The 57287-nt window shown below is 64.9% G+C and carries 48 protein-coding genes (2 of these 48 running past the window's edge); 23 read left to right on the forward strand and 25 right to left on the reverse strand.

All coding sequences use genetic code 11. From position 1 onward, the window contains the following. Positions 1–270, reverse strand: the 5' end (the start) of a protein-coding gene (locus AC1MLZ_RS07395; RefSeq protein ID WP_480961062.1) for an isovaleryl-CoA dehydrogenase. It extends 900 nt beyond the left edge of the window; only the first 270 of its 1170 coding nucleotides appear in the window; it begins with the start codon at positions 268–270; the stop codon falls past the left edge of the window. 93 nt (positions 271–363) lie between these two features. Between AC1MLZ_RS07395 and AC1MLZ_RS07400 the strand changes: the two genes are divergently transcribed. After that, complete coding sequence (locus tag AC1MLZ_RS07400; protein ID WP_480961063.1) at positions 364–1242, forward strand: LysR family transcriptional regulator; 879 nt, start codon at positions 364–366, stop codon at positions 1240–1242. Positions 1243–1333: 91 nt separating this feature from the next. Here the strand turns inward: AC1MLZ_RS07400 and AC1MLZ_RS07405 are convergent, their stop codons facing one another. Both AC1MLZ_RS07405 and mqo read right to left on the reverse strand, forming a co-directional pair. Further along, positions 1334–2650, reverse strand: coding sequence for an NAD(P)/FAD-dependent oxidoreductase (locus tag AC1MLZ_RS07405; RefSeq protein ID WP_480961064.1), 1317 nt, complete (start codon positions 2648–2650; stop codon positions 1334–1336). Between the two features lie 49 nt (positions 2651–2699). After that, complete coding sequence (gene mqo, locus AC1MLZ_RS07410; protein ID WP_480961065.1) at positions 2700–4424, reverse strand: malate dehydrogenase (quinone); 1725 nt, start codon at positions 4422–4424, stop codon at positions 2700–2702. A gap of 298 nt (positions 4425–4722) precedes the next feature. Between mqo and AC1MLZ_RS07415 the strand changes: the two genes are divergently transcribed. Together AC1MLZ_RS07415 and AC1MLZ_RS07420 are read left to right on the forward strand one after the other, a co-directional pair. Further along, a complete protein-coding gene (locus AC1MLZ_RS07415; protein ID WP_480961066.1) occupies positions 4723–6444 on the forward strand; it encodes a sensor histidine kinase in 1722 nt (573 codons plus the stop codon). Beyond that, positions 6441–7745: a sigma-54-dependent transcriptional regulator gene (locus AC1MLZ_RS07420; RefSeq protein ID WP_480961067.1), complete on the forward strand. Its 1305-nt coding sequence runs from the start codon at positions 6441–6443 to the stop codon at positions 7743–7745. The genes AC1MLZ_RS07415 and AC1MLZ_RS07420 overlap by 4 nt, the downstream gene beginning before the upstream one ends. Here AC1MLZ_RS07420 and AC1MLZ_RS07425 read toward each other — a convergent pair. The 8 genes from AC1MLZ_RS07425 to AC1MLZ_RS07460 all read right to left on the reverse strand — a co-directional run bounded on the left by AC1MLZ_RS07425 (position 7738) and on the right by AC1MLZ_RS07460 (position 19742). Then, positions 7738–10629, reverse strand: a complete 2892-nt coding sequence (locus tag AC1MLZ_RS07425) for a TonB-dependent receptor (RefSeq protein ID WP_480961068.1) — start codon at positions 10627–10629, stop codon at positions 7738–7740. The two genes, AC1MLZ_RS07420 and AC1MLZ_RS07425, sit on opposite strands and share 8 nt — an antisense overlap. Positions 10630–10747: 118 nt before the next feature. Beyond that, positions 10748–12097 carry a glycoside hydrolase family 27 protein gene (locus tag AC1MLZ_RS07430; protein ID WP_480961069.1) on the reverse strand — a complete coding sequence of 450 codons (1350 nt, stop codon included), beginning with the start codon at positions 12095–12097 and terminating at the stop codon, positions 10748–10750. Positions 12098–12099: 2 nt separating this feature from the next. Continuing rightward, positions 12100–13542 carry a family 43 glycosylhydrolase gene (locus AC1MLZ_RS07435; RefSeq protein WP_480961070.1) on the reverse strand — a complete coding sequence of 481 codons (1443 nt, stop codon included), beginning with the start codon at positions 13540–13542 and terminating at the stop codon, positions 12100–12102. 2 nt (positions 13543–13544) lie between these two features. Then, a complete protein-coding gene (locus AC1MLZ_RS07440) occupies positions 13545–14582 on the reverse strand; it encodes an arabinan endo-1,5-alpha-L-arabinosidase (protein WP_480961071.1) in 1038 nt (345 codons plus the stop codon). 52 nt (positions 14583–14634) lie between these two features. Next, positions 14635–16203 (reverse strand): alpha-N-arabinofuranosidase, encoded by a 1569-nt coding sequence (locus AC1MLZ_RS07445; RefSeq protein ID WP_480961072.1) that lies wholly within the window; start codon positions 16201–16203, stop codon positions 14635–14637. A gap of 7 nt (positions 16204–16210) precedes the next feature. Continuing rightward, complete coding sequence (locus AC1MLZ_RS07450; RefSeq protein ID WP_480961073.1) at positions 16211–17137, reverse strand: Gfo/Idh/MocA family protein; 927 nt, start codon at positions 17135–17137, stop codon at positions 16211–16213. 2 nt (positions 17138–17139) lie between these two features. Next, positions 17140–18132, reverse strand: a complete 993-nt coding sequence (gene araD1 / locus AC1MLZ_RS07455) for an AraD1 family protein (protein WP_480961074.1) — start codon at positions 18130–18132, stop codon at positions 17140–17142. 56 nt (positions 18133–18188) lie between these two features. Continuing rightward, entirely contained in the window at positions 18189–19742 is a 1554-nt protein-coding gene (locus tag AC1MLZ_RS07460; protein ID WP_480961075.1) for an aldehyde dehydrogenase (NADP(+)), read from the reverse strand. Between the two features lie 108 nt (positions 19743–19850). Between AC1MLZ_RS07460 and AC1MLZ_RS07465 the strand changes: the two genes are divergently transcribed. Then, a complete protein-coding gene (locus AC1MLZ_RS07465; protein WP_480961076.1) occupies positions 19851–20612 on the forward strand; it encodes a FadR/GntR family transcriptional regulator in 762 nt (253 codons plus the stop codon). Between the two features lie 32 nt (positions 20613–20644). On the opposite strand, the gene AC1MLZ_RS07470 is transcribed toward AC1MLZ_RS07465, so the two are convergent. Then, entirely contained in the window at positions 20645–21955 is a 1311-nt protein-coding gene (locus AC1MLZ_RS07470) for a sugar MFS transporter (protein ID WP_480961491.1), read from the reverse strand. A gap of 155 nt (positions 21956–22110) precedes the next feature. Between AC1MLZ_RS07470 and AC1MLZ_RS07475 the strand changes: the two genes are divergently transcribed. Together AC1MLZ_RS07475 and AC1MLZ_RS07480 are read left to right on the forward strand one after the other, a co-directional pair. Continuing rightward, the gene (locus AC1MLZ_RS07475) at positions 22111–23256 is read left to right on the forward strand and encodes an aldose epimerase family protein (RefSeq protein WP_480961077.1); all 1146 of its coding nucleotides are present in this window, start codon (positions 22111–22113) and stop codon (positions 23254–23256) included. Between the two features lie 59 nt (positions 23257–23315). Continuing rightward, entirely contained in the window at positions 23316–25106 is a 1791-nt protein-coding gene (locus AC1MLZ_RS07480; protein WP_480961078.1) for an IlvD/Edd family dehydratase, read from the forward strand. A gap of 182 nt (positions 25107–25288) precedes the next feature. Here AC1MLZ_RS07480 and AC1MLZ_RS07485 read toward each other — a convergent pair whose 3' ends face one another. After that, positions 25289–25588: a DCC1-like thiol-disulfide oxidoreductase family protein gene (locus tag AC1MLZ_RS07485; RefSeq protein ID WP_480961079.1), complete on the reverse strand. Its 300-nt coding sequence runs from the start codon at positions 25586–25588 to the stop codon at positions 25289–25291. A gap of 59 nt (positions 25589–25647) precedes the next feature. Further along, a complete protein-coding gene (locus AC1MLZ_RS07490; protein WP_480961080.1) occupies positions 25648–26196 on the reverse strand; it encodes a TspO/MBR family protein in 549 nt (182 codons plus the stop codon). A gap of 210 nt (positions 26197–26406) precedes the next feature. Here AC1MLZ_RS07490 and AC1MLZ_RS07495 point away from each other — a divergent pair, with 210 nt between their 5' ends. Then, positions 26407–26772: a DUF4440 domain-containing protein gene (locus AC1MLZ_RS07495; RefSeq protein ID WP_480961081.1), complete on the forward strand. Its 366-nt coding sequence runs from the start codon at positions 26407–26409 to the stop codon at positions 26770–26772. 130 nt (positions 26773–26902) lie between these two features. Here the strand turns inward: AC1MLZ_RS07495 and AC1MLZ_RS07500 are convergent, their stop codons facing one another. Beyond that, entirely contained in the window at positions 26903–27106 is a 204-nt protein-coding gene (locus AC1MLZ_RS07500) for a DUF5818 domain-containing protein (protein ID WP_480961082.1), read from the reverse strand. 344 nt (positions 27107–27450) lie between these two features. Here AC1MLZ_RS07500 and AC1MLZ_RS07505 point away from each other — a divergent pair, with 344 nt between their 5' ends. From AC1MLZ_RS07505 to AC1MLZ_RS07520, 4 genes are all read left to right on the forward strand, one after another. Beyond that, complete coding sequence (locus AC1MLZ_RS07505) at positions 27451–28731, forward strand: DEAD/DEAH box helicase (protein WP_480961083.1); 1281 nt, start codon at positions 27451–27453, stop codon at positions 28729–28731. A 134-nt stretch (positions 28732–28865) separates the two neighbouring features. Then, positions 28866–30599, forward strand: coding sequence for a TadE/TadG family type IV pilus assembly protein (locus tag AC1MLZ_RS07510; RefSeq protein ID WP_480961084.1), 1734 nt, complete (start codon positions 28866–28868; stop codon positions 30597–30599). Further along, complete coding sequence (locus AC1MLZ_RS07515; protein ID WP_480961085.1) at positions 30596–31192, forward strand: TadE/TadG family type IV pilus assembly protein; 597 nt, start codon at positions 30596–30598, stop codon at positions 31190–31192. Before AC1MLZ_RS07510 ends, AC1MLZ_RS07515 begins: the two co-directional genes overlap by 4 nt. Next, the gene (locus tag AC1MLZ_RS07520) at positions 31189–31953 is read left to right on the forward strand and encodes a TadE/TadG family type IV pilus assembly protein (protein WP_480961086.1); all 765 of its coding nucleotides are present in this window, start codon (positions 31189–31191) and stop codon (positions 31951–31953) included. Before AC1MLZ_RS07515 ends, AC1MLZ_RS07520 begins: the two co-directional genes overlap by 4 nt. A gap of 113 nt (positions 31954–32066) precedes the next feature. On the opposite strand, the gene AC1MLZ_RS07525 is transcribed toward AC1MLZ_RS07520, so the two are convergent. Further along, positions 32067–33131, reverse strand: a complete 1065-nt coding sequence (locus AC1MLZ_RS07525; RefSeq protein WP_480961087.1) for a PepSY-associated TM helix domain-containing protein — start codon at positions 33129–33131, stop codon at positions 32067–32069. Between the two features lies 1 nt (position 33132). Continuing rightward, entirely contained in the window at positions 33133–35337 is a 2205-nt protein-coding gene (locus AC1MLZ_RS07530) for a TonB-dependent receptor (protein WP_480961088.1), read from the reverse strand. Between the two features lie 171 nt (positions 35338–35508). Between AC1MLZ_RS07530 and AC1MLZ_RS07535 the strand changes: the two genes are divergently transcribed. The 6 genes from AC1MLZ_RS07535 to AC1MLZ_RS07560 all read left to right on the forward strand — a co-directional run bounded on the left by AC1MLZ_RS07535 (position 35509) and on the right by AC1MLZ_RS07560 (position 41997). Then, a complete protein-coding gene (locus tag AC1MLZ_RS07535; RefSeq protein WP_480961089.1) occupies positions 35509–36606 on the forward strand; it encodes an oxidoreductase in 1098 nt (365 codons plus the stop codon). After that, positions 36603–37106, forward strand: a complete 504-nt coding sequence (locus tag AC1MLZ_RS07540; protein WP_480961090.1) for a heme-degrading domain-containing protein — start codon at positions 36603–36605, stop codon at positions 37104–37106. The genes AC1MLZ_RS07535 and AC1MLZ_RS07540 overlap by 4 nt, the downstream gene beginning before the upstream one ends. 237 nt (positions 37107–37343) lie before the next feature. Next, complete coding sequence (locus AC1MLZ_RS07545; protein WP_480961091.1) at positions 37344–37490, forward strand: hypothetical protein; 147 nt, start codon at positions 37344–37346, stop codon at positions 37488–37490. A gap of 92 nt (positions 37491–37582) precedes the next feature. Further along, positions 37583–39151, forward strand: a complete 1569-nt coding sequence (locus AC1MLZ_RS07550) for a phospholipase D-like domain-containing protein (RefSeq protein ID WP_480961092.1) — start codon at positions 37583–37585, stop codon at positions 39149–39151. A gap of 168 nt (positions 39152–39319) precedes the next feature. After that, the gene (locus AC1MLZ_RS07555) at positions 39320–41476 is read left to right on the forward strand and encodes a histidine kinase dimerization/phosphoacceptor domain -containing protein (RefSeq protein ID WP_480961093.1); all 2157 of its coding nucleotides are present in this window, start codon (positions 39320–39322) and stop codon (positions 41474–41476) included. Between the two features lie 140 nt (positions 41477–41616). Continuing rightward, on the forward strand, positions 41617–41997 hold the full coding sequence (locus tag AC1MLZ_RS07560) for a hypothetical protein (protein WP_480961094.1): 381 nt from the start codon (positions 41617–41619) through the stop codon (positions 41995–41997). A 63-nt stretch (positions 41998–42060) separates the two neighbouring features. Here AC1MLZ_RS07560 and AC1MLZ_RS07565 read toward each other — a convergent pair whose 3' ends face one another. From AC1MLZ_RS07565 to AC1MLZ_RS07575, 3 genes are all read right to left on the reverse strand, one after another. Beyond that, the gene (locus tag AC1MLZ_RS07565) at positions 42061–42576 is read right to left on the reverse strand and encodes a YciE/YciF ferroxidase family protein (RefSeq protein ID WP_480961095.1); all 516 of its coding nucleotides are present in this window, start codon (positions 42574–42576) and stop codon (positions 42061–42063) included. A 111-nt stretch (positions 42577–42687) separates the two neighbouring features. Then, complete coding sequence (wrbA, locus tag AC1MLZ_RS07570) at positions 42688–43290, reverse strand: NAD(P)H:quinone oxidoreductase (protein WP_480961096.1); 603 nt, start codon at positions 43288–43290, stop codon at positions 42688–42690. Positions 43291–43455: 165 nt separating this feature from the next. After that, the gene (locus AC1MLZ_RS07575; RefSeq protein ID WP_480961097.1) at positions 43456–44175 is read right to left on the reverse strand and encodes a pirin family protein; all 720 of its coding nucleotides are present in this window, start codon (positions 44173–44175) and stop codon (positions 43456–43458) included. A gap of 301 nt (positions 44176–44476) precedes the next feature. Here AC1MLZ_RS07575 and AC1MLZ_RS07580 point away from each other — a divergent pair, with 301 nt between their 5' ends. Both AC1MLZ_RS07580 and ctrA read left to right on the forward strand, forming a co-directional pair. Beyond that, positions 44477–45370, forward strand: coding sequence for a LysR family transcriptional regulator (locus AC1MLZ_RS07580; protein ID WP_480961492.1), 894 nt, complete (start codon positions 44477–44479; stop codon positions 45368–45370). A 178-nt stretch (positions 45371–45548) separates the two neighbouring features. Then, entirely contained in the window at positions 45549–46250 is a 702-nt protein-coding gene (gene ctrA / locus AC1MLZ_RS07585) for a response regulator transcription factor CtrA (protein WP_093398904.1), read from the forward strand. Positions 46251–46307: 57 nt separating this feature from the next. On the opposite strand, the gene AC1MLZ_RS07590 is transcribed toward ctrA, so the two are convergent. Beyond that, complete coding sequence (locus AC1MLZ_RS07590) at positions 46308–47744, reverse strand: phospholipase D-like domain-containing protein (RefSeq protein WP_480961098.1); 1437 nt, start codon at positions 47742–47744, stop codon at positions 46308–46310. A gap of 100 nt (positions 47745–47844) precedes the next feature. On the opposite strand from AC1MLZ_RS07590, the gene dinB reads away from it, so the two are divergent. After that, a complete protein-coding gene (gene dinB, locus AC1MLZ_RS07595) occupies positions 47845–48927 on the forward strand; it encodes a DNA polymerase IV (protein ID WP_480961099.1) in 1083 nt (360 codons plus the stop codon). A gap of 81 nt (positions 48928–49008) precedes the next feature. On the opposite strand, the gene AC1MLZ_RS07600 is transcribed toward dinB, so the two are convergent. The 3 genes from AC1MLZ_RS07600 to AC1MLZ_RS07610 all read right to left on the reverse strand — a co-directional run bounded on the left by AC1MLZ_RS07600 (position 49009) and on the right by AC1MLZ_RS07610 (position 53804). Further along, on the reverse strand, positions 49009–50895 hold the full coding sequence (locus AC1MLZ_RS07600; protein ID WP_480961100.1) for a CHASE4 domain-containing protein: 1887 nt from the start codon (positions 50893–50895) through the stop codon (positions 49009–49011). Continuing rightward, positions 50895–52799 carry a putative bifunctional diguanylate cyclase/phosphodiesterase gene (locus AC1MLZ_RS07605; protein WP_480961101.1) on the reverse strand — a complete coding sequence of 635 codons (1905 nt, stop codon included), beginning with the start codon at positions 52797–52799 and terminating at the stop codon, positions 50895–50897. Before AC1MLZ_RS07605 ends, AC1MLZ_RS07600 begins: the two co-directional genes overlap by 1 nt. 90 nt (positions 52800–52889) lie before the next feature. Then, the gene (locus tag AC1MLZ_RS07610) at positions 52890–53804 is read right to left on the reverse strand and encodes an ROK family protein (RefSeq protein ID WP_480961102.1); all 915 of its coding nucleotides are present in this window, start codon (positions 53802–53804) and stop codon (positions 52890–52892) included. 176 nt (positions 53805–53980) lie between these two features. Between AC1MLZ_RS07610 and AC1MLZ_RS07615 the strand changes: the two genes are divergently transcribed. Beyond that, a complete protein-coding gene (locus AC1MLZ_RS07615; protein ID WP_480961103.1) occupies positions 53981–54589 on the forward strand; it encodes a Dps family protein in 609 nt (202 codons plus the stop codon). A gap of 98 nt (positions 54590–54687) precedes the next feature. On the opposite strand, the gene AC1MLZ_RS07620 is transcribed toward AC1MLZ_RS07615, so the two are convergent. Continuing rightward, on the reverse strand, positions 54688–55326 hold the full coding sequence (locus AC1MLZ_RS07620) for a hypothetical protein (RefSeq protein WP_480961104.1): 639 nt from the start codon (positions 55324–55326) through the stop codon (positions 54688–54690). A gap of 122 nt (positions 55327–55448) precedes the next feature. On the opposite strand from AC1MLZ_RS07620, the gene ispH reads away from it, so the two are divergent. Then, positions 55449–56405, forward strand: a complete 957-nt coding sequence (gene ispH / locus AC1MLZ_RS07625; protein ID WP_480961105.1) for a 4-hydroxy-3-methylbut-2-enyl diphosphate reductase — start codon at positions 55449–55451, stop codon at positions 56403–56405. A 1-nt stretch (position 56406) separates the two neighbouring features. Beyond that, a protein-coding gene (gene thrB, locus AC1MLZ_RS07630; protein WP_480961106.1) for a homoserine kinase crosses the window boundary here: on the forward strand, positions 56407–57287 show its 5' portion. Its footprint extends 70 nt past the window's final position; the window shows 881 of its 951 coding nt (coding positions 1–881); it begins with the start codon at positions 56407–56409; the stop codon falls past the right edge of the window.

The raw sequence follows: 57287 nt of genomic DNA on the forward strand, positions 1-57287 counted from the left end.
GTAGCTGAGCCCGATCGACGCGGACGAGCGGCTGATCTCCTCGCACGCGATCAGATGCTCGAGATAGCCGAGACCAAGGCCGCCATCCGCCTCCTCGACAGTGATGCCGTGCAGCCCGAGCGCGCCCATCTCCGGCCACAACTCGCGCGGGAAACTGTCCTCCGCATCGATGCGGGCGGCGATCGGCTCGATCCGGTCGAGCGCGAACCGTCGCGTGGTATCGCGGATCGTGTCGGCCATTTCACCGAGCGCGAAATTCAGGTCTGCCATCATCATCTCCTGTCGGTCTTTTGCCGATATTGTACGAGGTCGCGCGATCGCTGGAAAATTGAAAGATCGCGATCAACGCTATAGATAACGTCTATGATCGATCGCTATCATTTGCGATATTTCCTGTCCGTCATCGACACCGGCAATTTCTCCCGGGCGGCCGCCGCCTGCAACGTGTCGCAGCCTACCTTGTCGGTCGGGATCGCCAAGCTAGAAACCGCGCTGGGCCACCCGCTGTTCAATCGCAGCAACCGGCGCGTCGCGCTGACCGATGCCGGTGCGCGGCTCGTGTCCCATGCCCGCACGATCGAGGCGACCTTCGCCGCTGCCGAGCGCGAGGTGATAGGCACGCCGACCCAGCAGACGCTGCGGCTCGGCGTGCTGGCGACGACGCCGCGTCGCTGGATCGAGGATTTCCTGCGCGAGCACCGATCGCGCGGCGCGGGCAGCCAGATCGAGATCGTCGAGGGCAAGGAGCGCGACCTGCGCGAGCGGCTCGCGCGCGGCCGGATCGACGTCGCGCTGATGCTGCTGCGCGATGGTGACGACTATGCCAGCCAACGCCTCTTCACCGAAGGCTACAGCCTTGCGCTAGGCGTGTCGCACCCGCTTGCCGGTCGCGACGTGATACGCGCGGAGGAGCTCGGCAACGATCCGATGATCGTCCGCCGCCACTGCGAACTCCTGCCCGAGACCAGCCGCTTTTTCACCACGCGCGGCGTCCGCCCTGTCTTCGCCTCGCGCACCACCAGCGACGACAAGGCGCTCAGCTATGTCCGCGCCGGCCTGGGCGTTACCGTGATGCCCGACTGCTTCGGCGAGCCGGGCGTCGTCCACGCGCACCTCGACGGCTTCGACTTCACGCGCGACATAGGCCTCGTCTTCGCACCCCACGCCGACCCGCAGGACCTCCTGAAATCGCCGACGATTGCCGCGCTGATCGCGGCCGTTCATCCCGACGAGTCACCCTGACGCCACCACCTGATGTCGCACGGCCATCGCCTGCGCCACGCATGTCCAACGTGGCGCCTGGGAACTGTTCGGCGGAACTGAAACGTCGCGATCAGTGAAGCTTGAGGCTGGGCCTGACGATCTTGTTGACGTGACCGACCATGATCAGCGCGGTGCCCTTGAGCCATCCGTGGATCGCGATCAGGTGCATCCGGTACAGCGACAGATACACGAACCGCGCAACCCGACCCTCGACCGCAAGCTTGCCGCCGACGAGATTGCCCATCAGCGTGCCGACGGTCGAGAAACGGCTGAGCGATACCAGCGACCCGTGATCCTTGTAGACGAACGGACGCGGCGGCTTTCCGCTCATCAGCCGATTGAGATTGTCGTACACCGCCGCAGCCATCTGGTGCGCGGCCTGCGCGCGGGGCGGTACCGGTCGATCGCGTCCCGGCAACAGGCATGACGCGCAGTCCCCCATCGCAAAGACGCGGTCGTCGACGACGGTCTGCAGCGTCGACGTCACGACGATCTGGCCACTGCGCGACAGTTCGAGACCGTCGAGACCGCCGCGGACAGCTGCCGCCTTCACGCCCGCCGCCCAGACTTGAAGATCGGCGTCGATACGGTCACCCGAGCCGGTAGTCATGCCGTTGCGGTCGGATGCGGTGACAGGCGTGTTGGTGAGGACGCGCACGCCCAGGGCTTCGAGTTCGCGTTGCGCGGCCTCCGCCAGCCGTTCGGGCAAGGCGGGAAGGATGCGCGGGCCGGCCTCGATCAGCGTCACGTCGAGACGGCTGCCGTCGAAAACCTCGAGCCCGTAATAGCCGAGGGCGGCGGCGGCGTTGAAGAGTTCAGCGGAGAGTTCGACGCCGGTGGCGCCGCCGCCGACGATCGCCACGCGGACGCGGGCGTCGCTTGCAGGGTTCGTGGTCATGGTGCGCGATACGCGGAGGCACTGGTCGAGCAGGCGATCGCGGAACCGGTCGGCCTGCGCGCGGCTGTCGAGGAAGGTGCAGTTCTCGGCGACGCCGGGCGTGCCGAAATCGTTGGTCACCGAACCATAGGCGAGCACCAGATAATCGTAGCGGATGCTGTGCGCGGCGATCACCTCGCGTCCGTCATCGCCGACCACCGGCGCGAGGTGGACCTGGCGCGCGGTACGGTCGATCGAGTCGAGCACGCCGTAGAAGAAGCGATAGCCCCAACGGTGGCAGTGGCTGCGATAGCCCACCTCGTCCATGTTGGCGTCGAGCGACCCGGTCGCGACCTCATGCAGCAGCGGCTTCCAGATGTGCGTGCGGTTGCGGTCGACGACGATGATGTCGTGCCGCTTGCGCCCGTAGCGCGCACCCAGCCGGGTCGCGAGTTCGAGACCCGCCGCACCGCCACCGACGATGACGATCTGGATCTTGCTGCCAGTCATGATGCGCTACCTTCGTAAGACCGGCCGGATCGCCCCGTCGACGCGTCGTTCAAAGCGCCAGATCGGGATCGCGAGCGACCTTGACCCGCGTCGCCGCCGGCTTTGGCGTCGTGGCGACGTGGACCGCAGGCGACGGCGCGGCAAGCTGAAGCGTGGCCGCCGTCGATCCCCAATGCTGCGCCAGCAGTTCGGGATGATCGTTCAACGCGATGCCATAGCTCGGTACGATCTCGCGAATCTTGGCCTGCCATGCCGGCGTAGCCAGGTGGTTCGGGAAGATCGTCTTCAGCAGGTTCAGCATGATCGAGGGCGCGGTCGAGGCGCCCGGCGATGCGCCGAGCAACGCGGCGATCGACTTGTCCTTCGATGCGACGAGTTCGGTCCCGAGCTTCAGCACGCCGCCCTTTTGGGGATCGCGCTTGATGATCTGGACGCGCTGCCCCGCCTGCCACAGCCGCCAGTCGCCCTCCTTGGCACCCGGAAAATATTCGCGCAGCGCCGTCATCCGGTCTGCGTCGGTCATGATGAGCTGACCCGCCAGATACTCGACCAGTTCGAAATCGTCCCAGCCCACTGCGACCATCGGCCGGAAATTGTCGATCGTCACCGATGCGGGCAGATCGAAATACGACCCTTCCTTCAGGAACTTCGTCGAGAAGGTCGCGAACGGGCCGAACAGCAACGCCTGCTTGCCGTCGAGATAGCGCGTGTCGAGATGCGGCACGGACATCGGCGGCGATCCGACCGCCGCCTTGCCGTAGACCTTGGCAAGGTGACGCGTCGCGACATCAGGCTTGTCGGTGACGAGGAACGACCCACCGACCGGGAAGCCGGCATAATCGTCCGCTTCGGGAATGCCCGACTTCTGCAGGATAGGCAGTGCGCCGCCGCCCGCGCCCGCAAACACGAAGCGTGCGGTCACGATCTGCTTCTCGTCGCTCTTCATGTCGCGGTAGGTCACGCGCCACGTGCCGTCCGGATTGCGCTCCAGATCGCGCACTTCCTTGCCCGTGCTCAGCGCGAAGCCGGGCTGCTTCTGGAGCGACGCGATATACTGCCGCGTGACCTCGCCCCAGTTGCAATCCGTGCCGAGCGAGGCACGCGTGGCCGCCAGCTTCATTGCAGGATCGCGGCCCTGCATCATCAGCGGAATCCACTCGGCGATCTGCTTCCGATCGGTCGAGAATTCCATGCCGGAGAACAGCGGGCTCGCACTCAGTGCCGCGTGCCGCTTGCGCAGGAAGGCGATGTTCGCATCCCCCCACACCAGGTTCATGTGCGGCGTCGAATTGATGAACGACCGCGGATTGTTCAGCATGCCGGCCTTCACTTGATGGCTCAGGAACTGGCGCGTGACCTGGAACTGTTCGTTGATGTCGATCGCCTTCTCGATCTCGACCAGCCCGTCCTTCTTGTTCGTCGGCGTGTAATTCAGCTCGCAGAGCGCGGAATGGCCCGTACCGGCGTTGTTCCAGCCGTTGGAGCTTTCCTCGGCGACCTTGTCCAGCCGCTCGGCCATCTCGATGGTCCAGCTCGGCTCGAGTTGCCGCAACAGCACGGCGAGCGTGGCGCTCATGATGCCACCGCCGATCACGAGGACATCCACCTTCCGCTCTGCCGCTGCACCGTCCGCCTGCGCCAGGGGAAGGATCGCAGCGGAACCTGCCACGATCGCCGATCCCATCAGGCCGCGCCGGGTCACGCCGCGCGCGGTCTCGGACGGCGTTTCGGAGGTCTCTGGGCCGACTTGGCCGACGCTCGATCCATCTAACATGACGTTCCTTTCTCTTGCCCGGCGTAATGCATGCGAGGATCGTCAACGGCGTTGTCGTGCCGGTCCATGTGCGACGCCTTCAGCGCGACCTTCGCGCAAATGAGTAGCTACAGCCCATGTGGCCCCTGTTGGATCGCGGACCATCGAAAAAGTTCGAAGCCCAATAGGCTATTGGAATAGCTGCACATTATTGCCATACCCGCGACAACTTAAGTCAATATCGTGCACAAATTGGGATCGCGTGTCGCCGATAAGTGCCAAAAGTTGCATCTTTGCACGATGAGACTATCTCCGGCCAATGATGCGGGGATGGCCATCGATCGGCTGGCAGTGGCTGATCGCCACGATGATCGCGTCCGTTGCGGTCGCGGTTATTGCGGGGACAGTAGCGGAACGTCGCGCGATCCAGGTGCTGCGCGCGCAGGCCCATGTCGATGCGCGGCTGCGTGCCGTGCTGCTCGACAGCGAAATCGCGCGGTTCAAGTTGCTGCCGCTGTCCCTGGCAGACGACCGTGATGTGATCGCGGCAAGCAGCGGAACGGCCGCTGCCCGACAGGCGCTCAACCTCAAGCTCGAGGCACTGGCGGGTGTTACTGGCGCGCCTGCCATCTACGTCGTCGGACCGGCCGGTATGGCGATCGCGGCGAGCAACTGGCGATCGCCGCGAAGCTTCGTCGGCGCGGACTATCGTTCCCGCCCCTATTTTCGGGAGGCACTGGCGCGCGGACAGGGTAGCCAATATGCGCTCGGCACAGTCAGTCGCCGCCCCGGCCTTTATCTGGCACAGCGCACCGGGGCGCTGGGCGCGATCGTCATCAAGCTGGAATTCGACCGGATCGAACGGGCATGGGCGCGCGCCGGCGGCATTTCGCTGGTGCGCGATGCGCGGGGAATGGTCGTCGTCACCAGCCGACCGGACTGGCGCTTTAACACCATTCACGCTCGGCCCTCGTCGGACGGGTCCCGCTTTTGCCCCGATAATCAGGCAGCGCGGTGGATCTTGGCGCTGTTGCCGCTCATGCGGTGCCCGGCGGAGGACCTGTTCGTGAGCGCGGAATCGACGTTCGTCGCGCAGGATGTGGTGACGAGCCAGCCTGGATGGCGATTGACCGTGCTTCGACCGATCGACGAGGCCGTATCATCTGCCCGACGCGATGCCGCGCTGATCGCCGCACTGGCGACGATCGCGATCGCGGCAATCGCCTGGGTCTTCCATCAGCGCGTCACGGCCGCACGCCGACGCACCGACGATCTGGAGGTCCTGGTTGCCCAGCGCACCGTCGAGCTTCGTCGCGAAATGGAGCAGCGAGAAGACACCGAAGCGCGCGCAGCTGAACTTCGGGAGGGGTTGCTCCAGGCCAACCGTCTGGCTGCACTCGGTCAGATCACGGCAAGCGTCGCCCACGAAACCGCGCAGCCCGTCGCTGCGATCCGCACCTATGCGTTGTCGAGCGCGACGCTGCTCGATCGCGGCGCGCTGGAGGACGTGCGGGCCAATCTGACGACGATCGGTCGGTTGGCGGAACGCATCGGCACCGTCACGGCTCAGTTGCGCGGGTTCTCCAGCCGCCAGTCCGGCACCATCGGGCCGGTGTTGGTCACGGACATCATCGACGGGACGCTGCTGATCCTCAAGGAGCAGTTGCGCGGGATCACGCTCGATCTTCCGCCGATCCCGCTGGGCTTGGCGGTGATCGGACGCGAGGTGCAGCTGGAACAGGTGCTCGTCATCCTGCTGCAGAACGCCGCGGAGGCACTGGCCGACTGCCCGATACGACGGATTGGGGTCGCCCTCGTCGAGCAGTCCGCGGTCGTGCGATTGACCGTAACGGATTCGGGACCCGGTATCGCGCCGGACATCGCGGCGCGGCTGTTCACCCCGTTCGTGACCAGTCGTGCGGAGGGATTGGGACTGGGGCTGGTCATCGCGCATGACATCATGAGCGAGCTGGGAGGGTCGCTCCGGCTGCGTCCGTCGGACTCAGGCGCGTGTTTCGAGATCGGGATCCGCCGCGCATGACCAAAGCCGAACCAATGCCTATCGTCGCGCTGGTCGATGACGATGAGGACCTGCGCGATGCGACGGCGCAGTTCCTGTCGCTCAACGGGTTCGATGTGCGCGCGTTCGCCGACGCGACGACCGCGCTTGCCGCGATCGACGTCGACTTTCCGGGCGTCGTCGTCACGGATGTGAGGATGCCCGGCATGTCGGGGATCGAGCTGTTCGGGATCCTGCACGACCGTGATCCCGAACTCGCCGTCGTCCTGGTCACGGGACACGGCGACGTCGCGATGGCGGTCGGCGCGATCCGCGGCGGGGCGTGGGATTTCCTGACCAAGCCCTTCGATCCGGAAGCGCTCGTCGCGGCAATAGCGCGTGCAGTGAAAGCACGGGGCCTGGCATTGGAGAACCGTCGCCTTCGGGCCGCGAGCGATGCGGAGGCCGGCGGCGCGCTGATCGGCGATACGGCGGCGATCAGTCGGCTACGGGGGATGATCCCGATGCTGGCGGATGCCGCGCTGGACCTGGTGATCGAGGGGCAGTTCGGTACGGGACGCGAGCATTTCGCGCGCCTTGTCCACCGCGCCGGACGCCGGTCTCGACATCGTTTCCTCAAGATTGACTGCGCGACCGTCACCCTGCCCTCGCTCGAACGGGAGCTGTTCGCGCGCAACGGGGTCATCGCGCGCGCCAATCGTGGCACCGTGTTTCTCCATAACCTGCACCGCGCGGAAACCAGCCTTCAGGATCAACTGATCCGCTTTGCCGAGGCGCGCGCGGTCGGGCTGGAAGGTCATGATCCGGACCCCGTCGACGTCAGGATCATCGCATCGATCGACGAAGCGCACCGCGCACAGGTCAACCCCGCACTGTTTCACCTGCTCGCCGACGTACCGTTGCGGATGCCGCCGCTCTCGGAGCGCAAGGCCGATATCCCCCTGCTCGCGGCACACTTCATGGGACGCGCGGCGAAGCAGCATGATTGCGCCGTCCCGCGTCTGGCGGAACATGCACACCGGCTGGCGGATCGGGCGTGGCCGGGAAACGTGCTGGAGCTGGAGAAGACGGCGGAACGGATCTGCCTCGGACTGGAGGACGAGGCGGTGCCGGTCGACACTGGCGGGGAGTCGTTGTCGGCGCGGCTCGACGCGTTCGAGCGGGCGGCGATCCTGGAGGCGATCGCCTCCACCGATGGCGAAATCGCGGCGGTGATCGACCGTCTCCAGCTTCCGCGGAAGACGTTCTACTACCGCGTCAAACGCCTCGGAATCGATTTGCGCGCCTTACGTCGACAGATGCGGGACCGCCTGGTCACTTGAACGTGTAGCGCGCACCGATGGCGAAGGTGCGGTCGATCAGCAGCGTACTGGAGTTGAACTGCTCGGGGTTACCGACATCGCCGAACTTGTAATAGTTCTGCTGCTTTGCCTTGGTCAGGTTCACCGCGTCGAAGGTCAAGCCGATATCCTTGTTCACGTTCAAGGTAAGCTGGAAGTCCAGGCTCTTTTCCGGGGCGCGCCAAAAGCCGATCGGATTGGCGAACGACCGGGCTTCGTTGCTCTGCAGGAAGCCCTTGCGCCAGACGTACGACAGACGCGCGCCAATCGGCCCGTTGTCGTAGGCCAGCGTCGCATTGTACGACAGTTTCGATACGCCGAAGAACGCCGACTTCGTCGATCCCGTGATCTCGCCGGCAGCGTTGGTAACCGGGATGGTCTGTTCGGAATCCAGGATCGTAGCGCTGCCCGTGACACCGAGCCCGTTCAGAGGACCGGGCAGGTAGGTCGGGAAATAGGTCAGGCCCAGTTCGACACCCTTCAGCACGCCGTCCGAAGCGTTCACCGGACGGGTGATGTTGAACGATTCGGTATAGGTCTCGTTGCGCGGCAGATAGTTGTTCGGGATCGATTCACGCACCGTAAGCGGCACGACCAACCCGTCGATCTCACGACGGAACGCCGTCACATAGATCGCACTGTTGCGTTCGAAGTACCATTCGACCGCCAGATCGATATTCTTCGAATGCGTCGGGGTTAGGTTTGCCGTTCCCGAAGTGCCCGAACCGAAGCCGATGCGCGACAAGTCGCCCGTGAGCACTCGATTGGGGTTCAGATCACCGAAACTGGGACGCCGGAGCGTTTCGCCATAGTTGAAGCGGATGCGCAGATTATCCGTGATCGCATAGCGCGCCGTGAACGAGGGCAGCCACTTCTCCGAACCGTTGGACACGCTCGTCCGGGCAAAGTTGGCACCGCGATCGAAATAGTCATAATCGGTGTCGATCGCCACATACCGCACGCCTGCCTGAAGCTGCAGTGGACGTCCGAAGATGCTGACTTCGCCATCGGCAAGCGCATAGGCAGCCAGGTTCTTTTCCGTGATGCCGAACACCTGGCCGAAGCTCAGCTGATCGGAGAGCAACAGGCCGGGCGCCACGGAACGATACAGGGTACGGACGGCATCCCGGTCCATGGTGCGCGGATCGGCCTGCACCCAGCTCGTGGGAATGTCTGCCCGACCGCCGAAGAAGCCGCTGTTGGTGAAGGGCGTGCCCTCACCGAAGGCTGCCAGCGTGGTGCCCAGCCCTCCCGCGCCCTGATCGCGCACATAATTGTCAGCCTTGCGGTCGTCGAAGCGGAAGCCCGACTTGATGCGGCGCAGGAAGCCGTCGGCCCATGAATATTCGCCATCGAGCATCATCGTCAGCGCGCTGCCGGTATTCTTGGTACCGCTGTCGAACAGGTTGCCGATCGTCCATGCCGTCGCGTCGGTCAGCACGGCCTGATTGCCGAAGCTGTAAGACGGCAGCCCACCGCCCGCGTTGAAGTCCACGTCGATGTCGAGCGGCCCGCGATCCGTGCGGATGGCGAAGAACGAGGTCTCGTTCTTGCTGTCCTGATACGTAATGTCGGCCGAGATCTTGCCGCGGTCGCCCACGTCCCACTTGGCGTTCAGCGCATAGACATAGCTGTCGGTCTTGCTGGTGGAAGTGTCGCCGCTGTTGAACCCCGCGACCGATCCGGCCTGACGCGACTTGATGATGTTCGTCCCGTCGAACAGCTCGAAGCTCGACCCCGGATTGGCCGGCAGGTCGCCCCACCAGTCGACGAAGCTGAAGTTCAGGCTGTTGAACGTCTTGCCCTTGAAGCCGGTGTAGAAGACTTCCGCGGTGTAGGCCGAACGATCGTTGGGCGCCCATTGCAGCGCGGCGTTGACCGCGCGACGGTCGCGCTTGCCGTAAAGATCGGACGCGATGACCGCGTCCCTCGACAGATAATACGGCGTATCGACGCCGTTGATGTTGAGCGTGGAACCCGGCGCGGTAGGCAGGCCAGCATCCAGGCCCGGCGTCCAGTTCTGGTTCCTGTCACCCGGGAAGATCCGCTGCAGCGGGGTAAGGCCCGAACCCGCCGTCGGGTTTTCCGTTGCGAACGGCACGATTGCGCCGGCCTGCAAATTCTGGTTGCGGTATTCGGCGCGCGTGTAGCTGCCGTTCACGAGCAGACCGATATCGCCGATGCCGGTTTCCCAACGGTCGCTGACCAGCAGCGCGGCGTTTGGGTTCACCTTGTCAGCGAGTTCCGAATAGAGCCCGCGTGCGAGGCCCGATATCGTGAAGCCGTCGAAATCGAGCGGGCGCCGGGTCTGCACGTCGATCTGCCCGGCCAAGCCCGTTTCCAGCTGGTCGGCCGAGCGGGTCTTGTAGACGTCCACCTGCTTGACGAGGTTCGCCGAGATATCCTGCAGGGCGAAGGACGTGCCGGCCGCGGTGAAGATGTTGCGCCCGTTCAGCGTCGTCAACGGATCGGTCAGACCTCGGATGGTGATCGTCGCCGCTTCGCCGCCGGCACGATCAGTGACCTGAATGCCGGTGACGCGCTGGAGCGCCTCGACGACGTTGTTGTCGGGCAGCTTGCCGACGTCTTCCGAGACGATCGAATCGACGATCTGGATCGAATTCTTGCGGACGTTCAGCGCGCCGACGATCGAGGCGCGGACGCCGGTGACGACGATATCCTCGTCGGTCTGGTCGGTTGCCTGGACATCCTGAGCGGCGGTGGCATCGGTTCGGGCGGGCGTGCCGGTGGCAGGGACGTCAGGCTGATCCTGCGGCGTGGTCGGCACGGCCTGCGCATAAACCGGCGCGCCAAGCATGAGTGCTACGATCGATGCGGAACACAAAATCAACGGTTTCATCGCCATGCGGCCTCTCCCTAGCGCGTCCATCCGGTCTGTAATCAACCGGTTATTACTCGGACATTTGCTATGACGGCCGTCGTGCCGATGCAAGTCCTAATTATTGGCGATCACCAACAAACGATCAGGCTGGCATCAGGCGGTAGAGCGCAGCCCCGTGCGGCGCCAAGGTCTCTTTCAGCAAATGTGATACGGCACTGAGATCGCGCCGTGCCCAAAGATCTCGCACACCGACCGGCCCTTTCAGTCCAAGCATCGCCAGGTTAACCGGCACCGTTCGCGCGATCTTGTCTGTGTTGAACAGCGCGAGATAGCGGTCCTTCGATCCCGGCACGCGCGCCGACCAGACCCGAATGCCATCGGCGACGAAATGCGGCTGGTTGTCGTAGCTCGTCTGGTTGACCGCGATCACCTCGGGATTGGTGAGAAGGTCGAGCGTCGGGCGGTCGAGATGACGCAGGTCACCGCCCATGATCAGCGGCGAGCGCGCGATCGACCAGAGGGTCATCAGCGTGCGCTGTTCGTCGGGCGTGAACTTGGTATCGCGCGCACCGAGCGCCAGGCGACCGAGCGGCAGCATGTCCGCGTCGGGCCAGCCGCCGGGTACGCGGTGCGCGTTCCAGTTCTCCAGCCGGGTGAACTGCGCTTCGAGCAACGGCCATTCGTCCCAGAAATCGTCGCTGATCCGCCACATCTGCGCGAAACGGCGGACGTGATCGGCGCGGGCGACCGGCGTTTCCCCGGGCGATAGGCTGAGGATGATCGGGCGGCCGGTCGCGACGATCGCGGCATGCGCGCCCTCGATCTCGGGGGCGTGCGCGTCATAGGGACGGCTCATGTCGTCCATCTTGACCAGATCGACGCCCCAGGATGCGTAGAGCGCGAACACGCTGTCGTAATAGGCCTGCGCGCCCGGCTTGCGCATGTCGACGCCGTACATGTCCGGGTTCCAAGCACAGATGCTGGCGGTGTCGGCGATGTCGCGGGCGCGGTATTTCGTCCCGAACACCGGCAGGTTGCGCTCCACCGCCAGCCGCGGAATGCCGCGCATCAGGTGGATGCCGAACCGCAGGCCGAGCGCGTGGACGCGGTCGGCAAGCGGGCGGAAGCCCTTGCCGCCGGCGCTGGACGGGAACCGGTTCGGCGCGGGCAGCAACCGGCCGTAACCGTCTATCGTCGGCGTAGGCTTGGCCGCGTAGGTGTAGCTGCTTGCCCCCGGCTCGTACCACTGGATATCGACGGTGAAGATATCATAGCCCGACGGCAGCAGCTTTTCCGCCATGATCGCCGCGGTCTCGATCGCCTGCGCCTCGGTGATCGTCGTCGCGAAACTGTTCCAGCTGTTCCAGCCCATTGGCGGGGTCGGCGCGAGAAGGCGCGGTGCGTCCTTCGTACGCGCCGTCCCCGCGGCACCGATCGCGCTGGCCGCCAAGGTGCCGGTGAGCAGCGTGCGGCGGTCGAGCGACAGCGCCATCCTCAGCTTACCAGGAACGTCGCGGAGACACGATCGGCGGGGCGCGTCGCCGCTCCGAGCGTGAGGCCCGCGCCGGTGTGGCGCAAGACCATGCCGGGCTTGCCGAGCGCGGCGAAAGTTATGCCCTTGGCGTTGCTCAGGCCCGGCTGCGGCAGGAAGCTCGCGCGTTCGGCGAAGGCTCGGCTCGCATCCTTGGGCGCGAGAGCGATCCGTCCGTTTGCTTGCGCGACCAGATAGCGATCGGGCGCATCGATCGGCACGAGCGAGACGCTGCCCCTGCCCGCTAGGCCCGGCATTTGCCGGAACTGGCTGGACGCGATGTCGCCACGGCCGACCGATACGCTGTCGCCGTCGTGACGGAGGAAGGCGGTCTTGTCACTGGCCAGCGAGAACCGGTCGGGCACCGGTCCGTTGCCGACTGGGATGCCGAAATCGGGCGTGCCGTCGGCGGTGTAATACAGCCGCTGCATCCGGGTGTGGCGGTTCGGGTCCAACAACGGATCGCCCTTGATCGCGGCATAGTCGCGGCCGTGATAGACGAGGACGTCACGGCCCCGTTCGTCGACCGTGAAGCTGTTGTGGCCGGGGCCATAGACGCCCGTCACCGACGACGAGACGAACACCGGCTTGGGCGATTTCGTCCAGGAATCCGCCTTCATGATGTCCGCATTGGCGTCCGCGGTCAGCAGGCCGAGGCAGTAGCGTGCGTCGGTCGCGCTCGCCGAATAGGTGATGAACAGCTTGCCGTTACGCGCCAGCAGCGCCGGTGCCTCGGCGACCTTGTAGCCCTGGATTTCCCAGTCGAGCGTCGGCACCGCGATCCGGATCGGCGGCGTGGCGAGCGTGATCGGCGTGGCGAGCGGGGCAAGATACAGGTTGCTGTTGGTCTCGAGCCCCGGCTCGCGCTGTGCCCAGCATAGATAGCGCGTGCCACGGTGGACGAACGAGGTCGAATCGAGGTTGAAGCTGTCCCACGGCGTCTTGAGCTGGCCCAGCACCGACCAGCGCGCGGTCATCGGATCGGGACCGTCGGCGACCAGCGCATAGGTGCGGATGCGGAACACGTCCTCGCCACCGCCGCTTGGGCCCGCCGCGAAATACATGATCCAGCGGCCGTCGATCAGGTGCAGTTCGGGCGCCCAGATGAAGCCTGACAGCGGACCGCTCGCCAGGTGCCGCCACAGCACCTGCTCGCGCGCGGTCGTCAGCCCGGCGAGCGTGCGCGAACGCCGCAGCACCAGCCGGTCGTACTCGGGCACCGACCCGGTCAGGTAATAATAGCCATCGGTGTGGCGAAACACCTGCGCATCCGCGCGCTGGCGGACGACGGGGTTGCTCGGCACCGGGACGGCGGCGGGGGTGCCGCCGGGCAGTCGCGCGATCGCGCCGCTGGCCGATGCGGCGGTGGCGCCGGCGAGGAACAGGCGGCGGTTCAGTTCGGTCATCGTCAATACTCCGCTACGGGCCAGCCATCGGCGCCCCAGTTTATTGGGGCGATCCGCAACGTCGGCGCGCCATTCTTCGTCCGGTCGTATGCGTGGTAGACGACGTAATCCTTGCCGTCGGTGTCGTGCATCACGCCGGGATGGCCGGGGCCGCGAAAGCGTTGCTGCTCCTGGAGATCGGCACGCAGGAAGATCGTCCCGCCACCGTTCATCATCGCGCTGCCGTCCTTGCCGAGATACGGTCCGGTGATCGCCTTCGATCGGCCGACGACGGTGTAATAGGTGCTGTTCACGCCCTTGCAGCAATAGTCGTAGCTCGCGAGCAGCCAGTAATAGCCACCATGGCCGATGATGAACGGCGCCTCGACCGGAGCGGGTCCGCCGGCGGGTGCGGGACGGCGCGCGATCGCGTGGGGCTTTGCTGCGGGGTCGAGCAGCTTGCCGGTCCTGGGGTTCAGCGCGAACAGCTTGATCCCGGTCCAGAAGCTGCCGAGCGACAGCCATTCGCGGCCCTGCGCATCGACGACGTGGTTGGGATCGATCGCGTTGAAATCGTCCTTGGCCGTGGACATCACCACCAGCCCCTCGTCGCGCCAGCCATAGCCGGGGGCCTTGGGATCGAGCGTCGGGCTGGTCGCAAGGCCGATCGCCGAGCGGTTCGAGCCGAACGTCGAGACCGAGTAATAGAGCCGGTAGCGACCGTCGGTGCCCCGCGAAATGTCCGGCGCCCACATCCCCTTGGTGCCTGGCACCGCCTTGGTCGCCCAGTCGGGCAGGCGCGACAGCGGCGGCGTGCCCGCGGTCCAGTGGACCAGATCGGGCGAGGTCCGGGCGCTCAGCATCTGGCCATCGAGCCCGGTGCCGTAGACGTAATAGGTGTCGCCTGCGCGGATCATCACCGGATCATGGACCGGCGCGATGTCGCCCGTCAGGCTGGCGTTGAGGGCACCGCGTGTCGGTGGCGCCTCCGCGGCTTGCGCCATCACGCTAGTCGGGAGCGTAAGCGCGATCAGTCCGGTCGCCCATCGTGGTGCGGCCATCGTCTCTCTCCCGGTTTGTGCGCCCGCCGGTTGCTCCGGCGGGCGTCCACGATCATTTCAGTTCGAGCATCACCACCGACATTGGCGGCAGCGTCACCGACAGCGTGCCGCCGCTCAGCCGCGCGCCGTTGAACGCCGTCGGTGCGACCGCATTGGGCGCCTCGAAGGTGTTGAGCGCGGTCATCGTCGGCGCAGTCAGCACCTGCCCGGTGACGGTCTGCGCGGTCACGCCCGGCAGCGCTGCGGAGACGCTGGTGGGCTTGTTCGGATCGAGGTTCGAGAGCGCGATCCGCACCACGCCATCCTTGCCACGCACCGCCGAGGCGCTGACCGACGGCATCGTCCACTGGTCCTTGTTGTACCAGGGCGACTTGATGTCGATCGGCAGGACGGTGCCGTCCATGTACGGCTTGTACATCGCGAACACGTGATAGGTCGGCGTCAGCACCATCTTGCTGCCGTCGGTCAGGATCATCGCCTGCAGCACGTTCACCATCTGCGCGATCGCGGTCATCTTCACGCGGTCGGCGTGCTTCGCAAAGATGTTGAGATTGATCGCGGTCACCAGAGCATCACGCAGCGTGTTCTGCTGACGCAGGAAGCCCGGGTTCGTACCCGGATCGCCCGCATACCACGTGCCCCATTCGTCGACCGCGAGCCACATCGTCTTCTTCGGATCGACCTTGTCCATGATCGCGGAATGCTTGGTGATCAGCTCGTCCATCTTGAGCGTCTCGGACAGCGTCTCGGCCCAGCCACGCTCGTCGAACACGGTCGCGGACGCACGCGGCGGCCAGCCGCCGGGGACGGTGTAGTAATGCAGCGACAGCGCATCGACCTTGCCGACCAGCTCGCGCGCCATCGTCTCGGTCCAGTGATAGTCGTCGACGTTGGCGCCGCTTGCGATCTTCATCACGCGCGTATCCTTGGGCGCCTTAATGAAAGTGGCATAACGCCGCGTCAGGTCGGCGGCATATTCCGGGCGCATGTTGCCACCACAGCCCCACAGCTCGTTGCCGACGCCGAAATACGGCACCGCCCAGGGCGCCTTGTGGCCGTTCTTGGCGCGTTCGTCGGCCAGCGTGCCGGCGGGCGAGGTCATGTATTCGACCCACTCGGCCATTTCCTGCGGCGTGCCGTTGCCGACGTTGCCGGCGATATAGGCCTCGGCGCCGAGCTGTCCGGCGAGGTCCATGAACTCGTGCGTGCCGACCGTGTTGGGCTCGGTCACGCCGCCCCAATGCGTGTTGATCTTGACCGGGCGCTTGGCCTTGGGACCGATCCCTTCGCGCCAGTGATATTCGTCGGCGAAGCAGCCGCCGGGCCAGCGCACGACCGGCACGCCGAGCCCACGCAGCGCGGTGACGACGTCGGTGCGGAAGCCGCGTACGTTGGGGATCTTCGATTTTTCGCCAACCCAGAGACCGCCATAGATGCCGGTGCCGAGGTGTTCCGCGAACTGCGTGAAGATTCGACGATCATAGGTCGGGCCCGGCGTGTCCGCGTGAACGGTCACAGTCGCAGTGGTGGTAGCGGGCGCGGGCGCGTCGGTCTGCGCGGTGCCGATGCCGGCGGTCGACAACAGCAGCGCGGCGGCGAGGCCCTTCAGGGTGCGGGTCATTTTTGCCTCAATCATCGAAAGCCTCCACGGATTTGCGAGTGCCGCGCAGGAATGCGTCGGCGACGAGGGTGAACGGGGTCGTGTCGACTTCGCTGCGGCCGCCGCGGATCAGCGATGCGAAGCGGGTATAGAGGCCCGGATATTCCTCGTCGTCATTGTCCACCGTGCCGCTCGGCAAGGTGAGCACCGCGCCGCCCTTGGCGAGGCTGAGCGTGCCGGCGTCGGTCTCGACGACGATGTCCCAGCTTTGCGGGCCGGTCTGGCGCCAGTCGAGGTCCATCGTGATCGGCGTGCCAGCGGCGCTACGGAAGGTCAGGTCGGCGGCGATCGGCGCGGCGCGGTTGGCCGGCGTCGACAGCGTCGCGGACGTGAGGAAGAACGGCTGCGGCAGGATCTCGGTCGCGATCGACAGCGCGTTGATGCCCGGATCGAACACGCCAAGCCCGCCCGGCTCCCAGATCCATGCCTGCCCGGGATGCCAGACGCGGACGTCCTCGCGCCAGATGATCGACACGCGCTCGATCTGCCGATCGGCGAGCCACGCCTTGGCCGGCCCGACACCGGCTGCGAACCGCGAATGCCAGCCGGCGAACAGCGTCGTACCGGTTTCCGCAGCCTGGGCTTCGAGCGCATCGACTTCGGCGAGCGTCGCGCCGGGCGGCTTTTCGAGGAAGACGTGCACGCGCTTGGCGAGCGCCATCGAGGCTAGCTCGTAGCGCACCTGCGGCGGGGTGCAGAGCGCGATCGCGTCGATCGCCGGACCGTCAGCGAGCAGTGCCTCCAGAGACTCGAAGTTGGCGGTTCCTTCGACGCCAGGATCGCGCGGGCTGACGCTCGCGACGAACTCGAACTCGGCGTTGCCTGTGATCGACGGGAGATGCTGGTCGCGTGCGATCTTGCCCATGCCGACGACGGCAATGCGAATGGCGGCCATGTTCAGAGCGCCTTCACGACGACGGGCTGCGGTGCAGCCTTGGTCAGCGTGTTGCGCAAGGGCAGCGTGAACGGTGCGGCCTCGATCTCGAACACGTCGCCTTCGCGCGTCGTCACGCCGTCGGCGAACGACAGGGTCGCGGTGCCGAAGAAATGGACGTGCACGTCGCCCGGACGGCGGAACAGGTCGTATTTGAAATGATGCGCTTCGAGATTGGCGATGCTGTGCGACATGTTCGCCTCGCCCGACAGGAACGGCTTTTCCCACAGCAGCGCGCCATCGCGGTGGATGCGGCTTGCGCCCTCGATATGCTCGGGCGGCGTGCCGACCAGCAGTTCTGGCCCCAGCGACGCCTGGCGCAGCTTCGAATGCGCGAGCCAGAGGTAGTTGTGGCGCTCGGTGACGTGATCGCTGAACTCGTTGGCGAGGCACAGGCCGAGGCGGAACGGCGTGCCGTCTGGACCGATCAGGTAGATCCCGGCCAGCTCGGGCTCCTCGCCGCCATCCTCGGCGAAGTCGGGCATCGCGAACGCTGCGCCGGGCGCAACCAGTCCCGAACCATCGCCCTTGTAGAACCATTCGGGCTGTTGCCCGCGCGTCCCCGCTGCCGGCTTCCCGCCTTCGACGCCTTCGAGGAACATCCGCATCGAATCGGTCTGCTTCTCGGCATCCGCAGCGGCGCGGTGCATCTTGTCGCGGCCCTCGGCGGAGCCAAGATGCGTCAGGCCGGTACCGGTCATGATCAGGTGCGCGGGATCGACATGATCGATCGGCGAGGTCAGGCGACCAGCGGCGAGCTCGGCGGCGATATCGACGCTGTCGCCCGTTCCGCAGGCTGCGACCGCGCCGGCGAGATCGGTCCCGTCAGCGATCGCGCGTTCGGCCAGCGCGCGGACGCTGTCGACGCCGGTCACGAACGCCGCCCCCTCGTTAGTGGCAGCGATCACCGATCGCGTGCCGTCGACACCAACATGCTGCAACAGGCGCAAAGTCATCAGTCTCTCTCCTAGTCGGGACGCCGCTGTTACGGTTCGTCGCCGGATATCTCAGTTTAGTTGGCGGGAACGCCGTCGATCAGCCGCGGCGCGGTCGTGTCGTCACGCAGCACCTCCGGCAGCAGTTCGGGCAACAAATTCTGGTACGACACCGCACGCAGGAAGCGATCAATCGCGAGGCTGCCGACCGAGGTCGAGCGGCCGTCCGAGGTCGCCGGGAACGGACCGCCATGCACCATCGCATGCGCGACCTCGACACCGGTCGGCCAGCCATTGGCGAGGATCCGCCCGGCCTTGCGCTCGAGCAGCGGGATCAGCCGCGACGCCATGTCGGCATCGTCCGCATCCATCTGGATCGTCGCGGTCAGCTGACCCTCGGCGGCGCGCAACACGGCATGAAGCTCGTCCTCGTTCGTGCAGCGCACCAGCAGCGACGACGCACCGAACACTTCATGACCCAGCGCCTTGTCGCTCAGGAACTGTGCGGCGGTCGTCTCGAAGAACGCCGCCTGCCCCTGCGCGACGCCTTCGCCGACCTTGCCGCGGGAAATCTCCTTCACCGCCTCATGGCTCGCGAGCGCGGCAATGCCCTGCTCGTACGCGGCATGGATACCGCCGGTGAGCATCGTCGCAGCGGGTGCGTCGGGCAGCGCGGCAGCGGCGGCGGAGACGAACGCATCGAGCCCCTCGCCTTCGACCGCGAGCACGAGACCGGGGTTGGTGCAGAACTGCCCCGCGCCCATCGTCAGCGACCCGACGAACGCCGTTCCCAGCGCCGCGCCGCGAGCCCTCAGGGCTTCGGGCAGCAGCACGACCGGGTTGATGCTCGACATCTCGGCATAGACCGGAATCGGGACTTCGCGAGTCTGCGCCAGCTTGACGAGCGCCAAGCCGCCAGCGCGCGATCCGGTGAACCCGACCGCGGCGATGCGCGGATCCTGCACCAGCGCGCTGCCGAGATCGTTGCCGGGACCGACCAGATGCGAGAACACACCCTGCGGCAATCCGCAGGCCGCAACCGCAGCGTCGATCGCGCCGGCGACCATCGCACCGGTCGCAGGATGCGCCGGGTGACCCTTGACGACGACCGGGCAACCGGCGGCCAGTGCCGACGCGGTGTCGCCACCGGCGGTCGAGAAGGCGAACGGGAAATTGCTTGCGCCGAATACCGCGACCGGGCCCAGCGGGATCATCCGCAAGCGCAGATCGGGACGTGGCAATGGCGCGCGATCGGGGAGTGCCGGATCGATTCGCAATCCCATCCAGCCGCCGCGACGAACGACGCCCGCAAACAGCTTCAACTGGCCGACCGTGCGACCGCGCTCGCCCTCCAGGCGCGCGCGCGGCAAGCCGCTTTCACGCATCGCGGTGACGATCAGCTCGTCGCCGAGCGCGACGATCTCCGCGCCGATCCGTTCCAGAAAATCGGCCCGCGCGTCGTTGGCGGTCGCGCGATACGCATCAAAGGCGGCGTCGGCGGCGGCGCAGGCGGCCTCGACTTCGGCTGGACCATGAACAGCGATGGGATTACCCACCGCAACACCGGTCGCTGCCTCGACGGATCTGAAGACCGAACCCTCGATCTCGCGTGTCATGCTTGTCTCAGACATTGTATCCACTCCCTATACTCCGACATATAAGCGGCATCAGGCTTTGGCAATCTTTGTCGTTCCTTGATCGCGCAGGGGCTGTTACGCCTCGCATAGGGAGCAAGCGTTATGACGGACATCGATCGCGTTGGGGTCGCCAGCGAAGACGAAACACCGATCGCCCGCGCACCGCGCGGCACTGGCCGGCGCCTCCACGGTGCGGTCGCGCACAAGCTCGGTACGGCGATATTGTCGGGGGAGTATGCCCCTGGCGATACCTTGTCGGGTGAGGTCGAGTTCTCGAAGACGCTCGATGTCTCGCGCAGCGCCTACCGCGAGGCGGTCCAGGTCCTGACCGCCAAGGGGCTGGTCGAGAGCCGTCCGAAGATCGGCACGCGCGTACTCCCCCGCAGCCGGTGGAACCTGCTCGATCCCGACGTGCTCGCCTGGGCGTTTGCCGGCGAGCCCGACATCAGTTTCGTCCGCGGACTGTTCGAATTGCGCGCGATCGTCGAGCCCGCAGCGGCGGCGCTTGCGGCGGAACGGCGCGAACGGACCGACCTGAAGATCATGAAGGACGCGCTGGCGGCGATGCGGCGACATACGCTGGCCACCGAAGCCGGGCGCGCAGCGGACCGTGAGTTCCACGACGCCGTGCTGACCGCGACGCGCAACGACGCGCTGATCGTGCTGAGTGCGAGCATCGGCGCTGCGGTCAACTGGACCACGCAGTTCAAACAGCGGGCCCGCGCCCTGCCCCGCAATCCTATCCCGGATCACGTGCTGGTGTATGACGCGATCGCCGCGGGCGATGCGAACGGTGCCAGCACGGCGATGCGGACGCTGGTCGATCTGGCGCTGGAAGATACGAAACTCGCGATGGCGCGCTGATCGCACGCCATCGCCGGTCTCGGTAAGCGTCTTCAGGAGGCGGTGACGGGATCGGGCAGCGCGTCGGTCACGCGCGAGCCCCAGACCGCGTAGAACAGGATGTAGAGTTCGCACACCGCGGTCAGCAGGAACGAGATCTGCAACCCGTAGGTATCGGCGAGCCAACCCTGGACGATCACCAGCGCACCGCCCGCGATCGCCATGATCAGCAACCCCGATCCTTCCTCGGTCAGTGGTCCGAGGCCGCGGATGCCGAGCGTGAAGATCGTCGGGAACATGATCGAGTGGAACAGCCCGACCGAGATCAGCGCCCACATCGCGACATGGCCGGTGGTGAAGGTCGCGATCAGCATCACGACGAACGCGCCGATGCTCGCCACCGCCAGCACGCGCTCGGCAGGGATCGTCCGCATCACGACGCTGCCGACCAGCCGGCCGACCATCATGCCACCCCACAGGATGAACAGGTAATGCGAGGCCTGTTCGTGCGTCAAATTACCGATCTGCGGCTGGCTGACGAAATTGATGAACAAATTGGCGACGCCGATCTCAGCTATCAGATAAATGAAGATCGCCGGGATGCCGAGTACGAGGTTGCGGTGCGACCAGAGCGACAGCCCCTTGCGGTCCGCCTTGGCCGAGCGCTGCGTCGATGCACCCATTGCCGGCAACGGGAAGCGCGCGATCACGATCGCGAGCACCACCAGCACGCCCGCGACGATCAGATACGGCAACACCACCGACTGTGCGTCGGCGAGCCGCTCGGCCGGCGTCAGCACCGCGGTCGATCCGGCAACCGCGGTGCCTGAGGTCGAGCGGCCGAGGATCAGATACCCACCGAACAACGGCGCGAGCGTGGCGCCGGCGGAGTTGAACGCCTGCACAAGATTGAGTCGCGACGACGCGGTTTCGGATGGACCGACGACCGCGACATACGGGTTGGCCGCGACCTGGAGCAGCGTGATGCCGCTCGCGATCACGAACAGCGCGAACAGCGTGACGCCGTAGGACGGCAGTCGCGCGGCAGGCACCATCATCAGCGCACCGACCGCCATCAGGCCGAGCCCGAACACCATCGCGCGCTGATAGCCTACCCGCTCGATCAGCTTGGCCGACGGGATCGACGCGAAGAAATAGGCAATGAACCAGACGCTCTCGATCAGCGTGGTCTGCGTGTAACTGAGGTCGAACACGCTGCGAAGATGCGGCAGCAGCGTGTTGTTGATGACCGTGATGAAGCCCCACATGAAGAACAGGCTGGCGAGCAGGGTCAATGCGGAGCGGTAACTGGGACTGCCGCCCGGCGGACCCTGTGTCGCTGCGCCCTCTACGGGTCGTTGCATCTGTATCGGCATCGCCATAATCGCTCACCCTCCGTGCCATGTCGGCGACTGGACGACAGTCTTTTCCCGCATGGCTTGCTCAGAAATATATTGTCCGACTATATAGCCTCACAAGGCGCGTCAACGGCGTCGGGCGATTAAGGACGGGAACCGGAATGCGCGCAATCGAGAAAACGGGGATCATCGTAGCGGCCGTGTTAACGGCAGTGTCAGCGCAGGCGGCGGACGCCGCGTCGGCCAAGCGTGAGGCGTTCGGTAAATTGCCCGACGGCACTACGATCGAGGCGGTCACCCTGACCGGCACCAACGGCGTCAGCGCGCGAATCATGACGCTCGGCGCGACGCTCCAGTCGTTCAACGCGCCCGACCGAAACGGCAAGACGGCGGACATCACACTCGGCTACGACGATGCCGCAAGCTATGTCACCGCGCCCAACTTCTGGGGCCAGACGATCGGCCGCTATGCCAACCGTATCGCCGGCGGTCGCTTCACGCTCGACGGCAAGGCGTATCAGTTGCTGCTCAACGACAAGACGAACACGCTGCACGGCGGCACCGTCGGGTTCGACAAGCTGGTGTGGAAGATCGTGTCGGTCGCCGATGGCGCGCAGGCGAAGGTCGTGATGACGCTGACCAGCCCGGCGGGCGATCAAGGCTATCCCGGCACGTTGGTGGCCAAGGTCACCTACGCGCTCGACGACAAGGGCGCGCTGACGATCGATTTTGACGCGACCAGCGATGCGCCGACGATCGTCAACATGACCAACCACGCGCTGTTCGATCTGGCCGGCGAAGGCTCGGCGACCGGAATCTACGGCCAGCGGCTGACGATCCCCGCGGCACGGTATACACCGGTCAACGCCACGCTGATCCCGACCGGCGAGCTGAAGCCGGTCGCGGGCACGGTGTTCGACTTCACCAAGGGTCGCGCGCTGTCCGACGGCATTCGCGACGGACGCGATCCGCAGATCGTCATCGGTCGCGGCTGGGATCACAACTTCGTGCTCGACAAGGGCGTGACGCGCGAGCCGGGCCTGGCAGCAAGGGTCGAGGATCCTGCATCGGGTCGCGTGCTCGAAGTGCTGACGACCGAGCCCGGCGTGCAATTCTATTCGGGCAATTTCCTCGACGGCTCGCTGGTCGGCAAGTCGGGCCATGTATACCGCATGGGCGACGGCCTCGCGCTCGAACCGCAGAAGTTTCCGGACACGCCCAACCAGCCTACGTTCGGCTCGGCACGCGTCGATCCCGGCAAGCCCTATCACCACCGCATGATCTACCGCGTGTCGGTCGCCCGCTGATACCGGGCCTCAGATACCGGCCGACACCGAACTTTAATCCGATCTCCAGAAAGCTCCTCATGACCGACATGCCCAAACTCAGAAGCCGCGCGTGGTTCGACAACCCCGAGAATATCGACATGACCGCGCTCTATCTGGAGCGTTATCTGAACTTCGGGCTGTCCTTGGAGGAACTGCGCTCGGGCAAGCCGATCATCGGCATCGCGCAGACCGGCAGCGACCTGAGCCCCTGCAACCGCCACCACCTCGTGCTGGCCGAACGGCTGCGCGAGGGCATCCGTGAAGCCGGCGGCATCGCGCTCGAATTCCCGGTTCATCCGATCCAGGAAACCGGCAAGCGCCCGACCGCTGGGCTCGATCGCAACCTTGCCTATCTCGCGCTGGTCGAGGTCCTCTATGGCTATCCGCTCGACGGCGTGGTGCTGACGATCGGCTGCGACAAGACGACGCCCGCCTGCCTGATGGCGGCCGCGACTGTGAACATTCCGGCGATCGCGTTGTCGGTGGGGCCAATGCTCAACGGCTGGCACAAGGGCGAGCGCACCGGCTCGGGCACGATCGTGTGGAAGGCGCGCGAACTGCTCGCGACCGGCGCGATCGACGACGAAGGCTTCATCAAGCTCGTCGCGTCGTCGGCGCCGTCGACCGGCTATTGTAACACGATGGGCACCGCGACGACGATGAACAGCCTTGCCGAGGCGCTCGGCATGCAGTTGCCGGGCTCGGCCGCGATCCCCGCGCCGTACCGTGACCGCCAGGAAGTCGCGTACAAGACCGGCAAGCGCATCGTCGACATGGTTTCGGAAGATCTGAAGCCTTCGGACATCCTGACCAAGGAGGCGTTCCACAACGCGATCGTCGTTAATTCGGCGATCGGCGGCTCGACCAACGCACCGATCCACTTGGCGGCGATCGCACGCCACATCGGCGTCGACCTGCCGATCGACGACTGGCAGACGCACGGCCACAAGGTGCCGCTGATGGTCAACCTCCAGCCCGCCGGCGAGTATCTCGGCGAGGATTATTATCACGCGGGCGGCGTGCCAGCGGTGGTCGCCGAGCTGATGAAGCAGGGCCTGATCCACGAAGACGCGATGACCGCCAATGGCAAGTCGATCGGCGACAATTGCCGGACCGCGACGATCGAGGACGAGCGCGTCATCCGCCCGTTCGCGACGCCGTTGCTGGAGGATGCCGGCTTCATCGTGCTGCGCGGCAACCTGTTCGACTCGGCGATCATGAAGACCAGCGTGATCTCGCCGGAGTTCCGTGAGCGCTATCTGTCCAACCCGAATGACCTCGAAGCGTTCGAGGGCCCCGCGGTCGTGTTCGACGGGCCGGAGGATTATCACCACCGGATCGACGATCCTTCGCTCGGCATTACCACTGATACGTTGCTGTTCATGCGCGGCGCAGGGCCGATCGGTTATCCGGGCGCGGCCGAGGTCGTCAACATGCGGCCGCCGGCGTATCTGATCCGCGAAGGCGTCCACGCCCTCCCCTGCATCGGTGACGGTCGCCAGTCGGGCACGTCGGGATCGCCCTCGATCCTCAACGCCTCGCCTGAGGCTGCGGCGATGGGTGGCCTCGCGCTGATCCGCACCGGCGACCGCGTTCGCATCGACCTCGCCAAGGGATCGGCCAACGTGTTGATCTCCGACGAGGAACTGGCCGAACGGCGCCGCGCGCTGACCGAAGCGGGCGGCTATGCCTTCCCGCGCTCGCAGACGCCCTGGCAGGAAATTCAGCGCGCGACCGTCGGCCAGATGGAAACCGGCGCGATCCTCGAAGGCGCTGAAAAGTACCAGCGCATCGCGCAGACCATGGGCCTACCGCGCGACAATCACTGAGTGAGGTTCCGATGTTCCCCGCGGCCATGGCTTGGCCGCGGGAGGCACCCCGAGCCGATCATGTGCCGATCATGTGAGGCGAGCATCCTCTCAAAAGCGTGCGGCGACGGTTAGGCTCCTAGATCGGCGCTCGAAGCAAAGAACCATCGAGCGAAATTCGGTGATCCTTGTAACGACACGTCTCATGATGATCGCGCCAGTTTTCGAGCGACCGTCTGCAAGCTTGGCCGGATACCAAGAAATACCCGGTATGCCCGCTCCAGCCCGGCAAGAACGAACCGGTTTCGCGCAGCAAGACCGAGTGGACGCAGCATCGGTATTGCCCGCCACATTGCCGCGAACGCCGCCGCGCCCGATACCGTCTGCCCGTCCTCACTGGCATGAAACCGCGCAAGCATAGCTGCACGATCAAGCGGACAGACAGTGTCGGGGCTGCTGGCATCGATGAACGAGATCGCTCCGCGACGATCGAGGCGACGCATCAGCGCAATCTCCTGCCGGCACAGGGGACAACTTCCATCATGCCAGACCGTCACGCGTTTCAAGCGCCCGACCCGATCGAGCGCTGGTTCCGTGCCCAGATACGTTCGGCAAGCACCGTCGCGAATCCGATCCAGGCAACGAACGGCACCGCCGTCGCGGCCGCTGTCCGATCGACCTTCGCGGCCGCCAGAACATAACCTGTTCCGGTGACGATCATTGCCCCTGACGCCGCCGCGCTCGAACCGAGCTTGTGTTTGCGAAAGAACAGTTCGGTCCAGCCGCCGACCATGCCGGTGTTGAGTAGCCACAAGCCAACCGCGAGGTTCCGCGGGGTACTGCTCGGGCGGCGCAGCAACCGGTAGCCGCCAACTGCCAAGCCGGTCTCCAGCACCGGCCAGACCGCTCCGAACGCAGCGTCGGGTGGCGTAAAGGCCGGCTTGTCGAGTCGTTTGTACCAGCGGCGGATACCAGGATGAGAGGGATCGGGTGCATTGCGTCGCCCGAGCACCGCGCTTGCCCCGAGTATTGTCGCGACGACCGCAAATGCCGCGACCCGACCTATTCCAGGGCGAAGGTCATCCGTTGCGTCCCTGCCAGCCTGCGTCATTCGAGCTTCCTCATTCCGGACGTTTGTCCGCTTTGCAAAGCGAAGCAACGCACCCGACGTTCCGCCAACGACAGGCAATCGAAGCGTTTCCGAAACATAGGATGCTTTCGATCCGAAAAACGCCGCGTCTCGGTCACCTTCAAGGAACGTTTCACGTCGTCTCCGCGCTCGTGAGTCAGACAACTCGATAGCTAGGCAAGGAGTAGCGGAATGGACGACAATCGCGTTTGGACCTTCGAGGAAAGCCTGTGGACGGGCGATGCCGAACAGTACCGCTCGCTGATCGACGAGGAATGCGTGATGGTGCTGCCGGAGAAGCCTTTCGTGCTGACCGGCGCACAAGCCATCGAAGCGGTAGCCAACACGCCACGGTGGTCGGACGTGACGTTCAGCGAACAGCAGATCATGCGCCCGCAAGAGGGTTTGATCGCGATCGCCTACAAGGCCGAAGCCAGTCGTGACGGGGCGATCGGCTACACCGCGTACTGCACGACCACGATGCGTCGTTTGGACCACGAGGAGTGGCGTGTCGTCCAACATCAGCAGACACCGGCCCCGGTCGCCAGCGCAGCCTAAAACCACGGAAAGGAGCGGCATGCTGCCCCTTTTTGGCCTGTTGCGCGCGGCCGCGCATAATCTGATTTCTCTTGGCCGATGACCACGTCGAGCGGGTCGGTCGGATGCGCTCAAGACGTGAAACGGTGGGTCAGGCCGGCGCTACACCATCGGCATTGACCAGGTCCGGACCGACGAGCGTGCCAACGACGCGGACGCGCTTCTCGACCAGGTCGACCGGTGTCCGATGGAGTTCGAGTTGATATCGCCCGCCCCGATCACGCCGCAGATAGAACGCGCCACCGTCGCGTACCAGCGTACCCGTCTCGTCGATCCTGGTCTCGTTCATCGTCATGCGCGCGCGTTGCTTTCAATGCGGAAATACGGTGGATCATCAGCAGCCTGTCGCGACCGTCGTGCGATGCGCAAGGGTCGCAATCAGGAAACTGCATGCCGCACGCCAGCAACCTCGTCTACTGCGACGGTCCTGAAACCCTGCACGCATTCGTCTGCCGAAGAGACCGTCAACGGGACACCGAGATCGACCTGATGAGCTTTCGGAGCAAACGCACGGCCGGTAGAACATTGGCGCACGGTTTTCGACATTGACGCAGTGCAGCATAAAACCTAACAGCTCGCGCTCTTGATACGCTAAGCCCGACCAGGCGCAGCCTAGCTCAGCGCTGGAGGCGCCGCTCGATGACCATGACTTTCACCGATCTTTCGCTCGCGCCGTTTTTGCTGCAGGCGCTGGCCGAGCAGGGCTATGCGAGCCCTACGCCGATCCAGGCCCAATCGATCCCGATACTGCTGCAGGGCCGTGACGTGCTGGGCATGGCGCAGACCGGTACGGGCAAGACCGCGGCCTTCGCCCTCCCGCTGCTGCACCGCCTTGCCGCGGATCCCCGCCCGGCGCCCAAGGGTGGCGCCCGCGTCCTGGTGCTTGCACCCACGCGCGAACTGGTGTCCCAGATCGCGGCGGGCTTCGAGAATTTCGGCCGTCATCTGCCGCTTCGCGTGACGACGATCTTTGGGGGCGTCAGCCAGTTCCATCAGGTCAAGGCGCTCGATGCTGGCGTCGACATCATCGTCGCGACACCGGGCCGCTTGCTGGATCTGATCGAGCAGAAGCTCTGCGACCTGTCCACGCTCGAAGCGTTGGTACTCGACGAGGCCGACCAGATGCTCGACATGGGCTTTGCCAAGCCGATCGAGTGCATCGTCGCCACGTTGCCTGAGGACCGGCACACGCTGTTGTTTTCGGCAACGATGCCGAAATCCATCGCCGCGTTGGCCGAAAGCCTTCTGCGCGATCCGGCGAAGGTAGAGATCGCCCCGCCGTCGACCACGGTCGACCGGATCGAGCAGTCGGTGATGTTCCTCGACGCGACCGACAAGAAGGCGGCGCTGCTGGCATTGTTGCAGACGCCAAACATGGGCCAGGCCGTCGTCTTCACGCTGCAGAAGAACATCGCCAACGACGTCTGCGCCTTCATCAGCGAGGGCGGTATTACCGCCGAGGCACTGCACGGCAACAAGTCGCAGGGTCAGCGCGAGCGCGCGCTCGACGCTTTCCGCGCCGGGACCGTGCAGGTGCTGGTAGCGACGGATATCGCCGCGCGCGGGATCGACGTCGACACGGTGACGCACGTCTTCAACCACGACCTGCCGAGCCTGCCGGAGAGCTATGTCCACCGGATCGGTCGGACCGGTCGTGCGGGACGTAGCGGCTTTGCGATCACGCTGTGCGATGCCGAACAGCGCGCGTGGCTGCACGACGTGGAACGCGAGATCGGTCGCACCCTGACGGTTCAGGACGATCATCCGTGGCATTGCGAAGTGGCGCGCCACTCGACCCAGCGCGCGCCCGTGCTCGGCGGCGGGCCGGTCAAGCAGGTCAAGCCCGTCAAGGAACGTGAACGCAAGGTCTGGACCGAAGAAGAGAAAATGGCCGCACGCATGGCGGCGAAGGCTGCCTGAGACGATACCGGATCGGGCTGCGGGGGGCACCGTAACCGATCCGCATCTGCGATCATAAGGTCGCGCGACGACGCGCCTGCGATTTTCCGGCCATGCTGACCAGATTTTAAAGCTTTGCCGCGATATTCACGGTTATGTCGGCTTTTCCTGAAACACGCTTGCCTCGTTTTGCCACGCTCGCCTCCCAATGCGGGAGGCCTGCATCGTCGCGGGGCCGCGTCCTGCTTCGCAGCGTAAAGGCGATCGGGTCCGATACCGCCGGCAATGTGCTGACGCTCTGGGCGTTTTTTCTCATCCCGCTGCTGGCGGTAGTGGGGTCTGGCGTCGACATCGGCCGGGCCTATCTCGCCCGCACCCATCTCCAAGAAGCCTGCGATGCCGCGGCGTTGGCAGGGCGGCGTGCGATGACAGCGAGTACGGTCGACGCGGCCGTGAAAGCCGAAGCGCTGAAGTTCTTCAATTTCAACTTTCCGCAGCTCGTGTTCGGCACGACGGCGTTCGTGCCCCAAGTTACGAGTGCCACGGGATCGGCGCAAACCGTCGTCATCACCGCCGCGACCACCATGCCGACGACGATCATGACGCTGTTCGGCTACGCGTCGCTACCGGTCGCGGTTTCCTGCAACGCCAGCCAGGATTTCGTGAACACCGATATCGTCCTGGTCTTGGATACCACGGGATCGATGGAGGACAAGGCCAGTTACTTCGACACGAATACGAAGATCGTCGGCCTGCGTAATGCGGTCTTGGCACTCTACGATCAACTCGCCCCCGTACAGACAAAGCTCGAAGCGTCGGGGCTTCGCCTCAGATACGGGATTGTCCCCTATGCGAGTACGGTCAACGTAGGCGCCGCCTTGATGAGCACCAACCCTAGCTACATGTATCAGGGTAAGTGGGGATATCAATCCCGACAAGTTAAGACATTTGATACTTATTACAAGGGAACCTGTGATAGTTATAAAGGTAATTACAACTCCTATAGAAATACATGTAGCTACTTCTCATACGATGAGATCGAGCGGGACACTACGGATTTTGTGAATGGCAAATCCGTCGACATATCTCCGTTGATCGGCACCGCCGACACGAGCGGATATTATCCTGTTTCGCAGACCAGCAAATTTGTGACCTGGAAAGGTTGCACCGAAGAACGTCAGACAACTCAGATGTCAGCGACTGCGACGGTGATCCCGGCAGGTGCCTATGATCTCGATATCGATTTGATTCCCAATAGTGACGAAACAAAATGGAAACCGTATTTATCTGAAATCGAATACGCTCCCTATGAGGTAGGTATTAATCCGGGCGAGCCGTACAAACCGCAATACGCATGTCCGACAGCGGCCGTACCCATGAAGGCATGGGATCGTGCAGGCATGAACAAGTATCTTAACAGTTTGGATCCGGATGGTGGAACATATCATGACTTCGGCATGATGTGGGGTGCGCGATGGGCATCAGCGAACGGCGTGTTTGGCCCAAACAACCCAGATATCTATAACGGCATGCCCGTGAAGAAATACATCATCTTCATGACCGATGGCTTGTTTGGAACGGGTTACGACAGACTATACAGCGGGTACGGCGTCGAAAGATTAGATGCTCGAATTACGCCCGGCGGCAACTCATCCAGCGCATCGGATCAACTTGCGCGACACAAGACGCGGTTCAGTCTGCTGTGCTCCAAAGCGAAAACGATGGGGTATTCGGTGTGGGTGGTGGGTTTTGCAACTAGCCTCGACCCCAGCCTGACGAATTGCGCCAGCAACTCCAGTCAAGCCTCGACCTCGTCGAATTCGAGTGACCTCATCGACAAGTTCGTCGAGATCGGAAAGAACATCGGCGCGCTGAGGTTGACCCAGTGAAGACGCCCCTACGGTCTATCGTTCGCGCGCTGCGCCGAGATCAGCGCGGCGCGACGTTGGTCGAGTTCGCGATCGTCGCCGGGCCCATGATCGTCATGATGATGGCGCTATTGGACTTCAGCTTCCGGGAATATGTCAGTATCCAGGTGCAGGCGGCCCTGGACCAGGCGGCACGTCAGGTCACGATCGGGACGACTACGACGGTCGCGACGATCAGGGCTTCGGTCACCACCCAGGTACGGACGATCTTGCCCAGCGCCACGGTCGCCGTCGTCGCGTCGAGCTACGACACGTTTTCCAACGTCGGCAAGCCCGAGCCGATCACGACCGACATCGCACCAAAGGGTATCTATAACGCCGGCGACTGCTTTTCGGATTTGAACGGCAACGGAACCTGGGACGCAGATTCCGGACAGAGTGGAACCGGCGGGTCCGACGACATCGTGTATTATACCGCCACCGTCACCTACCCGCAGCTTGTGCCGATGAAGCAGTTGCTCGGATGGTCCTCCACCGAAACCGTAACCAGCACGACGATGATGAAGAACCAGCCCTACGCATCGCAACCCGAGGCTGCGACGATATGCAAATGATCGACACGAAACGGCTGCGACTCCTGGATCGCGTCGCGCGTGACGAACGCGGCATCGCGCTGATCGAATTCGCGATCATCACCCCGGCCATGCTCCTGCTCGGCCTGGGCGGTCTCGAGCTTGCAAATTATGTCAGCGCCAATCTGCGGCTTTCGCAGATCGCGATGACGGTCGCCGACAACGCCGGCCGCGTTCGGACGACGATCGACGAAGCCGACATCAACGAATTGATGACCGGCGCGAAGAAGATGGGGGACTCGATCGGATTTGCCGCAAATGGACGGATCATCCTGTCCGACCTCGAACAGCGAACGACGACGACGGGTACCGGAGGCACCGGTGCGATCACGACGACCAACCCGAAGGGATTCAGACAGTGGATCCGCTGGCAGCGATGTGCCGGCGCGCTTGCGGTGACGTCGACGTACGGGCTTCCGCGCGATAGCAACGGAGCGGCGGTCACCGATATCAGCAGTACCGCGAACGATCACGGGGCCGTCGAAACCCGATCGACCATCGATGGCATGGGCTCTTCGACCAACATGATAGCCGCATCGACCGGTACTGCCGTGATGGTCGCGGAGGTCGTCTACGCCTATCAACCGGTCGTGCCGATCAACTATCTGGGTAAGCTGACCATCCGGCGACTGCAGGCGTTCAACGTTCGCCAGAGAACAGCCTATTCGTTGCGGAACGACGGCGCGCTTTCGGGTAGCGCCCGTTCCGATTGCAGGCTGTTTTCCACCACCGTTCCATCATAACGGCAGTGGCGCATATCCCAGCAACACCGCAGCGGGTTCGACCTGCGGCTCGGCGCCAGCATCAATATTCTGTGTGTTCGAGATTTCAGATCGCCGTCAGGCCGGCGCCGCCATTACCGTCGAGGTTTCGGTCGCGCCGGCCGTTTGAACCAGAAGCTCCAGACGCTAAACGTACCGAGCAGGCCGAGCGTCAGGCCCGACAGCGTCATCAACAGACGATAGCCAAGCCCGCCGACCTTGGCCGCGTGCAGTGGATACAGGATGTTATACGCCGCCACGACGGTCGACAGCGAGGCTGCATCGCGCGCGCCGATCAGACGGCCATCATCGGCCGCGAACCACAGCGTCGTCCGCCCGTTCGGCAGCCATTCCTGCGGCCGCTTCATCCGGATCGTGACGAGCCCACTCCCTTTGCGCGGCAGCGACAGGCTGCGCAGTTCGGCGTCCGGAAAGCGCGTGCGTGCGGCGACGATCATGCCGCGCCAGTCGAGCCGGTCGGCAAGCGCGACCTTCGGCCCCTTCGGTGCCTGCAACGCCGCGTCGATGTCCGCCGGTGCGCCGGGTCCGAGAAACAGCGCGCTGATCGGCCGGAACACCAACGTCGCGCCGGTCAGCAGCGACAGGATCAGCAACGGCGCCGCGACGATCCCGAGATCGCGGTGATGCCGGACGATCGCCGGCCGGCTGAGCCGCTTCGGCCAGGCACGGAACGCGAACGTCTTGCGCGTCCGCCACCACAGGATCGTGCCCGTAATTACGAAGAACAGCCCCGCCATGCCAGCGATACCGATGATCGTCTCGCCGGTGTCGCCCGAAAACAGATGATGGTGCAGATCGAACAGCCACAGTTCGGGCCGCGCCCATTGCGACTGCCACTGGCTGACGATCGTGCCGGCCTGATCGGTATAGGCCCCCGCCCCCTTGCCGAAATCGAGCCGATCGAGCCCGAGATTGGCGTTGGCGAACGTGATGCTCTGCGGGCGCGTTGCGGGGGCGGCCATCAGTCGCTCGGTGGTCGCTGCAAGAATGTGCGTGCTCTGGATCTGCGCATCGCCGGCATGCGGCAGCATGATCAACGCATCGCGGTGCACCAGGATCGCACCGGTCAGCCCTAGCAGCGCGAGGACCAGCCCCAGGAACCCGCCGGTCCAGCGATGCAGCGTATCGAGCAGCGCCATCCTAGAACTTGACGTCCCAGCCGAGCGTGAAGTTGCGGCCGCGCCCGGAGAAGAAATGCGCGTTGTCGGTCGGCCGCACGGTGTCGCTGTAATAATCGATATAGAAATGGTCGAAGATGTTCTGCGCGCTCAGCGTCACGGCGCCGACGGGTAAGGCATACCGTATGCTCGCGTCGGTGACATTGTACCCGCCGAAATCGTTCGCCGCGGGCAGCCCCTCGTATTTGCGCGACAGATAGAATTGTTGCTGCACCCGCGCGGACACCTTGCCGCGCACATAGCTCGCGGCGAGGTTCAGGCGGTCGGGCGAGATGTTCGCACCGTCGAGATCGATATCGACCTCGCCGTCGTCATCCGAGTCGGTGCGCCCAACGAGATGCGCGAACCCGGTCGACAGCGTCAGACCCGGCAGCGGCATCCGCGCCTCCAGGTTGACCTCGATGCCCTGAATCTCGACGCGCTGGCGTTGCGCTTCATACGCGCCGCCCGTGAACACCAGCACCTGCCCGCGCGTGCTGGTCGACCAGAAATAGGTCGCGCTGGCGTTCATCGGGCCGCGCTTTACCTCGACGCCGAGTTCGCGGTTGTTCGACACGATCGGCGCGATGTCGACATAGCTGTCGAGATCGACGCCGTCGCGGTTGATCGCGCGCGAGATGCGGCCGACATCGGGCACGGTAAACCCTTGCGCATAGCTGCCATAGGCGCGGATGCCGGGGATCGGCTCGACGATGACGCCACCGTTGAACAGCGCCTTGCTGAAGCTCGGGCTGCCGCCCGCCACCGCGTGCCGACCGTACGACGCGAGCGTGGTGTAGTCGTCGATGACGATTTTGACATTCTCGTATCGCGCGCCGCCGGCGATGCGGACGACCTTGTCGAACAGCGCGAGGTTGACCTGCCCAAATGGCGCGAGGCTGCGGAAATCGGCGGGTGGCACCCAGACGCGATTGGTGGCGATCAGGCGTTGTTCGGTGCGATCGTACAGCGCGTCGAAGCCGAGCGTCGCGGTCAGCGCCTCGAAACCCGGGACCTCGCGCTCATAACTGAACTTGCCGCCATATTTGCGCGAGCGGTTCTGCGACTGATCGAACAACTGGCCGACCGGGGCGAGCCGCACGTCCTGGAACGTCGCGATCGGCGCGACCTCGCCGCCGAACGTATCGCGCGATCGGTTGAAAAAGACCTGCGTGACGAGGTTGCCGCCCCACAGATCAGGATCGGTGAGCGACAGCGCGATGCTTTCGGTGCGGTTCTCGGCAGGGTCGCCCGGCGGGGTGCCGCGCACCGACGTCGTCGGCAGGTTCGTGCGGAAATTACCGTTGCTGGCGATGTAATTGCCGCCACCCTTGAGCTCGAAGCGATTGGCGATCAGGTCGATCCGGGCGGTGTCGGTGAGCGCATAGCCCGCACGCGCGAACACCGACCAGCTTCGCGAATCCTGCGTCTCGCCCTGTGTCAGGTCGGTGCCCACGCGATTGCCGTGACCGTCGTAGAACGCACCACGTTTGTCGTACGCGCCGCCCGCCATCACGTCGAAGCGCCCCGATTTCCACGCGAGCAGCCCGGCGACCTTGCCGCCATTGCCGTCGCCGTTGAAGCCGGTGTCGGTCGTCCCCTGCACCAGCGCGCGGCCCGACAGGCCTTCGGTGCGCGGCGGCTGCACGGTCACCTGGTTGACGATCCCGCCGGTGCCGCCGATCCCTTGTAGCGCGTTCGATCCGTAGATCAGCTCCACTCGGTCGATGAAGAACGGATCGATCGTGAAGCCGTCGCGCGATCCATCGCGCAGCGGCGTCGATTGCGGAATGCCGTTTATCGCATACAGCGGCGAGCGCCCGCGCAACGTCTCGCCCGCACCCGACAGTTTCTGCCGCGTCGGCGAGAAGGACGGAGTCAGGTTCGACACCGCATCGACCACCGAACCGCCGATCGCGACCTGCTGGTCCAGCGCCGCACGGTCGATCACGTCGATCGTCAGCGGCAGCGCGTTAGGCGGCAGGATGCTGCGCGTCGCACTGACTATGATGTCGCCAGGCTGGTCGTGGGAAGACTGGGAGTCGGAGGACCGGGAGTTGGAGGACTGGGAGTCGGCAGGCTGGTCGACCCCGTCATCGGCCGTGCTCGCAAGTACGGCCTGCGCGTAGGCTGGCGCGGCCGTGCCGACGATTGGCACGACCAGGATACTGAGAAGTCCGAACCGCATGATGTCCCCCGAATGCGGACGCCCCCTACTCGGCTTGCGGCGCTAATGCAAGTCGTTCGCATCTGGCGCAGCGAAGGATGATATGTGCCTTTCTCCAACCCGAGCGCCACTCCATCACTGGCTTCCCTGCACCCCAGCCGACGCCGTATGGAAGGGTTTGAGGAGACAAGCATGGCTTTGGCGAACGGCGACCCGAACACCCCGACGCGGGAAATCCGCGTCGGCCTGATCGGTTACGGATTTTCGGGCAAGACGTTTCATGGGCCCCTGATCGCGTCGGTATCCGGACTGACGCTGTGCGCAGTCGCATCGCGTGATGCCGGCAAGGTGAACGCGGATTTTCCCAACGCTATCGTCTACGACGACCCGGCGGACCTGTTGGCTGCCGACGACATCGATCTGATCGTCATCGCCACCCCCAACGACACGCACGCGCCGCTCGCTCGCGCCGCGATCGAAGCCGGCAAGCATGTCGTGATCGACAAGCCGTTTACGCTCGATCTTGCCGAGGCTCGCGCGCTGGTCGCATTGGCGCGGCAGCGGGGCGTGATCCTGTCGGTCTTCCACAATCGCCGCTGGGACAGCGATTTCCTCAGCGTGCGACGCGCGATCGAGGACGGGCTGATCGGCAAGGTCAGCCATTTCGAATCGCATTTTGATCGATTTCGGTCCGCAGTGCGCGATCGCTGGCGCGAGCATGCGGTTCCGGGAGGCGGGATCTGGTTTGATCTCGGGCCGCATCTGGTCGATCAGGCGGTACAGCTGTTCGGCCTGCCGGACCGGGTCCAGGCGTCACTGGCGAAACAGCGTAGCGGGGCGGTCGCAGACGACTGGGCGCATGTCGTCCTTTCCTACGGCGAACGACGGGTCGTGCTCCACGCCGGCATGCTCGTCGCTGGCGGCACGAACCGGTTCACGGTGCACGGCGACGCCGGCAGCATCGTCAAGCGTTCGATCGATCGCCAGGAAGCGCAACTGCTGGAGGGCATGTTACCCGGTGCGCCAGGCTGGGGCGACGATCCCGACCCGCTGATCTTGCATGACGGTACGGCGGCGCCTCGCGAGATCCCCGCGCTCCCCGGTGATCAGCGCCGATATTATAGCGGGATCGCGGACGCGATACACGGCACGGGACACGGCACGGGCGCTAATCCCGTGCCGCCCGTCGAGGCTCTATGGGTGATGGCGATCGTCGAGGCTGCGGTACAGTCGTCGCTGTCGCAGGTGTCGGTCGTGCTGTCGCTGACGGACGAGGAGCGCCGCGCATGACCCCGATCGAAACAATCGCGCGCCAGGAACGGGAGCTTGTCTTCGATCGGTTCGACGAAGACACCGCCATGGCCCTGGGAAACTGGATCGCCGACCGCGGGCGAGCCATGCGCGCGCCCATCGTGATCGACATCCGCCTCTTCCACCGCCCGCTGTTCTTCGCCGCATTGCCGGGTTCGGTGCCCGACAATGGCGAATGGGCTCGCCGCAAGCGCAACGTCGTCGAGCGCTATCATCGGTCCAGCTACGGCGTCGGTCTGGATATGGCGACGAAGGGATCGTCGCTGCTCGAGCGCTACGGCCTCCCGATGCTCGATTTCGCCGCACATGGCGGCGCGTTCCCGATCACGCTCGCCGCTTGTGGTGTCGTCGGCTGCATCGCCGTGTCGGGCCTGCCGCAGATCGAAGCCCACATGCTCGTCGTTCGCGCCATCTGCGCGATCACCGGAAAGGCCCCTGCGCAGTTCGAGATCGACCTGCAAGCACCAGCGCCTGCGTGACCCACTGCATATTCTACCGGACGCCGACACTGCCGCTGGTGCCGCCGCTGGAACGTCGTTCATGGTCGTGATCGCGCTGCTCATCTGCGCCGCAGCCGCAGGCTTCGGTGCGACTGCCGCAGCACGTCGCCGCGTCTGATAACACGCGCTGACGGGAGGGCGCTGCCAACTCAGATTGGCAGCCCCTTGCGACGTCCGGGTATCTAGCCGGGCGTCGCGATATCGAAGGCTAGAAATATGACGACGACGTCTCAAGACGACCGACAATCGTTGCGCACGGCAATTGTCCGCGCGTTGCACCTCGCCGATTCGCAGAACGAGTCTTTGGCCGCCACCATTCTCGCGGAGGCGCTCGATGCAGCGGACCGCGAAATAGCAGAGTGAAGGAGCGCCGATCAGGGTGTTGGGCGTTACATTGACCGCGAAAGGCGCCCCCGCGCTTGGCTGATAGGGCCAAGCCTGCGATGGCGTGCGGGATGACTATACACGATACCCTGCTCGAGCCCGGTCGCAACTGCTGGCGCATCGAAGATGCCGAACGGGCGACAGTCATTGTCGATGCCGACGATTATTTCAAAGCCGCTCGTGCCGCGATGATGAAGGCCAAGACGCAAATCCTGCTCGTCGGCTGGGATTTCGACGCGCGTATCCGGTTCGGCGGCGATGTCGACGACGGCGGCCCGGAACGCGTCGGCGCGTTCGTCAGCTGGCTGGCGAAGCGCACGCCGGGGCTGAACATCCATATTCTCCGCTGGGATACCGGCGCGATCAAGACGCTGTTCCACGGCCAGACGCTGGTGCGGATCGCCCGCTGGATCAAGGATCCACAGGTCCATCTGCGGCTTGACGGGCATCATCCCCCCGCCGGATCGCATCACCAGAAAGTGGTCGTGATCGACGACGACGTCGCGTTCTGCGGCGGGATCGACATGACCGTCGATCGCTGGGACACGCGCGACCATGCCGACGACGAGCCGCGCCGATTAGAGCCGGACGGCACGGCCTATGGCCCGTGGCACGATGCGACGACGATGTTGCAAGGACCGGTGGCACGCGCGCTGGGCGATATGTGTCGCGGCCGCTGGGAGGTATCCGGCGGCGGTGCGCTGGAACCGGTAGCCGATGGCGCAGATTGCTGGCCCGAGCACGTGACCGCGGATTTCACCGACGTCGAAGTGGGCATCGCGCTGACCATCCCCGAGATGGCTGAACAGGAGCCACGCCATGATATCGAGGCGCTGTACGTCGACCTGATCGCGCGGACGAAACGCTTCTTCTATGCCGAAAGCCAGTATTTTGCATCGCGCAAGGTGGCCGAAGCGATCGGCAAGCGGCTGCAGGAACCCGACGGTCCCGAATTCGTCATCGTCCACCCGACCACCGCGGAAGGCTGGCTTGAGCCGATAGCGATGGATTCGGCACGCGCCCGCCTGGTCGAGGCGCTGCACGAACACGACCCGCACAAGCGTCTGCGCCTCTATCACCCGTTCACCGCGGGGGGGCAGCCGATCTACGTCCATGCCAAGGTGACGGTGGTCGACGACGAGGTGCTGCGCGTCGGTTCGTCCAACTTCAACAACCGCTCGTTGCGGCTCGACACCGAATGCGACGTCGTGATCGACGCCGGCCGGGCTCGCAATGCGGGCGAGCGCGGCACGATCGCCAGCATCCGCAACGACCTGCTCGCCGAACATCTCGACAGCGACCCCGACACGATCGAGGCGATGATCGCGGAGACGGGTTCGATCATCGAGACGATAGAGCGACTGCGCGGCGATGGCCGGTCGCTACGGCCCTATGAGGTGCCCGAACTCGATTCCGTGCGCGAATGGCTGGCGGACAACAAGATCCTCGATCCGGAAGGGCCCAGCGAGATGTTCGAGGGGCTGGCGGGCCGCAAGCCCCTGCTGAAGAACCTGCGTCCCCACCTGCACCGCGCGGATGGCAGCATCTCGCCGGTCATGGCCGCGGTCGCCGTGGGCGGGACCGCCGCCGGCATCGCATTGGTTGGCACGATGCTCTGGAGCCGTCTCCACAAGACGTAACGGTCGGCGCCGGTACCCCGCCAGCGGCGTGCCCCGCATCTCTTATGTTCATTTTGGGCCGATCGTCATGCATGTATTTGACAGACGGAGCATTTCGACGTTGTATCGCGGCCGTAACAACGCGGGGTTCCGGGTCGTTAGCCTACCCTCCCGCGGATCGGATCATGGATGCCAAGCTCCGCTATCGTCGCGCCGGGGCACCGTGCGTCGTCTTCGTCGTCCGGTATCGACGCATGCGACCGCGAACCGATCCACATCCCGGGGTCGATACAACCCCATGGCCTCTTGCTGGTCGCCAGCCTTCCCACGCTGACGGTCGTTTCCGGCGCCGGCGATATCGAGACGTCGCTGGCACGCGACTGGCTCGGTAAACCGCTGGGCGACCTTCTCCGGCAGGACGTAACCGACACGCTCGGTGCTCGCCCCACCGGGTCGACGGTTGCCCTTAACGACGTCCAGGGGATCACGCAGACCTTCGTCGCGGTGGCGCATCGGTCGCTCGGCGTCCTGATCGTCGAACTCGAGCCTGCGCCACCCTCGATGCCGTCGTCGATCGACGTCCTGTCCGCGATGGAGGAGGCCGCCGCCACCTTCGAGCAGGCGTTCGGGCTCAGGGAACTCTGCGAACGTGCGGCACGCGCCTTCCGCCACCTGACCGGGTTCGACCGGGTCATGGTGTACCGCTTTCTCGACGACGATGCCGGTGTCGTGGTCGCGGAGGATCGCGATCCGGCCGCGAACAGTTTTCTCAACCAGCATTTTCCCGCCTCGGACATCCCCAGCCAGGCGCGGGCGCTGTATGTCCGAAACCGCGTCCGAATCATCCCCGACGTCGGATACGAACCGGCGCCGATGCGCCCGCAGGCCGCCGCCTCGCTAGACCTGAGCGATGTCGGGCTCCGAAGCGTGTCGCCGATCCATCTGCAATATCTGAAGAACATGGGCGTCACCGCGTCCGCCTCGATCTCGATCGTCCGCGACGGCCGGTTATGGGGGCTGATCGCGTGCCATCATCCGACGACGCGATTCCTGCCCCTGCATGTCCGGATGGCATGTCGCGCGCTCGCGGGCAGCCTGTCGCGGCAGATCAAGGCGAAGGAGGACGCCGAACTCTACCGCGAACGCATCCGGTTGCGCTCTGCGGAGGATGCCGTCGTGCTGCGGCTCGGTAGCGACATCTCGCTCGCCGGCTTCTTCGCCACCGCGGGCGACGACATGTGCCGGATGTTGGGCGCGGACAGCTTTGCCGCCGTCCGCGGGAGCGAGCTGTACGTCGCGGGCCGCTCGCCGCGCCATGCCGACGTGCTGGCGGTCGCCGCCTATGTCGGCGAACGTGCGAGGACGGTGCCCTTCTCGACCGACCGACTGTCCGAACAGCTTCCCGACGCGGTCGCTTATCAGGATCTGGCGAGCGGTGTTCTCGCGGTCACCATGTCGACCGACGAACCGACCATCCTGATCTGGTTTCGCGCCGAACAGATCGAGGTGGTGAACTGGGCGGGCAACCCGCACAAGGACGTGCCCGCCGATCCCGACGTACCGCTGAGCCCGCGTGCTTCGTTCGAGAGCTGGAGCGAGGCGGTGCGCGGTCGGTCTGCGCCCTGGACGCTGTTCGAGATCGAGGCGGCGAGCCGGCTTCGGCGGACGATGTTCGAGGCGCGCCAGAACCGCCGCCTGTTCGAGGTGAACCGCGAGCTGACCGCGACGATCGCCGACAACGAAAGCCTGCTGCTGCAAAAGGATTACCTCATCAAGGAGGTACATCACCGCGTGCAGAACAGTCTCCAGCTCGTCTCCGCGTTCCTCGGATTGCAGGGCAAGGCTGTCGGCGACGAGGTATTGACCGCGCATCTCGCGGAGGCGCAGCGCCGGCTGTCCGCGGTCGCGATGGTCCACCGTCGGCTTCATTCGGACGAGCATCTCCAGGCGATCGACCTCGCGCGCTACATCGGTGACCTGTGTTCCGAGATCAAATCGACGATGGACCGGTCCTGGGGCGACGCGATCCAGCTCGACCTCGCGCCCGTGCTCATCTCGACCGAGCGTGCGGTCAATGTCGGGCTGATCCTGACCGAGCTGGTCATCAACGCCAACAAATACGCCTATGCGGGCGGCTCCGGTCCGATCACGATCGAGCTCGAACAGCATCGCAACCGCTTCCGGCTGGTGGTTTCCGATCGCGGCGCGGGGAAGACGGGCACGGGAGCCGGGTTCGGCTCGCGGATGCTGTCGTCGATGGTCAAGCGCCTGGCCGGGACGATCGAGGAAACCGATAATGATCCCGGCCTGAGGGTCACGGTGACGGCGCCGATCGGCGACGAATAGATCCCGCCCACTCGGCGGGCCGACGTAAGGTCGTGTCGATATCCTGCGTTACTTTACCTGCAGTTAGTTGGATCAACCGGACATTTCCGCCAGCCCTTCGCGTTGACGCTCGCCGATGACTGGCATGCGGAGAAAGACAAATGGCCGTTAAATTTGCAGGAACGATGAACGCGATCAATCGCGGCCTCGATGCGACCAAGCCGACCAAGGGCGCCGACATGGTCGAGGATTGGGAAGCCGCCCTCGCCGAGATCGATACGCCGGGCGCAAAGGGCATCCTTCGCGACCTAGGGTCACTACGCAAGCAACTGGAACGTGACGAACCCGACGCCGACCGCGTCCACGCGCTGCTGCACCGCCTCGGTACCGCGACCACCAAGATCGCCGATAAGGCGGACAAGTCGCAGGACAAGCTGAAGGCGCTCGGCGAAGCGCTGACCGAAGCCGGTGAAGACGCACCGGACGAGGAAGAGGACGTTGCCGCCGCCGCGAGCCCCAAGCGCGCGCGCAAGAAGGGTTGAACGAAGAACGGGCCGGCGATCGCATGATCGCCGGCCCGTCCATTTTATTGGGGCACGAAAGGCTCAGACGGTAACCGCTTCGGCCTTTGCGTTTAGCTTCGACGTCGCCATTGCGGTCAGCTTGTCGTCGGTCGCATATTCCTCATCGAGCGTTTCCTTGAGGATCGCCGCGATCTCTTTGTGCCCAAGCTGGTTCGCCCATGCGATCAGCGTGCCGTAGCGCGCGATTTCATAATGCTCGACCGCCTGCGCCGACGCGATCAGCGCCGCGTCGAGCACTGCCTTGTCGGCGATCTCGCCCGCGACCTCGTTAGCTTCCTTGATGATGCCGTCGATCGCCGGGCAGGTCACGGCCTTGGCCTTCTCGCCGAGCAGTTCGAAGATCCGCTCCAGGCGAACGATCTGGCCTTCGGTCTCGCGCAGATGCGTTTCGAAGCCCTTCTTCAGGGCAGGCGCCGTCGCCTTCTCGGTCATCTTCGGCAGCGCCTTGGTGATCTGGTTCTCGGCGTAATACACGTCCTGCAACTGGTGCAGAAACAGGTCTTCGAACGTCGCGATGTCCTTGGAAAACAGACCCATGATCATATCCTCGCATAGCTGCTGCACGCGAAGCGAAATGCTCCGGTGGTGGGGAAACGCCCTTGCTGAGAGGTAAGTTTCGTCACGCAGCCACCACCGGATGCACGCCGGTTATACGCTCAGCTTGGCCGCCGTCTCGGCGATCCGCTTGCCCTGATAGCGCGCACCGTCGAGCTCGTCCTTGCTCGGCTGGCGACTGCCGTCACCGTCCGACAGCGTCGAGGCGCCGTACGGCGTACCGCCCTTGACCGTGTCGACGCCCATCTGCGCCTGGAAGCCGTAATCCAGTCCGACGATCGTCATGCCGTGATGCAGCAGGTTGGTGATGATCGAGAGCAGCGTCGTCTCCTGGCCGCCATGCTGGCTCGCCGTCGAGGTGAACGCACCGCCGACCTTGCCGATCAGCGCGCCGGTGAACCACTGGCCACCCGTCGTGTCCCAGAACTGTGCCATCTGCGCGGGCATCCGGCCGAACCGAGTCGGCGCACCGACGATGATCGCGTCGTAATTGGCAAGTGCATCGGGGCCTTCGATCACGGCGTGTGCGCTGTCGGTCTTGAAGTGCGCGGCCTCGATCACCGCCTGCGGTGCGGTTTCAGCGACGCGACGGATGTCGACCTCGGCCCCACCGGCGCGTGCGCCCTCGGCGACGGCATCTGCCATCTGCTCGATATGGCCGTAAGACGAGTAATAGAGCACGAGAACCTTGGTCATGGTGTTTCCTTCTTGGCTCCCCCTCCCGCAAGCGGGAGGGGCTGGGGGGTGGGCGCCCGGTCGCAGCAAGCGTCCGGGTTGAATGGCGTCTCTTCGACTATCGTTGCGGTGGGGGTGAGCGCGTGCCCACCCCCTGCCCCCTCCCGCAAGCGGGAAGGGGAAAGCTTATTCCGAGTCTACCAGAACGATCTCGGCATCTTCTTGAGCCGTGATCGTCACCGTCTGGCCGCCGAGCAGCGCCGCTCCGTCGCGGGCGCCGAAGCTCTGGTCGTCGATCGTGATCGCCCCGGTTGCCGGCACGAGATACACGTGCCGTCCCTCGCCGACCGCATAGTCGACGCTGTCACCGGCCTTCAGCGTAGCCGCCAGCACCCGCGCATTCGCCCGGATCGGCAACGCATCGCCGTCACCCTCGAACCCGCTGGCAAGCGTCACGAACTGGCCCGAGCGCTCGCCCTTCGGAAACGGCTTGGCACCCCAGCTCGGCGAGCCACCTTTGCGCGAAGGCTCGATCCAGATCTGGAAGATCGTCGTCGTCTCGGGTTCGAGATTATACTCGGCATGCCGCACGCCGGTACCGGCACTCATCACCTGGACGTCGCCGGCTTCGGTGCGGCCCTTGTTGCCGAGCGAATCCTGGTGCGTGATCGCCCCGCTGCGGACATAGGTGATGATCTCCATGTCCTGATGCGGATGCGGCGGAAAGCCCGAGTTCGCGGCGATCTGGTCGTCGTTCCAAACCCGGATCGCGCCCCAGCCCATGCGTGCGGGATCGTAATAGCTCGCGAACGAGAAATGATGCCGCGCGTTCAGCCAGCCATGGTCGGCATGGCCGAGACTGTCGAAGGAACGGCGTTCGATTTTGGAAAGGGTCGTGGTCGTCATGATTGGTCTCCACTGGTTGAACCCAAGATAGGCGCGTGGATCACACCGTAAATAGAAACGCTGGAAACCGATCGTTTCGTTGGCTAGCTTGCCGTCGAGTTTACAGGCGGTAGCGATATTCGGTTTTTTCGATCCTCCCCCGCCAGGGGGAGGTGGCGCCAAAGGCGACGGAGGGGGAGGACACGGAACGGACGTGGCTCGTACCGCCCCCTCCGTCTGGCAAGCGCCAGCCACCTCCCCCTGGCGGGGGAGGATTGCGGAAGTTGAACATCTACGCAGCCCAGTTCTGTTGGAGACCCCCATGCGCCTGCCCGATCTCGAAGCCTGGGCGATCTTCGCCAGCGTCGTCGAGCACCGCTCGTTCAGCGCCGCCGCCGACGCGATCGGGCTCAGTAAGGCGACCGTCTCGAAGGCGATCACCCGGCTCGAGGCGCATCTCGGCCAGTCGCTGTTCCACCGCACCTCGCGACGCCTGGCCCTGACCGAAGCCGGCAAACCCCTCGCCGAGCACGCCGCGCGCATCCTTGCTGAAGCCCGCGCGGCGGAAGAATCTGCCCATGACGCGGCCAGCGCGCATACCGGCCGCGTCCGCCTCGCCGCGCCGATGAGCTTCGGCATCACCAACGTCGCGCCGATCCTCGCCGAGTTCCTCGTCGCGCACCCCGGTATCGAGGTCGACTTCCACTTGTCGGACGCCCGCGTCGACATCGTCGCGGAAGGCTTCGACGTCGCGCTGCGGATCGCCGAACTCCCCGACAGCTCGCTGCGTGCCCGCCGCTTGTGCAGCATCCAGGCACACACCGTCGCCGCACCCAGCTACCTTGCGAAGCACGGCACCCCGACGCACCCCGCGCAACTCGGCGAACACAAGCTGTTCGGTTATTCGAACATCGTCGGCCCGTGGCGCTTCCACGGCCCCGGCGGCGGCGACGTGTCTGTCCGCCTGCAGGGGCAGCTTACCGCGAACAGTGGCGAGGCGATCGTTCCCGCGCTGATTGCCGGCCTCGGTATCGCGCGCCTGCCCGACTTCATCGTCAACGCCCATCTAGCCTCTGGAAAGCTCGTCACGATCCTCGACGATTGGGCGCCCGCGAAGATCGGCCTCCACCTTCTTACTCCGCCAAGCCCGCTCCGTCCGGCCCGCGTCGAGGCGCTGATAGATTTCCTCGCCGCGCGACTGCGCGACGCAGGCTGAGCGCCATGCCCGCGGATGATTTGTAAGGAAAACAAGCGGTCAGCAGCTACCCGGAAGCACCTGGACACCAACCTTAGTTCGAAATTAACCTTTTGCCTTCAGATGTTGTGTGGTTAATGAATCTAAGTCGAGCGGCTGACATGGGGTGTCGGACGGTCTCGCGATAAGGGGACGACGCATGCGGGTGCTGCTGATCGAGGACGAGCCGACCACGGCGAAGGCTATCGAGCTGATGCTGACGACCGAAGGGTTCAACGTCTACATCACCGATCTCGGGGAAGAAGGCCTCGATCTGGGCAAGCTGTATGATTACGACATCATCCTGCTCGACCTGAACCTGCCCGACATGCACGGGTACGACGTGCTCAAGCGCCTGCGGGTCGCGCGCGTGTCGACACCGGTGCTGATCCTGTCGGGCGTCAACGAGATGGACTCCAAGGTGCGGAGCTTCGGGTTCGGCGCCGACGACTACGTCACCAAGCCGTTCCACCGCGAGGAACTGGTCGCGCGCATCCACGCGGTCGTCCGCCGCTCGAAGGGCCACAGCCAGTCGGTCATCCGTACGGGCAAGCTGGCCGTCAACCTCGACGCCAAGACGGTCGAAGTCGATGGCAGCCGCGTCCACCTGACCGGCAAGGAATATGCGATGCTGGAGCTGCTCTCGCTCCGCAAGGGCACGACCTTGACCAAGGAAATGTTCCTCAACCACCTGTATGGCGGGATGGACGAGCCCGAGTTGAAGATCATCGACGTGTTCATCTGCAAGCTGCGCAAGAAGCTCAGCCTGGCATGTGACGGCGAGAATTACATCGAGACCGTATGGGGTCGCGGCTACGTGCTGCGCGAACCCGACGAAGCGCTCGAAGCCCAGGTCGCGTAACTCCCCTGTACTCGGGAGCGCATGAGGCCGCGGTACCGGGGGGTGCCGCGGCCTTTCCTATTTACGCCGCCAGCGCCGGAACAGCCCACGCTTGCTGAGCGACTCGAACATCTCCTGCGGGCCTTCGGGATCGAGCACCTCGTTGTCGGCCAGCCATTCCTCTACCGTGGTCAGATCGGGCACTTCGTAACAGCGCAACGTCTTCCCTTGCCCTTGCGAACCTTGGCGCAACCGCTCGATCGTCCGGATCAGCGATCCCGTTTCCGCGATGAGATCGGTCACCACCTGCGATTCGACGCCGAGATGCTCCGCGATCAGGCCGTCGCGAATCGCCGCGATACCGTTCGACGTCGCGATGTCGGTCGCACGGATCGCCAGGTCGCACTCGGTATCTAACCGCAGCGACCGGTTGTTCATGTTCGACGAGCCTAGGCGGAACACGTCGTCATCCGCGATCAGGATCTTGGCGTGGCAATAGATCGGCGCGCCGCCCGCGGTGTACGGATGGTACATGCGCAGCCGCTTGTGCGTGTCGCGGCGGTGCAGCGCCTCCATCAGCCGCGCCCGCGCGGTGTCCATCGCAAGCGGCTCCAGCCACCCCTGCGCGGTCGTCGGATTGATGATGACGATCTCGGGGCCATTCGCCTCGTCGAGCCGCTTCGCGACCGCTTCCGCGATCTTGCGCGACGCGAAATACTGGCTCTCGATATACAGATATTTCTTCGCCCGCGCGATCTGACCGAGAAACAACGCCTCGCTCTCGTACACGGGTTCCTGGTCGGACATTTCGGGTTCGCTGCGCGCGATCGCCACGTCGACGTTCCGGAAGTCGACCGCCAGACCCTCGGGCCAACTCCGCCCGCCCGGCACGCCGGGTGCCATCTTCATGCCGCCTGCCAGGTGCCAGCGGCGGCGGAACAGCTCGCCCAGCGCATGGGCGACAGGTCCCTCCACCGCGCTGATCGCGTCATGCCAGGGCTTGTACGGCTTGCCCGATGGTTGCACGCGGTGCGGATCGCCGTCGAGGTGCTCGCGCGTGTCCCAGCGATCGCCGGTCATGTCGATGCCGCCGCAGAACGCGAGCGCATCGTCGATGATGACGATCTTCTGGTGATGCGATGCCGCAGTGGGATGATGCCCGTCGAGCTTGGTATGGATGCGCTTGTGCCGCATCCATCTGAGCATCGTGAACAGCGTCGACCCGCGGAACAGTGACTTGATCGCGCCGGTATCCCAGCGCAGCACGAAAATCTCGAGCTCGGGTTCGCGCTCGACCAACCAATGCATGAAGCCGCCCAGCGTCTTGGGCTCGCCCGGACGGTCTACGCCCGGCTCCAGCGAGATACGCGCGTCGAAGTCCCAGCCGATCAGCAGGATGCGGCGCCTGGCGCCCAGCATCGCGACGCGTGCGGTACGGAAATAGTCCGCGGCATCGACGATCACCGCCATCCGGTCGGCACGTTCGATCCGCCAGCATTCCGTCCCGACCTGCATTCACGTCCCTTCGCCTGCCCGTCGGCACTATGCGCGGCGGCGCAATTGGTTGCGAGGACGCCCTGTATCGCCGCCGCCCGTGCGCCTATCTAACGCGTCGATGCTTCCCCCTACCCAGCCCCCGGTGCAGCGCAAGGTGATCCACGTCGACATGGACGCCTTCTATGCGTCGGTCGAACAGCGCGACGATCCCTCGCTCAGGGGCAAGCCTGTCGCGGTCGGCGGCTCGCGGGCGCGCGGTGTGGTGGCCGCGGCAAGCTATGAGGCGCGCGCGTTCGGCGTGCGCAGCGCAATGCCGTCGGTCACCGCGATCCGACGCTGCCCCGACCTGGTGTTCGTGCCGCCGCGGTTCGACGTGTACCGCGGCGTATCGGACCAGATCCGTGCGATCTTCGCCGATTACACCGCACTGATCGAGCCGTTGTCGCTCGACGAGGCGTATCTGGACGTGACCGAGGACATTCGGGGCTTGGGCACCGCGGCCGCGATCGCCGAGGAGATCCGCGCCAGGATCAAGGCGGATACCGGCCTCACCGCGTCGGCCGGGGTCAGTTACAACAAGTTCATCGCCAAGCTCGCCTCCGACCAGAACAAGCCCGATGGAATCTGCATCATCACGCCGAAGCGTGGCGCGGCCTTCGTCCAGTCGTTGCCGGTGAAGCGCTTCCACGGCGTCGGCCCGGTCACTGCGCAGAAGATGGAGCGACTCGGCATCCTCACCGGAGCCGATCTGTTCGCGCAAAGCCTGGCGTTCCTCCAGGCGCATTTCGGCAGCTATGCGGACTATCTGTATGGTGCGGCGCGCGGCATCGACCATCGTCCGGTGCGCGTCGATCGCACCGCGAAGTCGGTCGGCGCGGAACGCACGTTCGAAACCAATCTCAGCGATTCCGCAGACCTGCGCGCGGCGCTCGACCGGGTCGCAGACGCGGCCTGGGTCCGGATCGAGCGACACGGTACGCGCGGACGGACGATCACGCTGAAGCTGCGCCACGCCGATTTCCGTACGATCACGCGCGCACGGTCCTCGGCTTCCGTCGTGACGGACAAGGCGGCCTTCCTTGCCGCCGGACTCGAACTGCTGATGGCGCAACTGCCGATCTCCGACGGGGTGCGACTGCTGGGACTTACTCTGTCGGGGATCATGGGCGAAGACGAGGACGTGCAGCCGAGCTTGCTGTGACCGTCTTTACGTAGACGGTCGCTGTTGCCGCGCTGACACCGATCTCGATCCGAGGCACCGGCGATCGGTTCGTAGGGAGCCCTACGATGCGGCTGGCGCCGTTGCCGTATCGACACCATGCAGCGTGAGCAGCGCAACCGCGCCCAACCCTGGGCCGTCGCTTTCCAATCGCAGCGAACCGTCCATCGCGTTCATCGAATTCGCGCACCAGTGCAGCCCTAGCCCGCCCGATTTGTGCGCGCGCGTCGAGAAGCCGCGTTGGAACAGCATCGCGGCACTTTCAGGCGAGAACCCTTCGCCATCATCGCGGATCAGGATCGTCACGCGGCCCTCGGCGCTCGTGATCGACGTGATGATCGATCCGCTGCCGAGCCCCCGCGCGACGATCGATTCGACCGCGTTGCCGAACAGATTGCCGATGACCTGGCTCAGGATCACCCGACTTGCCAATACCATGCTCGGCCCCGCCGGAAAGCTGAACGCGATAGAGGCATCTTGCGAATAGCGGGCGATCGTCGCGTTGCGGGCGATGATATCGGTGACGTCGCACACTTCAAGCTTGGGGCGTTCGTGCGCGGCACTCTGCTGTTGCCCGATGATCTCCAGGACATGTGCCATCGCCTCGCGGCCGATGGTGAGTTCGCGGCGGGTTGCCTCGCGACTGGCCACCTCCGCATCGATTGCGGCGGTTACGAACGCCGCGAGCTTCTTACGGCGTTCGTCCGGCATGCCACCACGCGCGAGTTCGGCGATCGCCCGGTCGAGCGTGGCACGGTCGATCGCCGCCGGTTGCGCGATGCCCTGGCTGAGGATCGTGCTGATCGGGTTCAGCGCGTTGCGGACATTGTGCATGACCGCGACCGCGCTTTCGCTGCGCCCGAGATCGAACGACTGCACCTCGATCCGTTCGCGCAGATCCTTCAACTGGCGCAGCATCGCGTTGAAGCTTCGGCCGAGCGACCCGATCTCGTCGCGTCTGCCGTCCTCTTCGAGCAGCGCGAGCGAACCCGATGCGCGGACGCGTTGCATATGATCCTCGACCCGGTGGAGCGGGCGCAGGACGGATCGCTCGATCATCCGTCGCAGCACGACCAGCATCAAGAGCAGCAGCACCGTAGAACCCGCGACCGCGAGCAGCAGCATCCGGCGGCCCAGCAGCAATACGTCGCGCGGTACGCTGAACCGCGTGCGGGCGACGGCGTGTCCGTTCGGCCCCAACATCGGCACCGCGATCATCATCTTGGACGTGCCGAGAGCGACAGCCTTGGCATTGCCGCGCACGTTCAGGTCGATCGTCGCGTCGAGCCCGAGCAGGTCCGAAATCCGTTTTGCATCGATCACCCGTGCCATCAGGACATAGCCACGCGCCGTGCCGGTTCCGTCCGAACGGCGAACCTGCGCCACGCCGATCGCCGCGACGCTGTTACCGATTTTCGCAAAAAACCGCCCCGAACTGCGCCCGCCCAGGACGCGCCTAAGATCGGTCTGGCCGATCATCGCGGTCAGCTGCTCGCGCGTGCCGATACGTTCGGCACCGCTGGTCGGATCGCGCCAGCGGGCAATGACGATCCGGCCGTCAGGCGCGACATACGCCATGCCCTGAACGTCGATGTTGCGCATCGCCTGCGGTGAAAAACTTTCGCGTTCGAACTGCGTGTCAGGGTGCGCCATGTAATCGTAGCTGTCGCTCCAGTCGCCATGGTCGCGCACCGCGCTTTCCAGTTGGGCCGCGTATTCGGACAGTGCCGCACGCGTGCGCTCGACATGTGCGGCGATCGCCTTGTCTTCGAGCTTCGTGAAACTGGGCGTGATGATCGTTCCCAGCAGAAGCGTGACCGCGACCGCTGCGGCAAGGCCGACCACGGTCATGATCAACACCAGCTTTGCACCGAGCGACGTGCGGCTCCGCATCCGGCCGAACTGTAGCCCGAGCGTCGCGGGAAGACGGCCCCTCCCGGTGGTCGGCATCAGCCGAGCATCCCGCCGCCCAGCTTGCGAGGCACCACCGCCGCGTCGCCGGCCGTGTCGTCTTCGCCGCCCATGAACCGCGCATTCGCCATATCGAGCGCGATCGTAGCGGTGACGGGGCGCGAAAAATAATAGCCCTGAAGATGGCTGGCGCCGGCGAGACGCAATGCCTGAACCTGCGCTTCGGTCTCGACGCCTTCCGCGATTACGCCGAGGCCAAGAGCGCGGCCAAGATGGATGATCGAATGGACGATGGCGGCGCTTTCGCGTTCGCGGCCCATGCCGTCGATGAACGAACGGTCGATCTTCAGGCAGTCGAGCGCGAACTTGCGGATGTTGTAGAGGCTGGAATAGCCCGTCCCGAAATCGTCGAGCGCGATCCGGAAGCCCATCTGGCGCAGCTTGTAGAGCGTCTCCGCGGCGCGTTCGGCGTCGTCGAAGATCGCGGTCTCGGTGATTTCGATCTGCAACCGCGCAGGCGCGATCCCGGCGCGCTGGACGCACTTCATGATGTGGCCGACGAAGTTGTGGCGGCGGAACTGGCGGGGCGAGAAATTGACCGAGACATACTGGCCGGGCCATTGCTTCAGCACCTCCAGCGCCTGACCAAGCACCCAATCGCCGAGTTCGTGGATGAGGTTCGATTCCTCCGCGATCGGAATGAACGTCGCCGGGCTCATCTCCCCGTATTCGCGCGTATTCCAGCGGACCAGCGCCTCGAACCCGACCACCTCCACCCCGTCGCGCGAGACGATCGGCTGATAGACCAGGCTCAACTCTCCCTTGGCGATCGCCTGGCTCAGCCCCCCTTCGACACGACGACGAAAGCGGATCCCCTCGTCCATGCCTTCGTCGAACAACCGGACGATACCGCGGCCGCTGCGCTTGGCATCGTTAAGCGCGAGATCGGAGCGACGCATGACGTCGACCGGATCGTGCCCCTGCCCGCCTTCGCTGACGACGAGCCCCGCAGACGCGCCGCCCTGGACCGAATTACCGAACACCTGGAGGCTGACCGAGCATGCCGCGACGACTCGCTCACACGCCATCACCGCCTCCGCCTCGCCCGTCGTTTCGAACAGAATGCCGAATTCGTCGCCGCCGAGCCGGGCGACGAGCGCCTGTTCGGGCGATGACCGGCCGAGGATGCCGCATATTTCGCGGATGAGCGCGTCGCCGGCGAGATGCCCGAGCGTATCGTTGACCAGCTTGAAACGATCGAGATCGACCATCACCGTCGCGAACAGTCCCTTGGTCCGGGTCCGTTCGGACAACGCGCGCAGGAAGGCGAGCCGATTGGGCGCGTCGGTCAGCGAATCATGCGTCGCGATGTGGATCGCACGGCTCTCGTTCGCAGCGAGTTCGGCGCTCTGTTCTTCCAGCTGAATGACCTGCGCCGCAAGCATTTCGCGGGCGGATTTGAGTTCACGATCGATCTCCCAGCGCTTGGCGAGCGCGGTCGCGGTCTGCGTGATCTCCGCGACCTCGAAAGGCTTGGCGATGTAGAAGATCTTGTCCGCCGGCCCTGCGACCTTGCTGATCTCGATCGGCGCGAAATCGGAATAACCGGTGACAATGACGAGGTTGATCTCGGTATCTAGCGCGCGGATGCGTTTGGCGGTCTCGCGGCCATCGATACCGGGCGGCATGCGGATATCGATGAATGCGACCGCAAACGGTTCTTCATCCCGCCGCGATCGGTCGACCGCATCGACCGCTTCAAGCCCCTGGTGACACTGTGTCAGCGTGAAATTCGGTAAACCCTCTCCGCCCGGGGCATTCTCACCGAATAGATCGGCGGCCATCGAACCAAGCGCATCCCCGCTGTCCGACCGCTGCCCGGCAAAGCTGCGCCGGTAGCTGTCGTGCATCGCCGGCTCGTCGTCCACGATGAGAATCCGCATCGAATAACCGCTCCTTGTGGGCACTGCATCCACGGTTCGCGGTGACGCCCTGTGCCGCTCTCTATTGCAGCAAGGGCTAGTCGATTACGGTTAAGACGCTGTGAACGACGTTTCGAGTTGGTGGCCAAGTGCCTGAGCACCCAGCACGATTGCTCCAAGCGGGCCGGCGTTGTTGCCAAGCGCTGGCGGGACGATGAACGTGTCGGTCAGTGCCACCTCGGGCAGCGTGATATAGCCGCCGAGGCTGCGCGTCATCGCCGCCCGTACGCGTGGGAACAGATGCGATGCGCCCATCACGCCGCCGCCCATCACGATCCGGCGGGGTATCCCGGTCAGCACCAGCGTATGGCAGAGCTGGCCGAGCGCGTCGGCGACGCCGTCCCATACGGGATGTTCCGCCGGGGCTTCGTCGGCAGGGAAGCCGATCCGCGCGGCGATCGCCGGGCCGGCGACGAGCCCCTCGATGCAGGCGCCGTGGAACGGGCAATTGCCGATCCAGTCATCGCCGCGGAACCGCGCGGGGCGGATATGGCCGAGTTCGGAATGCGTCAGCCCGTCGACCGGGCGGTTACCCGCGATCATGCCGGCGCCGACGCCGGTTCCGACGGTGACATAGGCGATATCGGGCAGCCCCTTGGCAGCACCCCAGAACGCCTCGGCCAGCGCCGCGCCGACGACATCGCTGTGAAAGCCGGTGGGTACGCCGTAGCGACGTTGCAGGCGACCGGCGATGTCCGTTCCTGCCCAGCCGGGCTTCGGCGTCGAAGTAATGTGGCCGTAATCGTGCGAGTGACGATCGATCGAAACCGGACCAAAACTGGCGATACCGATCGCCACGAACCCGCTCCAACGATCGAGCACCGCCTCGATCGCGGCAAGCGTCTCGTCGGGCCGGGTCGTGGGAATGCGTACGGTTTCTTCGATCTGGTCGGGGCCGCGCGCAAGAATGCAGATGCATTTCGTGCCACCGAGTTCGATTCCTGCGACCAGTGGTGCTTCCGTCATCCTCAACTCCCAACGCGTTGTTGCGGCCCGCTTCCTTTGCTGCGGTGCTCGCGTCAAGAGGCGAGCACGCGGCCTGGCGTGATTGCGATCACCGTGAACGAGGATTTCCCTTGCTGTCGATCTGGCCGATCATGCGTTAAGATAGTCGAGTTCACACGAACAGACAGGAATTTCCGATGGCGAAGAAACCCGCAAAGCTGCCCAAAGTCGACACGAACGTATCGAGCGAGGCGCAGCCGCAGTACCAGGTCGAGTATCGCGAAATCCAGCCGTACGGCACGTTGAAGCGCCTGCCGATCGCGCTCGAGGACAATGCCCGCGCGCAGAGCGTGGCGATCCTGAACCAGGTGCTCGCCGACACGATGACGATCCGCGACATGTACAAGAAGCATCATTGGCAGATGTCGGGCGCGACGTTCTACCAACTACACCTGTTGCTGGACAAACATTACGAGGAGCAGGCTGCGCTCGTCGATCTTATCGCAGAACGCATCATGGCGCTTGGCGGCATTTCGATCGCAATGGCACCGGATGTCGCCGAGATGACCACCATTCCGCGTCCACCGAAGGGCCGCGAGGATGTGCCGACCCAGCTTGCACGTCTGCTCGAAGCGCACGAGATCATCCTGCGCCAGGCACATGAGGGTGCGGAAGCGGCCGACGAATCCGGCGACGACGGCACCAACGACCTGCTGGTGAGCAATATCGTCCGCACACACGAGCCGCAGGTGTGGTTCCTGGCGGAGCATCTCGCCGCAACCGAACTGGTACGCGGCGACAAGTAAGCGGGCGCCCCTCCTCCTGCATATCGTCGGAAGAGGGGCAGCGTCGCCTCGTTGAGCCGACCTGATCGCCCCGACGGGAAACCGTCGGGCGATTTGTCTTAGCGGGTGGCGTTGTACTTGAGCTGGTCGTCGGTCAGTTGGAACCCGACCAATGCCTCGAAGCTGGCACGCAGGACGGCCTGACGAACTTCGGGGGTGCTCAGCGGATCGACCGCAGCATCCTGATCGCCGGCCTTGCGCCTGCGCGTGAGCTTCTCACGAACGTCGGCGGGCAGCGTCGCGGCCGACCGTGCGACGGTCGCCGATGCGGTCGCCGAAGCGGAGGCGAGCGCCTGGCCCGCATCGAAGTGCAACGCGACACGGCCGACGCGCTTGGCGACGACCGCGCTGCCGCCGCGGACGACGGTGATGAAGTACGGCAACGTCACGTCGCGCGCGCCTTCGGTACGGCTACGGCGGGCACGGATATCGAACGTGACGCTGGTGACGACCTGATCGGTCGCGTCGGCGCAGGTCGATCGGACGTTCGTCATCAATGCGGCGACGTCGATCGCCGACTGGTCGCGGCTGGTGGTTGGGTTGAACAGCGTGATGTCGCCGGTTGCAGCCGGGATCGCCACCGGCGGGCAGACCGAGCGGACCGCGGAAATGCCGCCGGTCGCGTCGACTTCGCCCTTGCTGGCGCACCCGCCGAGAAGAAGTGCACACGCGGAAACGGCTAGGATGGGGGCTTTCACGGGAACGCGTACCTTCTCGAACGAGCGTTGAGAGCGTCGTGACGACACGCGCTCCCTGATCGGCGGGCACCATAGGAACCGGCTATCGTCCAGGCAAGCAATCGCGTAGAGGCTGACGCATCATGAGCCCAATCGACAAGCCGCCGCTCGAACTGTTGATCGCAGCACCCCGAGGCTTTTGCGCAGGCGTCGACCGCGCGATCCGGATCGTCGAACTGGCGATCGAGAAACACGGGGCGCCGGTCTATGTCCGCCACGAGATCGTCCACAACAAGTTCGTCGTCGACACGCTGAAGGCAAAGGGCGCGATCTTCGTTGAGGAACTGAACGAAGTGCCCGACGGCGCACCCGTCGTGTTTTCGGCGCACGGGGTGCCAAAATCGGTGCCGCTCGACGCGCAGAACCGCGGTCTTGAATATCTCGATGCAACCTGCCCGCTGGTCTCGAAGGTGCATCGCCAGGCAGAGCGACTGGTGGCAGCGGGGCGGCATATCGTGTTTATCGGCCATGCCGGGCATCCCGAGGTGATCGGCACGTTCGGACAGGTGCCGCCAGGGTCGATGTCGCTGATCGAGACGGTCGCGGATGCCGAGGTGTTCATGCCGATCGATCATACCAACCTCGCCTTCCTGACGCAGACGACGTTGTCGGTCGACGACACCGCCGCCGTCGTGGCGACGTTGCAGCGCCGCTTCCCGCAGATGCTGCCGCCGCGCGGCGAGGACATCTGTTACGCCACGTCGAACCGCCAGACCGCGGTCAAGGCGATTGCCCATAGCGTCGACGCGGTGCTGGTGATCGGTGCGCCCAATTCGTCGAACTCGGTGCGCCTCGTCGAAGTCGCCGAGCGCGAGGGTACGCCGGCGATGCTGATCCAGCGCGCGAGCGACCTCGACTGGGATTTCCTGGCGGGCGTCGGCTCGCTGGGGATCACGGCCGGTGCGTCGGCACCCGAATTGCTGGTACGCGAACTGGTCGATCGGCTGTCGGAGCGTTTCACGGTGTCGGAGCGCGAAGTCGAGACGAACCGCGAGACGATCGCGTTCAAGCTGCCACGTGGACTGGAGGCGGCCGCCTAGCATGGCGGTGTATACGCAGGTGTCGGCGGAGGCGCTGGGCGCGTTCCTCGCCAAGTTCGATCACGGCGAGCTCGTCTCGGCAAAGGGCATCGCCGAGGGGGTCGAGAACAGCAACTACCTGGTCGATACGACGACCGGGCGGTTCATCCTGACGCTGTATGAAAAGCGCGTGTCGGCGGACGATTTGCCGTTCTTCATGGCGATGCTCGATCATCTCGCGGTCGACGGTAACCCCGTGCCGCGCGCGCTGCCCGATCGCAGCGGTGCGCTGATCCACGAGCTTTGCGGGCGGCCGGCGTGCCTGATCGAGTTCCTGACCGGGGTGTCGGTGTCGCATCCGACCGAGGCGCAGGCACGCGCAGCGGGGGCGGCGATGGGCTCGATGCATGTGAGCCTTGCCGGGTTTGCGCAGGAGCGCGCGAACACGCTGGGGCCGGACGGGTGGCGCGCATTGCTGGCGAAGTGCGGCCGCGATCTGGATGCGATCGAGCCGGGACTGTTCGATACCGTCAGCGCGGCGGCGGATGCGGTGGTCGCGGCCTGGCCTGCCGACCTGCCTTGCAGCGTCATCCATGCCGACCTGTTTCCCGACAATGTGCTGATGCTCGGCGACCGGGTGACGGGGGTGATCGACTTCTATTTCGCGTGCACCGACGTCCGCGCGTACGATCTGGCCATCATGCACAGCGCGTGGGCGTTCGATGCTCAGGGCGAACATTATGACGCTGCGGTCGGCAAGGCGCTGGTCGGCGGCTATGTCGATCGGCATCCGCTCTCGTCGGCCGAACGCGCCGCGCTGCCGGTGCTGGCGCAGGGTGCGTGCCTTCGCTTCCTGGCGACGCGCGCGTGGGATTGGCTCAATACGCCGGCGGATGCGCTGGT

The sequence above is a fragment of the Sphingomonas sp. PEI4 genome (assembly GCF_056679955.1).

Coding starts and splice junctions, on each gene's coding strand:
- AC1MLZ_RS07580 (WP_480961492.1), top strand. CDS start 44,477: ATGCGCCTGCCCGATCTCGAAGCCTGGGCGATCTTCGCCAGCGTCGTC.
- AC1MLZ_RS07490 (WP_480961080.1), bottom strand. CDS start 26,196: ATGACGCAGGCTGGCAGGGACGCAACGGATGACCTTCGCCCTGGAATA.
- AC1MLZ_RS07560 (WP_480961094.1), top strand. CDS start 41,617: ATGGCCGTTAAATTTGCAGGAACGATGAACGCGATCAATCGCGGCCTC.
- AC1MLZ_RS07505 (WP_480961083.1), top strand. CDS start 27,451: ATGACCATGACTTTCACCGATCTTTCGCTCGCGCCGTTTTTGCTGCAG.
- araD1 (WP_480961074.1), bottom strand. CDS start 18,132: ATGACTTTGCGCCTGTTGCAGCATGTTGGTGTCGACGGCACGCGATCG.
- AC1MLZ_RS07420 (WP_480961067.1), top strand. CDS start 6,441: ATGACCAAAGCCGAACCAATGCCTATCGTCGCGCTGGTCGATGACGAT.
- AC1MLZ_RS07545 (WP_480961091.1), top strand. CDS start 37,344: ATGACGACGACGTCTCAAGACGACCGACAATCGTTGCGCACGGCAATT.
- AC1MLZ_RS07460 (WP_480961075.1), bottom strand. CDS start 19,742: ATGTCTGAGACAAGCATGACACGCGAGATCGAGGGTTCGGTCTTCAGA.
- AC1MLZ_RS07565 (WP_480961095.1), bottom strand. CDS start 42,576: ATGGGTCTGTTTTCCAAGGACATCGCGACGTTCGAAGACCTGTTTCTG.
- AC1MLZ_RS07600 (WP_480961100.1), bottom strand. CDS start 50,895: ATGCCGACCACCGGGAGGGGCCGTCTTCCCGCGACGCTCGGGCTACAG.
- AC1MLZ_RS07435 (WP_480961070.1), bottom strand. CDS start 13,542: ATGACCGAACTGAACCGCCGCCTGTTCCTCGCCGGCGCCACCGCCGCA.
- AC1MLZ_RS07425 (WP_480961068.1), bottom strand. CDS start 10,629: ATGGCGATGAAACCGTTGATTTTGTGTTCCGCATCGATCGTAGCACTC.
- AC1MLZ_RS07445 (WP_480961072.1), bottom strand. CDS start 16,203: ATGACCCGCACCCTGAAGGGCCTCGCCGCCGCGCTGCTGTTGTCGACC.
- AC1MLZ_RS07480 (WP_480961078.1), top strand. CDS start 23,316: ATGACCGACATGCCCAAACTCAGAAGCCGCGCGTGGTTCGACAACCCC.
- AC1MLZ_RS07430 (WP_480961069.1), bottom strand. CDS start 12,097: ATGGCGCTGTCGCTCGACCGCCGCACGCTGCTCACCGGCACCTTGGCG.
- wrbA (WP_480961096.1), bottom strand. CDS start 43,290: ATGACCAAGGTTCTCGTGCTCTATTACTCGTCTTACGGCCATATCGAG.
- AC1MLZ_RS07525 (WP_480961087.1), bottom strand. CDS start 33,131: ATGGCGCTGCTCGATACGCTGCATCGCTGGACCGGCGGGTTCCTGGGG.
- mqo (WP_480961065.1), bottom strand. CDS start 4,424: ATGTTAGATGGATCGAGCGTCGGCCAAGTCGGCCCAGAGACCTCCGAA.
- AC1MLZ_RS07400 (WP_480961063.1), top strand. CDS start 364: ATGATCGATCGCTATCATTTGCGATATTTCCTGTCCGTCATCGACACC.
- AC1MLZ_RS07415 (WP_480961066.1), top strand. CDS start 4,723: ATGATGCGGGGATGGCCATCGATCGGCTGGCAGTGGCTGATCGCCACG.
- AC1MLZ_RS07535 (WP_480961089.1), top strand. CDS start 35,509: ATGGCTTTGGCGAACGGCGACCCGAACACCCCGACGCGGGAAATCCGC.
- AC1MLZ_RS07520 (WP_480961086.1), top strand. CDS start 31,189: ATGATCGACACGAAACGGCTGCGACTCCTGGATCGCGTCGCGCGTGAC.
- AC1MLZ_RS07575 (WP_480961097.1), bottom strand. CDS start 44,175: ATGACGACCACGACCCTTTCCAAAATCGAACGCCGTTCCTTCGACAGT.
- AC1MLZ_RS07610 (WP_480961102.1), bottom strand. CDS start 53,804: ATGACGGAAGCACCACTGGTCGCAGGAATCGAACTCGGTGGCACGAAA.
- AC1MLZ_RS07450 (WP_480961073.1), bottom strand. CDS start 17,137: ATGGCCGCCATTCGCATTGCCGTCGTCGGCATGGGCAAGATCGCACGC.
- AC1MLZ_RS07510 (WP_480961084.1), top strand. CDS start 28,866: ATGTCGGCTTTTCCTGAAACACGCTTGCCTCGTTTTGCCACGCTCGCC.
- ctrA (WP_093398904.1), top strand. CDS start 45,549: ATGCGGGTGCTGCTGATCGAGGACGAGCCGACCACGGCGAAGGCTATC.
- AC1MLZ_RS07470 (WP_480961491.1), bottom strand. CDS start 21,955: ATGCAACGACCCGTAGAGGGCGCAGCGACACAGGGTCCGCCGGGCGGC.
- AC1MLZ_RS07590 (WP_480961098.1), bottom strand. CDS start 47,744: ATGCAGGTCGGGACGGAATGCTGGCGGATCGAACGTGCCGACCGGATG.
- AC1MLZ_RS07440 (WP_480961071.1), bottom strand. CDS start 14,582: ATGGCCGCACCACGATGGGCGACCGGACTGATCGCGCTTACGCTCCCG.
- AC1MLZ_RS07540 (WP_480961090.1), top strand. CDS start 36,603: ATGACCCCGATCGAAACAATCGCGCGCCAGGAACGGGAGCTTGTCTTC.
- AC1MLZ_RS07465 (WP_480961076.1), top strand. CDS start 19,851: ATGACGGACATCGATCGCGTTGGGGTCGCCAGCGAAGACGAAACACCG.
- AC1MLZ_RS07475 (WP_480961077.1), top strand. CDS start 22,111: ATGCGCGCAATCGAGAAAACGGGGATCATCGTAGCGGCCGTGTTAACG.
- dinB (WP_480961099.1), top strand. CDS start 47,845: ATGCTTCCCCCTACCCAGCCCCCGGTGCAGCGCAAGGTGATCCACGTC.
- AC1MLZ_RS07605 (WP_480961101.1), bottom strand. CDS start 52,799: ATGCGGATTCTCATCGTGGACGACGAGCCGGCGATGCACGACAGCTAC.
- AC1MLZ_RS07615 (WP_480961103.1), top strand. CDS start 53,981: ATGGCGAAGAAACCCGCAAAGCTGCCCAAAGTCGACACGAACGTATCG.
- AC1MLZ_RS07555 (WP_480961093.1), top strand. CDS start 39,320: ATGCCAAGCTCCGCTATCGTCGCGCCGGGGCACCGTGCGTCGTCTTCG.
- AC1MLZ_RS07495 (WP_480961081.1), top strand. CDS start 26,407: ATGGACGACAATCGCGTTTGGACCTTCGAGGAAAGCCTGTGGACGGGC.
- ispH (WP_480961105.1), top strand. CDS start 55,449: ATGAGCCCAATCGACAAGCCGCCGCTCGAACTGTTGATCGCAGCACCC.
- AC1MLZ_RS07550 (WP_480961092.1), top strand. CDS start 37,583: ATGACTATACACGATACCCTGCTCGAGCCCGGTCGCAACTGCTGGCGC.
- AC1MLZ_RS07485 (WP_480961079.1), bottom strand. CDS start 25,588: ATGCGTCGCCTCGATCGTCGCGGAGCGATCTCGTTCATCGATGCCAGC.
- AC1MLZ_RS07500 (WP_480961082.1), bottom strand. CDS start 27,106: ATGACGATGAACGAGACCAGGATCGACGAGACGGGTACGCTGGTACGC.
- AC1MLZ_RS07530 (WP_480961088.1), bottom strand. CDS start 35,337: ATGCGGTTCGGACTTCTCAGTATCCTGGTCGTGCCAATCGTCGGCACG.
- AC1MLZ_RS07405 (WP_480961064.1), bottom strand. CDS start 2,650: ATGACTGGCAGCAAGATCCAGATCGTCATCGTCGGTGGCGGTGCGGCG.